The 56,875-nt window shown below is 62.9% G+C and carries 50 protein-coding genes (1 of these 50 cut by a window edge); 14 read left to right on the top strand and 36 right to left on the bottom strand.

The annotated features are described in order from the left end of the window. Nucleotides 1-30: the beginning of a hypothetical protein gene (locus ACOZKU_RS14565; RefSeq protein ID WP_421579481.1), read on the bottom strand. It extends 345 nt beyond the left edge of the window; only the first 30 of its 375 coding nucleotides appear in the window; its start codon is at nt 28-30; its stop codon lies beyond the left edge, outside the window. After that, the gene (locus ACOZKU_RS14560; protein WP_421579511.1) at nt 30-1,301 is read right to left on the bottom strand and encodes a tyrosine-type recombinase/integrase; all 1,272 of its coding nucleotides are present in this window, start codon (nt 1,299-1,301) and stop codon (nt 30-32) included. Before ACOZKU_RS14560 ends, ACOZKU_RS14565 begins: the two co-directional genes overlap by 1 nt. 389 nt (nt 1,302-1,690) lie before the next feature. Between ACOZKU_RS14560 and ACOZKU_RS14555 the strand changes: the two genes are divergently transcribed. After that, nucleotides 1,691-1,879, top strand: a complete 189-nt coding sequence (locus ACOZKU_RS14555) for a hypothetical protein (RefSeq protein ID WP_117371086.1) — start codon at nt 1,691-1,693, stop codon at nt 1,877-1,879. Between the two features lie 69 nt (nt 1,880-1,948). Here the strand turns inward: ACOZKU_RS14555 and ACOZKU_RS14550 are convergent, their stop codons facing one another. From ACOZKU_RS14550 to ACOZKU_RS14525, 6 genes are all read right to left on the bottom strand, one after another. Continuing rightward, entirely contained in the window at nt 1,949-3,541 is a 1,593-nt protein-coding gene (locus ACOZKU_RS14550; protein ID WP_421579480.1) for a caspase family protein, read from the bottom strand. Further along, nucleotides 3,541-5,109: a caspase family protein gene (locus tag ACOZKU_RS14545; protein WP_421579479.1), complete on the bottom strand. Its 1,569-nt coding sequence runs from the start codon at nt 5,107-5,109 to the stop codon at nt 3,541-3,543. Before ACOZKU_RS14545 ends, ACOZKU_RS14550 begins: the two co-directional genes overlap by 1 nt. Next, complete coding sequence (locus ACOZKU_RS14540; protein ID WP_421579478.1) at nt 5,106-5,999, bottom strand: OmpA family protein; 894 nt, start codon at nt 5,997-5,999, stop codon at nt 5,106-5,108. Before ACOZKU_RS14540 ends, ACOZKU_RS14545 begins: the two co-directional genes overlap by 4 nt. Nucleotides 6,000-6,066: 67 nt before the next feature. Continuing rightward, the gene (locus tag ACOZKU_RS14535; RefSeq protein WP_421579477.1) at nt 6,067-9,384 is read right to left on the bottom strand and encodes a c-type cytochrome; all 3,318 of its coding nucleotides are present in this window, start codon (nt 9,382-9,384) and stop codon (nt 6,067-6,069) included. Nucleotides 9,385-9,488: 104 nt separating this feature from the next. After that, nucleotides 9,489-10,748 carry a ferric reductase-like transmembrane domain-containing protein gene (locus tag ACOZKU_RS14530; RefSeq protein ID WP_421579476.1) on the bottom strand — a complete coding sequence of 420 codons (1,260 nt, stop codon included), beginning with the start codon at nt 10,746-10,748 and terminating at the stop codon, nt 9,489-9,491. A gap of 223 nt (nt 10,749-10,971) precedes the next feature. Next, a complete protein-coding gene (locus ACOZKU_RS14525; protein ID WP_421579475.1) occupies nt 10,972-11,241 on the bottom strand; it encodes a hypothetical protein in 270 nt (89 codons plus the stop codon). A gap of 113 nt (nt 11,242-11,354) precedes the next feature. On the opposite strand from ACOZKU_RS14525, the gene ACOZKU_RS14520 reads away from it, so the two are divergent. Next, the gene (locus ACOZKU_RS14520; protein ID WP_421579474.1) at nt 11,355-13,271 is read left to right on the top strand and encodes a M10 family metallopeptidase; all 1,917 of its coding nucleotides are present in this window, start codon (nt 11,355-11,357) and stop codon (nt 13,269-13,271) included. A gap of 183 nt (nt 13,272-13,454) precedes the next feature. Beyond that, nucleotides 13,455-14,075, top strand: coding sequence for a GntR family transcriptional regulator (locus ACOZKU_RS14515; protein ID WP_421579473.1), 621 nt, complete (start codon nt 13,455-13,457; stop codon nt 14,073-14,075). A 51-nt stretch (nt 14,076-14,126) separates the two neighbouring features. Here ACOZKU_RS14515 and ACOZKU_RS14510 read toward each other — a convergent pair whose 3' ends face one another. The 5 genes from ACOZKU_RS14510 to cysG form a co-directional block, all read right to left on the bottom strand. Beyond that, nucleotides 14,127-14,939 carry a ferredoxin--NADP reductase gene (locus tag ACOZKU_RS14510; RefSeq protein WP_421579472.1) on the bottom strand — a complete coding sequence of 271 codons (813 nt, stop codon included), beginning with the start codon at nt 14,937-14,939 and terminating at the stop codon, nt 14,127-14,129. 215 nt (nt 14,940-15,154) lie between these two features. Next, nucleotides 15,155-15,655 carry a DUF934 domain-containing protein gene (locus ACOZKU_RS14505; protein ID WP_421579471.1) on the bottom strand — a complete coding sequence of 167 codons (501 nt, stop codon included), beginning with the start codon at nt 15,653-15,655 and terminating at the stop codon, nt 15,155-15,157. Nucleotides 15,656-15,666: 11 nt separating this feature from the next. Further along, nucleotides 15,667-17,340 (bottom strand): nitrite/sulfite reductase, encoded by a 1,674-nt coding sequence (locus ACOZKU_RS14500; protein ID WP_421579470.1) that lies wholly within the window; start codon nt 17,338-17,340, stop codon nt 15,667-15,669. Nucleotides 17,341-17,350: 10 nt separating this feature from the next. Beyond that, on the bottom strand, nt 17,351-17,665 hold the full coding sequence (locus tag ACOZKU_RS14495; protein WP_421579469.1) for a DUF2849 domain-containing protein: 315 nt from the start codon (nt 17,663-17,665) through the stop codon (nt 17,351-17,353). 1 nt (nt 17,666) lies between these two features. Then, a complete protein-coding gene (gene cysG / locus ACOZKU_RS14490) occupies nt 17,667-19,106 on the bottom strand; it encodes a siroheme synthase CysG (RefSeq protein WP_421579468.1) in 1,440 nt (479 codons plus the stop codon). Between the two features lie 197 nt (nt 19,107-19,303). On the opposite strand from cysG, the gene ACOZKU_RS14485 reads away from it, so the two are divergent. Both ACOZKU_RS14485 and mazG read left to right on the top strand, forming a co-directional pair. After that, complete coding sequence (locus ACOZKU_RS14485; protein WP_421579467.1) at nt 19,304-19,891, top strand: nucleoside deaminase; 588 nt, start codon at nt 19,304-19,306, stop codon at nt 19,889-19,891. Between the two features lie 7 nt (nt 19,892-19,898). Then, a complete protein-coding gene (gene mazG, locus ACOZKU_RS14480) occupies nt 19,899-20,735 on the top strand; it encodes a nucleoside triphosphate pyrophosphohydrolase (protein WP_421579466.1) in 837 nt (278 codons plus the stop codon). A gap of 197 nt (nt 20,736-20,932) precedes the next feature. On the opposite strand, the gene hflX is transcribed toward mazG, so the two are convergent. From hflX to dusB, 9 genes are all read right to left on the bottom strand, one after another. Next, nucleotides 20,933-22,252, bottom strand: a complete 1,320-nt coding sequence (hflX, locus tag ACOZKU_RS14475; protein WP_421579465.1) for a GTPase HflX — start codon at nt 22,250-22,252, stop codon at nt 20,933-20,935. Nucleotides 22,253-22,329: 77 nt separating this feature from the next. After that, nucleotides 22,330-22,572 carry an RNA chaperone Hfq gene (gene hfq, locus ACOZKU_RS14470; protein ID WP_023514954.1) on the bottom strand — a complete coding sequence of 81 codons (243 nt, stop codon included), beginning with the start codon at nt 22,570-22,572 and terminating at the stop codon, nt 22,330-22,332. A gap of 99 nt (nt 22,573-22,671) precedes the next feature. Beyond that, the gene (locus tag ACOZKU_RS14465) at nt 22,672-23,535 is read right to left on the bottom strand and encodes a D-amino-acid transaminase (protein WP_421579464.1); all 864 of its coding nucleotides are present in this window, start codon (nt 23,533-23,535) and stop codon (nt 22,672-22,674) included. Between the two features lie 7 nt (nt 23,536-23,542). Further along, entirely contained in the window at nt 23,543-24,919 is a 1,377-nt protein-coding gene (trkA, locus tag ACOZKU_RS14460) for a Trk system potassium transporter TrkA (protein ID WP_421579463.1), read from the bottom strand. Between the two features lie 29 nt (nt 24,920-24,948). Next, nucleotides 24,949-26,313: a sigma-54 dependent transcriptional regulator gene (locus ACOZKU_RS14455; protein WP_314094043.1), complete on the bottom strand. Its 1,365-nt coding sequence runs from the start codon at nt 26,311-26,313 to the stop codon at nt 24,949-24,951. Next, nucleotides 26,303-28,576, bottom strand: coding sequence for an ATP-binding protein (locus tag ACOZKU_RS14450; protein ID WP_421579462.1), 2,274 nt, complete (start codon nt 28,574-28,576; stop codon nt 26,303-26,305). Before ACOZKU_RS14450 ends, ACOZKU_RS14455 begins: the two co-directional genes overlap by 11 nt. A 207-nt stretch (nt 28,577-28,783) precedes the next feature. Next, the gene (gene ntrC, locus ACOZKU_RS14445) at nt 28,784-30,238 is read right to left on the bottom strand and encodes a nitrogen regulation protein NR(I) (RefSeq protein WP_314094049.1); all 1,455 of its coding nucleotides are present in this window, start codon (nt 30,236-30,238) and stop codon (nt 28,784-28,786) included. After that, on the bottom strand, nt 30,238-31,389 hold the full coding sequence (locus tag ACOZKU_RS14440; protein ID WP_421579461.1) for a two-component system sensor histidine kinase NtrB: 1,152 nt from the start codon (nt 31,387-31,389) through the stop codon (nt 30,238-30,240). The genes ntrC and ACOZKU_RS14440 overlap by 1 nt, the downstream gene beginning before the upstream one ends. After that, nucleotides 31,386-32,411: a tRNA dihydrouridine synthase DusB gene (gene dusB, locus ACOZKU_RS14435; RefSeq protein WP_421579460.1), complete on the bottom strand. Its 1,026-nt coding sequence runs from the start codon at nt 32,409-32,411 to the stop codon at nt 31,386-31,388. Before dusB ends, ACOZKU_RS14440 begins: the two co-directional genes overlap by 4 nt. A 137-nt stretch (nt 32,412-32,548) precedes the next feature. Here dusB and ACOZKU_RS14430 point away from each other — a divergent pair, with 137 nt between their 5' ends. Continuing rightward, complete coding sequence (locus ACOZKU_RS14430; protein WP_421579459.1) at nt 32,549-33,769, top strand: bifunctional 2-C-methyl-D-erythritol 4-phosphate cytidylyltransferase/2-C-methyl-D-erythritol 2,4-cyclodiphosphate synthase; 1,221 nt, start codon at nt 32,549-32,551, stop codon at nt 33,767-33,769. Beyond that, the gene (locus tag ACOZKU_RS14425; protein WP_421579458.1) at nt 33,766-34,266 is read left to right on the top strand and encodes a CinA family protein; all 501 of its coding nucleotides are present in this window, start codon (nt 33,766-33,768) and stop codon (nt 34,264-34,266) included. Before ACOZKU_RS14430 ends, ACOZKU_RS14425 begins: the two co-directional genes overlap by 4 nt. On the opposite strand, the gene ACOZKU_RS14420 is transcribed toward ACOZKU_RS14425, so the two are convergent. From ACOZKU_RS14420 to ACOZKU_RS14365, 12 genes are all read right to left on the bottom strand, one after another. Then, a complete protein-coding gene (locus ACOZKU_RS14420; RefSeq protein WP_314094057.1) occupies nt 34,255-34,719 on the bottom strand; it encodes a type II toxin-antitoxin system RatA family toxin in 465 nt (154 codons plus the stop codon). The genes ACOZKU_RS14425 and ACOZKU_RS14420 overlap by 12 nt on opposite strands. A 141-nt stretch (nt 34,720-34,860) precedes the next feature. Next, nucleotides 34,861-35,571 (bottom strand): hypothetical protein, encoded by a 711-nt coding sequence (locus ACOZKU_RS14415; RefSeq protein ID WP_421579457.1) that lies wholly within the window; start codon nt 35,569-35,571, stop codon nt 34,861-34,863. A gap of 13 nt (nt 35,572-35,584) precedes the next feature. Then, nucleotides 35,585-36,628 carry a lipoyl synthase gene (lipA, locus tag ACOZKU_RS14410; protein ID WP_421579456.1) on the bottom strand — a complete coding sequence of 348 codons (1,044 nt, stop codon included), beginning with the start codon at nt 36,626-36,628 and terminating at the stop codon, nt 35,585-35,587. Between the two features lie 22 nt (nt 36,629-36,650). Then, nucleotides 36,651-38,096 (bottom strand): dihydrolipoyl dehydrogenase, encoded by a 1,446-nt coding sequence (gene lpdA, locus ACOZKU_RS14405; RefSeq protein ID WP_421579455.1) that lies wholly within the window; start codon nt 38,094-38,096, stop codon nt 36,651-36,653. Nucleotides 38,097-38,154: 58 nt separating this feature from the next. Next, nucleotides 38,155-38,796 carry an SGNH/GDSL hydrolase family protein gene (locus ACOZKU_RS14400; RefSeq protein WP_421579454.1) on the bottom strand — a complete coding sequence of 214 codons (642 nt, stop codon included), beginning with the start codon at nt 38,794-38,796 and terminating at the stop codon, nt 38,155-38,157. Nucleotides 38,797-38,811: 15 nt separating this feature from the next. Then, nucleotides 38,812-40,149 (bottom strand): pyruvate dehydrogenase complex dihydrolipoamide acetyltransferase, encoded by a 1,338-nt coding sequence (locus ACOZKU_RS14395; RefSeq protein ID WP_421579453.1) that lies wholly within the window; start codon nt 40,147-40,149, stop codon nt 38,812-38,814. A 15-nt stretch (nt 40,150-40,164) separates the two neighbouring features. After that, complete coding sequence (locus ACOZKU_RS14390) at nt 40,165-41,550, bottom strand: pyruvate dehydrogenase complex E1 component subunit beta (protein WP_421579452.1); 1,386 nt, start codon at nt 41,548-41,550, stop codon at nt 40,165-40,167. Between the two features lie 17 nt (nt 41,551-41,567). Next, nucleotides 41,568-42,614 carry a pyruvate dehydrogenase (acetyl-transferring) E1 component subunit alpha gene (gene pdhA / locus ACOZKU_RS14385; RefSeq protein ID WP_314094068.1) on the bottom strand — a complete coding sequence of 349 codons (1,047 nt, stop codon included), beginning with the start codon at nt 42,612-42,614 and terminating at the stop codon, nt 41,568-41,570. Nucleotides 42,615-42,763: 149 nt separating this feature from the next. Further along, nucleotides 42,764-43,072 (bottom strand): septum formation initiator family protein, encoded by a 309-nt coding sequence (locus tag ACOZKU_RS14380; protein ID WP_314094071.1) that lies wholly within the window; start codon nt 43,070-43,072, stop codon nt 42,764-42,766. 477 nt (nt 43,073-43,549) lie between these two features. Beyond that, the gene (gene eno, locus ACOZKU_RS14375) at nt 43,550-44,824 is read right to left on the bottom strand and encodes a phosphopyruvate hydratase (RefSeq protein ID WP_314094073.1); all 1,275 of its coding nucleotides are present in this window, start codon (nt 44,822-44,824) and stop codon (nt 43,550-43,552) included. A gap of 131 nt (nt 44,825-44,955) precedes the next feature. Then, nucleotides 44,956-45,795 (bottom strand): 3-deoxy-8-phosphooctulonate synthase, encoded by an 840-nt coding sequence (gene kdsA / locus ACOZKU_RS14370; RefSeq protein WP_117371050.1) that lies wholly within the window; start codon nt 45,793-45,795, stop codon nt 44,956-44,958. 1 nt (nt 45,796) lies between these two features. Next, nucleotides 45,797-46,690, bottom strand: a complete 894-nt coding sequence (locus ACOZKU_RS14365) for a VOC family protein (RefSeq protein ID WP_421579451.1) — start codon at nt 46,688-46,690, stop codon at nt 45,797-45,799. A gap of 146 nt (nt 46,691-46,836) precedes the next feature. Here ACOZKU_RS14365 and ACOZKU_RS14360 point away from each other — a divergent pair, with 146 nt between their 5' ends. The 3 genes from ACOZKU_RS14360 to ACOZKU_RS14350 all read left to right on the top strand — a co-directional run bounded on the left by ACOZKU_RS14360 (nt 46,837) and on the right by ACOZKU_RS14350 (nt 50,312). Continuing rightward, nucleotides 46,837-48,072 (top strand): NAD(P)/FAD-dependent oxidoreductase, encoded by a 1,236-nt coding sequence (locus tag ACOZKU_RS14360; protein ID WP_421579510.1) that lies wholly within the window; start codon nt 46,837-46,839, stop codon nt 48,070-48,072. A 96-nt stretch (nt 48,073-48,168) separates the two neighbouring features. After that, a complete protein-coding gene (locus tag ACOZKU_RS14355) occupies nt 48,169-48,909 on the top strand; it encodes a metallophosphoesterase family protein (RefSeq protein WP_421579450.1) in 741 nt (246 codons plus the stop codon). Continuing rightward, the gene (locus ACOZKU_RS14350) at nt 48,909-50,312 is read left to right on the top strand and encodes a serine/threonine protein kinase (RefSeq protein ID WP_421579449.1); all 1,404 of its coding nucleotides are present in this window, start codon (nt 48,909-48,911) and stop codon (nt 50,310-50,312) included. Before ACOZKU_RS14355 ends, ACOZKU_RS14350 begins: the two co-directional genes overlap by 1 nt. Here ACOZKU_RS14350 and ACOZKU_RS14345 read toward each other — a convergent pair whose 3' ends face one another. Then, nucleotides 50,313-51,272 (bottom strand): GlxA family transcriptional regulator, encoded by a 960-nt coding sequence (locus tag ACOZKU_RS14345; protein WP_421579448.1) that lies wholly within the window; start codon nt 51,270-51,272, stop codon nt 50,313-50,315. A gap of 96 nt (nt 51,273-51,368) precedes the next feature. Between ACOZKU_RS14345 and ACOZKU_RS14340 the strand changes: the two genes are divergently transcribed. Together ACOZKU_RS14340 and ACOZKU_RS14335 are read left to right on the top strand one after the other, a co-directional pair. Continuing rightward, nucleotides 51,369-51,914, top strand: a complete 546-nt coding sequence (locus tag ACOZKU_RS14340) for an isochorismatase family protein (protein WP_421579447.1) — start codon at nt 51,369-51,371, stop codon at nt 51,912-51,914. 283 nt (nt 51,915-52,197) lie between these two features. Beyond that, the gene (locus ACOZKU_RS14335; protein WP_421579446.1) at nt 52,198-53,349 is read left to right on the top strand and encodes a ceramide glucosyltransferase; all 1,152 of its coding nucleotides are present in this window, start codon (nt 52,198-52,200) and stop codon (nt 53,347-53,349) included. A 6-nt stretch (nt 53,350-53,355) separates the two neighbouring features. On the opposite strand, the gene ACOZKU_RS14330 is transcribed toward ACOZKU_RS14335, so the two are convergent. Further along, nucleotides 53,356-53,946, bottom strand: a complete 591-nt coding sequence (locus ACOZKU_RS14330; protein WP_421579445.1) for a TetR/AcrR family transcriptional regulator — start codon at nt 53,944-53,946, stop codon at nt 53,356-53,358. A 118-nt stretch (nt 53,947-54,064) separates the two neighbouring features. Between ACOZKU_RS14330 and ACOZKU_RS14325 the strand changes: the two genes are divergently transcribed. Together ACOZKU_RS14325 and ACOZKU_RS14320 are read left to right on the top strand one after the other, a co-directional pair. Beyond that, nucleotides 54,065-55,288, top strand: coding sequence for an MFS transporter (locus tag ACOZKU_RS14325; protein WP_421579444.1), 1,224 nt, complete (start codon nt 54,065-54,067; stop codon nt 55,286-55,288). Between the two features lie 202 nt (nt 55,289-55,490). Further along, nucleotides 55,491-56,867 carry an MATE family efflux transporter gene (locus ACOZKU_RS14320; protein ID WP_421579509.1) on the top strand — a complete coding sequence of 459 codons (1,377 nt, stop codon included), beginning with the start codon at nt 55,491-55,493 and terminating at the stop codon, nt 56,865-56,867. The last annotated feature ends 8 nt before the right edge of the window (nt 56,868-56,875 follow it).

The following is a 56,875-nucleotide window of genomic DNA, read 5'->3' as shown; positions in this document are numbered from 1 at the left end:
GGACGAGAAGCCTCCTGGAATACGCGCCATCACTTCTTCCCCAGTGCAGTAGTGATACGGTCGCCGATGGCGTCTGCGGCGCGCTTAAGCGGATCAGTGTCCAAATGCGAATATCGAGCCGTGGTCGCGGCCTGGGTGTGCCCAAGCAACCTGCCCACGATAGGAAGCCCCAAGCTATCTCCAACACCAATACTGGCAAACGAGTGACGGAGGTCATGAAGACGTACCTTCTCGAGCCCGGCCCTTTTCAACACAGCCCGCCACGGTGCGTTAAGATCAGCGCGCGGCTTTTCATCTTCGGCGCCAGCGGATGCGCCAGCGATAACAAACTTTCCGATCGGCGGGATTTGCCGCAGAACTTCCACAGCCGCCTCCGACAGGATGATTGTCTTAGGGCCGGTTTTCGAATCTCCCAAGAAAAGAAGCCCGCGCTGAAAATCTACATCCTGCCATCGAAGATCAAGGATTTCGCGTTTCCGGGCGCCAGTTAGCAGGAGCAAGCGGATCGCAGCCACAGCGTGAGGGCCGAACACAGTCTTCCGATTCTCGGGTTTTGCCGCATTCCTCGCATGCGGTTTCGACGCATCAATGTCGTAGGGGATTCCCGTGGTTTCCGCCTCGATCAGAGCTTCCCCAAGTGCCGACATTTCCGCAACGGTTAGGAAACGCTCCTTCTTCGACTCTTTAAATCGCTCGACGCGGCGGGTAGGATTGTGGCCGTCCGGGACGAGCCCCATATCCTGTCCCCACCCGAACGCGGCCGACAGCACGGCGAGCGAACGGTTGGCAATCGTCTTGCCCGTGTTTCCATTTCGACGCTTGCCCTTGATCACACCCGCCTGCATCCGAGCGACATCTGCAGGCGCCACGAGTGAAGCGCGCATGCTCCCCAGCGCGGGCTTGATGTATCTGTCGATTACCATCTGATATTCGGTCACCGTTTTTGGCTTCCGCTTCGCTGCAACATGATCACGCATGTAGGCTTCAACGAGCGCCGAAACCGAAAGTGACCCGCGCTCCTCCGAACGCGCGCTCGCGGGATCTTCACCCAGCGTTACACGCGCCAAGGTCCGCTGCGCTTCTTCTCGCGCTTGCTCTGGGGACATCGTTGCCGGCGAGCCGAGCTTCAAACGCTTTTTCGAAACGCCACGACCGCCTGCGCCAGGGCGATATTCCAGAATCCAACTAGAAGCACCGGCTGCGGTCATCCTGAAGCCGAACCCTTTCACCGTTTCATCGTAATATGTGACCGTCTTACCTGCTGGCTTAAGCCCAGCGACGACTTTCCGCGTCAATTTCACAGTAGGCAATGTCCCCTCCAGTCGCCACCGAGTCGCCACCGAGTCGCCACCGTTCATTGAAACGTCAGGAAACAATGGGAACGATGCGGCGATAATATAGGCGCAAAACCCCGGAAAACCAAGCATTATTGACATTAGGTGAAACATGCGGCAACTACAGGGGACTGACTTTTAATCAGTAGGTCCAGGGTTCGAATCCCTGCGCGCTCACCACCATTCATCAGCCGATCGATTCCAATAACGCTTTTGTGCTCGGCTCATCCGATAGCGCCAGACCCTCGCTGTTCTGTCCCCAATCCATGGCTCAGGGATCTTCACATTGGAATAACGTCCCGACGGGAACCAATCTGTCTTCCCGCCGTTTGCAGTGAGTCTATGGAGGACAGATCATGGCGATTGAGAACGCGCCTACGGAAACCGGCAAGCAAGGCGGCCGGGGATTGCATAAGGCGACGCGGGCCGAAGAGCGTAAGATCGAGGCCGAAAAAGGGTCGGAGTTGGCCAAGGGCGCCGATCGTTTCGAGGAGCGGTCAAAGAGCTCGGACGGCAAGAGCGCGGGCGAGAAGCAGCGCTCCTGAATCACCGCGTAGAAAAATGCCCGCGGATGGAACTCCGCGGGCATCTGAGACGGACGTGCGATCCGGGATTTAATACACCGTGTATTTCAGGAGCCCCAGCGACCAGTTCACGCTGCGATTTTCGGTATCGCGCGTCCAGGTTTGCTGCAGCGTTCCGGCGATGTCGGCAATCGTCGTGCGGGCGTCGAGTTCCTTCTGCAGGCCGTAGTCGTTGGGCGCGACCTTGGTGAGATCGACGTCGTCGGCCACCACGATGGCGACCAGGACGTTTTCGCTCGGGCCATCGGCCTCGAAATCGAAGCCGTAATAGTCGTCCGGGATGGTCAGCGGTGTGTGGGGCGTGAGCGGCGTGATCTTTTTGGCAGCCTCGTTCGGGAAGATCTGCGTCGCCTTGCCGTCCCTGTCGACGTCGTAGAGGATGAGGTGGCCGCCGGTGCTGCTTGTCACGGTGATGCGGAAGGGATCGCCGGTGTTCAGGTGATCCGAGGACAGCGAGAGCTGGACGTCGCCGGCCGGCGGCTTACCGAGGATGTCGCTGACCGCGTCGACCGGATCCGCGGCGACATAGGCCGTCTGCTGGGTGTTCTCGACCTTGACCGGTTCGACCTTGGCGTAATCCGCACTCTGTTGTTGCTGCGAATAGTCCGTCGTCTGCTGCTGCGTGTCACCGCCGGTCTGCGGCTGTTCATATTGCTGGGTCTGCTGGCCCGTCGTTTCGCCGCCTGTCTGGGTCACCGCGGCAGCACCCAGCAATGCGTAGTTGACCTCGAGCTGCGGGTCGAGGCCCTGGCATTGGGTCTGGCTCGCGCAATAGGTCTGCGATTGCTTCTTCACATATTCCAGAAGCTCGGCATTGGAGACGATGCCGTTACCGTTGCTGTCGGCGGCGGCTGTGTCGTGGCCGTTGACATAGGAGAGCGTGAAGACGCCGTGCCGCTCTTCCGGCGGCAGGCGCGTGTCGTCCCAGGCGACCTGATAGGACGAGGCGGCGCTCCAGGCTTCCACGCCGTTCTGCTTGACGATATCCGGCTTGTCGACCACCGCCACATCGATGCGCAGGCCGCGCGTCTTCACAGCCTCCACCGGCTTGGCGAACGGGCGTGGCAGGAAGCGCGCGCTTTCCATCACGTCGGAAACCTGCGTCGAGAGTGAGCGCGAAATCGTGCCGGAATGGCAGGCGTCGATGACGATCGAAACGGCGCGATCCTTCAGCTTTTCCAGCATCGCGTCGATTTCGTCGTCGAGAATGACATTCGTCCAGTCGCCGTCGCCGGCGGCGATGTCATAGGTCGAGAGCGCCTCGTCGAGGCCGTCCTCCTCGTCGCCGCTAACGTCCTTCACCTGCAGGCCATGGCCAGAAAAATAGAAATAGACGCGGTCGCCCGGCTGCGTGCCCTTGATCAGCCATTCGTCGATACTGGCGAGGATGGAGGCGCGGCTTGCATCCTTATCGAGCAAAATGCGGATCGAGTCGGCCGAATAGCCCTGCTTCTCCTTCAGGAGTTTTTCGATCAGCGGCACATCGTTCTTCGGCCCTTCCAGGAACATCTTTTCCGGCAGCGAGGCATAGCTGCCGATGCCGACGAGAAGCGCGCGATCGGCGGCTTCTGCGGCTGAGAACAATGAGAATGAAAGGAGGAGCGCTGCGGCGTAACGGAGCATCAGAGCGTTTCCCGCGTATAGAGGGGTTGGATGGCCACGCTTGCCTCCTTGCCGTCGAGCCGCGTCTGGAGCGCCTGCAACAGGGCGGCGGCGGTGACGTTCTTGTCGGACAGCACAGCACCGATGGCGTCGACCGGTTCGGCGGTCCAGACCGTGATCAGGTGATCGGCGCCGAAGGGTTTGACGACCTCGACATCCGTCAGTTTGAATTCGGAGCTGTTCGTGCCGGCCGCCTGCATGTCGAGGAACTGCACCTCGCCGGTATTGGCGAGGTTGAAGACCAGCATGTTCGGATAGCGGCCGGGAGGCGCATCGAAGCGCAACCGCTGGCCAGCGGCATAGATATCCTTGACCGGTGTCAGCGAGACCGTGCCGGGGTTCTGGCTCGCCATGGCCTTGAGGAAATCGAGTAGGATATACTTGTCGACCACCGACTGGATGCGGTCCGCGCCGACACTCTCGCCCGCGACGTCGCCGTTCGGCGTATAGAAGGTGCCGTTTGCCACATCCCAGCGGAAGGGCGTGCCCGTGCCGTCAGCCCCCTTGGGCTTTTCGGCGTCGCCGTCGATCTGGAGCGCGATGCTGCCGGTCCACCCGAGGTCCTTGACGCTCTTGATGTTTTTCGGAGTGGTGCCGGCGTCACCAGCCGTTGTCGTGGTGTCGGCCGTGGCGACGGGAATACCGCGCGTCAGCGTCACGACGACCTCGCTCTCCGAGCGGGCGACCTGCGGCATGAAGTTCGGCACCTGCAAGGCTTCGGAGCGGTTCTTCACATTGCTGAAGATATAGTCTTCCAGTTCGATGCGCGTGATGACGCCGTCGCCATCGCGGTCGGCGCTGCCTTCCACGGCGCGGGCGAAGCTCCAGCTCAGCGCGCCGCGCGGCTCGCCGTCGATGATGACCTCCGGGGTCGGCTGGCTTTCCAGCGACGCGGCAAGCACCGTCACCTGTTTGAAGTTGACTTCCTTGAGGTTCGCGCCGGCAATCGCCTCCTGCGACGGCGGCGCGAGCTTGACCGTCACGGCAGGGGCCAGACGCGTCTTGCCCTTGATCGAGCGGCTCATGCCGCCGGAAAAGCAGCTGTCGGAAACAAAGAGCACGTGCACGCCCTTGGCTTCGGCTTCGCCGAACCATTCGTTCATCTCGTTGTCGACGATGATTTCCTTGAAGGTTTCCTGGAAGCGGTTTCGGTCGAAACCCGGCAGCTGGAGGAATTCGTCGAGCCCGTCGGCCTCGTCGCCGGGGATCAGCTCCGGCATCTGCGCGCCGTGGCCGGCATAGGTGAAGATGATCGTATCGCCGGCCGCCGCCTCGGCCACCATGTCGGTCCAGGCCTTGCGGATATCGTCCTTGCGCGCTTCGGCATTGGTGAATTTCTTCACCGTGAAGCCGGCGGCGCTCATCGATGCGTAGACGTCCTCCGCGTCGCGCACCGCGCCGTCGAGGCTGACTTCATAGGGATATTCGTCGACGCCGACGACCAGCGCGTAGGTCTGCGCGGCGAAGGCCGGCAGCGGCAGGGCTGCCGTCAGCGAAAGCGCCAGCAGACAGGGCAGCAGCCTTCTCATTGCACATCCACTTCCACGCGGCGGTTCAACTGGTTCAGCGTCTCGGTGTCATAGGCGCTCGCATCATCCGGCTTGAAGGGCTCGTCCTCGCCCTTGCCGACCGTGGTGATCGTACCGGCATAGCCGGCGTCGTAGAGGTAGGTCTTCAGCGCATCGGCGCGCGCCAGCGAAAGCTTGTAGTTCGCCTCCGCCGAGCCGACCGGGTCGGTATGGCCGATCAGCTGGATCGCGGCAGGCTTGACGGCCTTCAGGCATTCCGCGACGTCCTTTGCGGCCTCGATGCCTTCGGGCGTGAAATCGGCGGTGCCGAAGACGTAGCGCACCGGCGTCGATTTCTTCTTGATCGTCACGCCGCGGAAGGAGACCTTGCAGCCGCCGCGCATGGCGAGCTTCACCGGGCGCGGCGCGGCAAGGCGCATTTCGCCGGCAAGTCGGTCGAGGCGGCGAATATAGTCCTCGTCGGGTGCCATCCAATCCGGCGTCAGCGTCGTGTTCGAACCGTCTTCCAGCGCGATCTGGTAGAGCTTGGCCGCTTCCTCATAGTCCTTGCGCTCGCGGGCGAGATCGCCCAGCGCATCGAAGACCTGCCAAGGGCCACCATATTTCTTCTGAAGCGCCTCCAGGTCCCCGCGATGGTCGTCGAGCCGCCCGCCGTTTCCGACGTCCCTGGCAATGCGGTTAAACGACGTGAGCGCTGCGACGCGGCCGACGAGCGTGCGCTCGTTGGCGCCGCAATTGGCGGTGCCGGCGGTTTCGGCAATCGACTGGGCCTTCTGCTCGTCGCCGGCATTGAACGCCTCGATGACGCCGGTAAAGGCATCGCAGGCCGCTGCGGCCGGAGCAGCACCAGCCAGAACGAAGAGTGTCGCTGCCAGAGATCGCATCAGCATTGTCGGTCCAGTCCTCATGTCCTCTTGAAACGAACAGGCAGGGGCCGGAAGGCCCCTGCCCCTGTCATCACTTGATCTCGAACGTCACCATCTGGAGACCGCTCGCGCCGTTGTCCTGCTCGGCCTGCTTGGCCAGATTGACGGCGATACCCTTGGTCGTCGGCAGCTTGGAGGCGGCCGCCAGCTGCTTGGCCTTCTCCGCCGTCATTCTCTGGTCGCCAAGCCCGCCGATGCGGCAGAAGGCAATCATCGTCTCGCCGGGCGACGGCGAATCGAAGGTCAGGTTACCAGAACCCGGCTGCGGAATGAGACGGCTTTCACCGGCATTCAGCGTCGTGTTGCCGATCATCACGTCAGGGATGATTTCGACATTGCCGGTGTCCTCGACATACATCACCTGCAGCTCGCAGCTATGGTTGGTGCTGAGTTCGAAGCTGAGGTAATCGCCGACCTTGGCGTAGGTGCTGGGCACCTTGAGGGCCAGCTTCACCTTTTCCTCCTGCGCCTTGTCATCCTGCTTGTAGGCGGGAACGACATAGGCCGTGTTGGTCTGGGTCTGGGTGGCATACTGGTCCGTATTGGCGACCTGCCCTTCGGTCGATTGCGGCTGCTGGTAAGCCGTGTTGTCGACCTTCTGTTCCTGCTTCTGCTCAGGCTGCTGGTACTGGGTGTTGTTCGCCGTGTTCGCGCCCCCCTCTTCCGGATTGACGCCGCGCTTCAGCGGGTCGAGTTGCAGGAGCGGCTGCAGCATGAAGGCATATTGTTCCTCGACCTCGTTGCGCGGGATCGTGGCGCCGGCCTCCAGCGTCGCCACCCAGTCGAGACCGATGCGCAGGGCATCGACGTCGGTCAGGCGGCGAATGTCGGAGGAAAACTGTTCCGGCGTCATGTCGAACTCGGCCGCCAGCTGCTCGAAGTTCAGTTCGTCCTCGTACTGGTCGGCGAAGTAGGTGAAGATCTCCGCCCCGCCGGGCGCCTTCAGGCCCGTCTTGCCGCCACCGGAGGTCGGCTCGGTGATGCCGAGGCGATCGAGCGCGCTGACGAAGCGGTCGGTATCGCGCTTGTAGACCTCGTTCAGCTCGTCCTGCGGCACATAAACGGCGAGCAGCTCGTCCTGCTGGTCCTTGGAAAACAGCGTGGACGTCTCGATATGCTCGCGCAGCTGGTCACGCTTGGACAGGATGCCATCGAAATGGCAGTCGAAGCACGAGCGGGCATTGATGATCTCGACCCCCTTGCCGATCGGCCGCTTTCGGAAGGAGACGATCGTCGTCGGGCCGACATTGAGTTGGTCGCCCTTGTTAGTCGACAGATAGTAGCCCTGCAGGCCATTAGGAAGCGAGAAGATCATCTCGCCGCCGTCATGCTCGAACGGCAACAGGCCGGCTTTCAGCTGCACGCCGTCGGGACCTGCCGGGAAGCGCTTCAGCACCTGACGACCGAGATCGCCGGCAAAGTCGTAGGACTTCCAGTAATAGCCGCCGAAGGGCATGTCATGCCGTTCCAGCATACGATTGTGGTCGGACACGCCGGAGGATCCGTCGGCGAAACCGGCGCGCACGATGCGCCGGCGTTCGATGTTCTGGTTGACGTTGACCCCGAAGCGATGCTCCAGCTCGCTGATATTGGTCGGCAGCTTCATCAGGCGGTTATAGACTTTCGGCCGCGCACCGTTGCTCATGAACCAGTCGACACGCATGATCGGCAGCGTCGTCTGCGTCGCCTTGGCAAGGGCATGCAGGGTCGCGTTGCTGGCCGGATCGACGCCGTAGAAGTACTCGTTGATCAAGAAGTCGTAGTCTTCCTGGCTCCATTCGAGATCGCGCAGGTCGATGCGGACGAGCAGGCCGTCCGAACCCTCGACCTCTTCGGGCAGCACCAGTTCGGGACCGTAGGACAGTGAGTTGATGAGCTTCTTGAAGCCACCGGCCAAAACCTTCATGCGCTTCAGGAAGGTGTCATGCGTCTCGCAGCTCATCATGCCGTTATATTGGTCGCGATAGCTGAAATAGCGCATGAAGGGCTGGTCGTGCTCATCGACCTTGGAGATGTCCTGCAAGGCGAGATCGACGAAGTCGAGATATTTCAGCATCGGCCGCGAGCGCTTGACCTGGGTCGCCGAAACCGCCGTCGGGATGGCCGACTGGCTGAGCGAATTGATCCAGTTGGCGAGGCTCTGCACCTCGGCATCGGCGGGCCGCTTGCCGAGCGGCATACGGCCGCTGGTGACGCTGGTATAGAGCAGCGACTTGGAGGCGTCGCCGGGCGTCACGAAAGCGGGGTTTGCGGCAATCGAAGCGAGGTCGCCCGAAGGGAACGAGCCCTGCGAGCTTTCACCCGGGCCATGGCAGTTGCGGCAATATTTGCCAATGAAGGCATCGGCCGCGGACGCGAATTCAGCACTGCCGCCGCCGGCGGAAAGCGCGCTTTCGGCGGTCGCCTCGCTGCAAACGGGCGCAGTGCTGGTCTCGACCGGCGTTACCTTCACTTCGCGGTCGGCGAGGAAGGCGTACATAGCCTGCTTGTCCTCATCCGACAACGCCGAAAGGCCCTGCGCGATGCGGCGCATGACCGGATCGGAAAGCGGCGAGCCGGAAAGTTTCTTGCCTTCTTCGATCAGACCCTTGGTGAACACTTCATGCGAGGCAAGGCCGCCCATGCGGGCCTTGGTGATGTCGGGTGCGACCGCACCCGTCAGGCCCTTTTCGCCCTCATAGGCGCGGGTGAGATCGAGACCGTAGGTCGTGGTGCGCGGCGTGTGGCAATCGCCACATCCGCCGACATTCTCGACCAAGTAGCGGCCGCGCTCCATCTGCGTCTCTTCGCGTGGCTGGTAGGCCTGCACGACGAAATGACTGCGCTTCCAGAGCGTGATCGTCGTCTGGCGGCTGAAGGGGAACGCGATCTCGTGCTCCTTCGAGGCGGCATCCGATTGCGGCAGCGTCTCGATATAGGCCTTGATGTCGAGCACGTCCTCCGGCTTCATCCCGCCGTAAGACGTGTAAGGCATGACCGGATAGAGATTGTCGCCATCCTTTTTGAGGCCGACCATCACGGCGTTGAGGAAGTCCGCATTGGACCAACCGCCGATACCGTTCGAATGGGCGGAAATGTTCGGCGCGAAGAATTTGCCGATCGCCGTCTGCATTTCCATGCCGCCCGAGAGCAGCTCCAAATTGTCGCCGGAACCGTGGCAGGCGCCGCAACCGGCCGCCCCGAATAGGATCTTGCCGTTATCGACATTGCCCTTGTAGGTGCCGAAGGCATCCGCCGCGAACTGATCGATGGCAAAGGCGCCGACGGGACAGAACACCGCGAGCGTCAGACCAAGGGCGGCGGCAAGGCGGCTGACCGGCCGCAGAAGTGGTGTCTTGAACACGCGCATGGCTTGTTCCCTTCGCTCCAAGAGGCCGGCGAGCCGGCTGGAAATTCAAACGCTTTCAACAATTCCGGATCGAAAACCGCTTAGCAGTTTCCGTGGGAACTATCCTATCGAAATTCAAAACGCTCGAACTCGACGCGCCGCGGGGGCTTGCCGAGTTCCCTCAATCCCTTTTCGATCGCCTGCCGCAAGGGCGGGGGGCCGCAGAACCACAGGTCCGCCTCGGACGGGTTCATGCTGGTGCCGGAGACGAGCTTTGAGGCGTCGAAGCGCCCGTCGGTCGCGGAATTGTGCAGCACAAAGCTGAAATTCTTGAGCTTCTCGGCCTGCGCTCGGAACGTATCGAGGCCGATCGCCTCCGCCCCGTCGCGCACGCAATAGATCATGTGGATATCCTGCCCCTCGTCGCCCTTCAGCCGGCTCGCCATGGCGAGGAACGGCGTGACGCCGATGCCGCCGGCAAGCCAGATCTGCTTCTTGCCGCCGCGCTTGTGGTTGAAGTGTCCGTAACCGCCCTCGAGCGTCAGCGCATCGCCGACCGCCACGCCTTCACGCAAGGCTTTGGTATAGTCGCCGAGCGGCTTGATCGCGAAGCGCACGGCGCCGTCTTCGTCTATGCCGGCGATTGTGAAGGGATGTGGCTCGCGCAGCCCCGATTTGTTGACGCGGAAAAAGCCGAACTGGCCGGGCATCGCCCGCAGCTTACCATTGATGGGACGCGCCGAAATGATCGTCGCCCCATCGTGCTTTTCGACATGCACCACCTCGTAGCGCCGGGTGCGCAGCCACGGCAGAAGCTGCGTATAGGCATAGCTGACGATGCCGATCAGCGCGAAGATGTTGAGATAGGTCGCGAGAAACGCCGTGCCGTCATAGGGCCGCTTGATGAACATCTGGTGGAAGGCGACGAGCACGAAGAGCAGGCCGATGAAGCGGTGCGTAATGCGCCAGTACTGATAGGGAATCTGGAAGCGCGTCTTCGGGATGATCTTCACCAGGCTGAAGACGAGCAGAAACACGAAGCCGTAGAAGGCCCACTCCCCCGCCGTTTTGGCAAGTACGTTGAGGCCGCTCGTCACCGACAGGCCCTGGAAGTCGGGCGCGATGAAATAATGAAACAGGATAAGACAGAGCACCGCGATGCCGATCTTGCGGTGGAACTGGTAGATGCGGTCAAGCCCGCCGAAAAGCTTCTCGACGACCGGCGGGCGTGTCGCCATGAACTGCGCGATCGCCATGGCAACGAAGGCCATCGACGAGGCCATCAGGGAAAAAGTGGTTCCCGCATTGGTATGACTGACGGCCGGCACGGCCAGAAGACCGGCGAAGACGATCAGAAGTGTCGCGACGATGGAACCCGCAGTCACGTATGCCCCCACAATGCAAACTGGACGGTCCGAATGTCAGGGCATGCTGGCAAGGCCCATGCCGTTCGTCAACCGCAATCCTCCTATCGACGGGTGGGCTGGCGGCTTTATTCGGGTACATTTACAGGGAGGCCACGCCTCAGCTGACGACGTCGCGAGAAATCACTAAAATGACAATGGAATAAAGTAGATAATACCGGACCACTCTCGATCCAGGCTATGCTCATTCATAGAGGCGCTTGATATCCTCGCGGGCCTTTTCGGCAAGAGGATGATCAGGGTGCCGTGCGATGAAAAGCTCAAGACCTTCCCGTGTGCCTCGACCTTTCAGGCGCGCATATTCAAATTCGATGATTTTTTCCGGATCGCCTGGCTTTTGCATGACTACACGTGTGACCGTTTCATGTACTGCGGTGGGAGTCTGCGACCAGACAGTCCAGTCGGCATGGCTATGACCCATAGTAAATAGCGCCAAAAAAATCCCGAATAGCATGGTGATCTCGCGCGTCTTTTGATCGACTAATATGATAATGTATCGACACTAAGGCCTTTTTGGGAAGCCTGCCGATTCTGAAAGCAGGACGCCAATCACTTCTGGAGGGAAACATGTCAGGTTCTGCAACACCTACAAAAACGGTAGATGCCACCGGGTCAATCTTTGTCGATTCTGTCCTCGTTGGAACAGGCTGGAGCAGCTCTACGGTTACATATGCATTTCCGACCTTGGTATCGGACTATAGCTATTCGAAATACAACGACGGCTTCAACACGGTTACGACGCAGCAGAAGAATGCCGCCCTCTTTGCAATGGAGAAATCCTTCGGAGGAAGCGCCAATGACGGTTTCTCTGTTGAAGGATTTACCAATCTAAACTTCACCCAGGGCAATTCGACAAATGCGACGTTTCGCTTCGCGGAATCCAGCGTGCCAAACACGGCGGAAGTTGCCGATTTTCCGGGCAACCTCATCACGTCGGATAGCGCTGATGATGGTGATATCTGGTTCGGAACGGCCTATGTCGGTACGATCTACGACATGCGCACACCTGTCGCTGGCAACTATGCCTGGCACACGCTGATCCATGAATTGGGGCATGCACTGGGGCTGAAGCATGCGCAGGAAAATCTCGTCTACGGCCAAATGCCGGATGAGACGAACAGTGTTGAATTCACGGTCATGAGCTATCGAAGCTACGTCGGTGATATCGGCGGAAGCTACGTCTACGAAGAATTCGGAGCGCCGCAGACATTCATGATGGCTGATATTGCCGCTCTCCAACATATGTACGGCGCAGACTATTCCACCAATTCCGGCGCGACGGTCTACAAATGGACCCCCGGCAGCGGTAACACCTTGGTCAATGGCGAGGTTGCTATCGCGCCTGGTGCAAATCGTATTTTCGCAACAGTGTGGGACGGGGGCGGCATCGATACCTATGATCTCAGCGCCTACACCACGACCTTGAATATCGATCTTCGTCCGGGAAAATACTCCGCCTTCAGTGCAACCCAACTCGCCAATCTCGGCGGCGGCCCGAATGACGGTTTTGCACGGGGCAACATTTTCAACGCCCTGCTTTTCAAAGGCGATCTTCGCTCGCTTATCGAGAACGCCGTGGGCGGCAGCGGAGGTGACACGATTATCGGCAACCAGGGCGCCAACACACTTTCCGGCAATGGAGGCGCGGACAAGCTCTTCGGTCTCGATGGCAACGATGCTCTGAATGGTGGGACTGCCGGTGATACGCTCGACGGCGGCAACGGCAATGACACTCTGCGCGGCGGCGCGGGCGCCGACATTCTGAAAGGTGGCGCAGGAACCGACACGGCATCGTATTCGGATGCGACGAAGGGCGTTGTCGCCAGCCTGCTCAAGCCTGGTGACAATACGAACGATGCCTTGGGAGATACGTACTCATCCATCGAGAATCTGGTCGGTACGAAGTTCGCTGACAAGCTATTCGGCAATGCTGCAAACAACGTCCTCAATGGAGGCAACGGTGTCGATACGCTCACCGGCGGCGCTGGCAACGATACGCTGAACGGTGGCTTGGGGGGTGACACGCTGATCGGTGGCACGGGCGTCGATACCGCGACCTATGTGAATGCGACGATCGGCGTAACGGCGAACCTCGCAAATGCCGGTCTCAACACGAATGAGGCCAAGGGTGACACCTATTCCGGCATCGAAAACCTCTTTGGCAGCGCCCTCGGCGACAAGCTGACTGGCAATACCGGCGAAAACAAACTCATCGGCTACAAAGGCAACGACACGCTCACCGGCGGCAGTGGAGCAGATATTTTCGTCTTCGCGGCGGGTTATGGCCGGGACACAATCACCGACTTCAAGAACAATGAGGACAATATCGACCTCCAGTCCTACAATTTCTCGTCGGTGAGCTCGGTCCTCAGCAAAGCCGTGACGGTCGGCGATAACGTCGAAATTCGCCTGACCAGCACCGATGTTATCATTTTGAAGAATTTCGTCAAAGCGAGCCTGGACGCCAGCGACTTCATTCTCTGAAAACAACACAGAGCCGTGATGCAGGCCGGGAGAAATCCCGGCCTTTTGTTTTATCGGAACGGCGTCGCGAAATCTAAGGCGCGCCTTCCGCCAAACCCGAGTCTCAGCCTCACTGATATATCAGATTATTTGCCATTCCAAACGCGACATGCGACCATGTGATATATCAATGGGAATCGCTGAATGACGGAAACGGCTGCTTCGCAGGCCCATCTCGCCTATCTTGCCCTCGAAGGCCTTATCGTCACGCTCAAGCTGAAACCCGGCTCGATGGTGACCGAGCGCGCGTTGATCGATCAGGCAGGGCACGGCCGCACGCCGGTGCGGGAGGCTATCCAGAAGCTCGAATGGCAGGGATTGATTGCGGTGCGGCCCCGCGCGGGGCTGCAGATCACGGCGATCCGAGCGGAAGACCACATCCAGGTCATGGCGACACGTCGTCAGCTGGAGCCGCTGGCCGCCGATCTCGTGGCCCGCCATGCCAGCGAGGAACATCGCGAGCGGCTCGTCGAATGCGCGCAGAGCATGACGGCCTGCTCGATCCGCTCCGATCTCGAAGGTTTTCTTGCCGCCGACAAGGTCTTTGACGAAATTCTCGAGGAGGCCTGCCCCAACCGCTTCCTGACGGGTGCGCTCGCGCCCTTGCAAACCCACGCGCGCCGCCTGTGGTTCGCCCGCGCCGACAACAGGCACATGGACCGGTCGGTGGATCTCCACGTCAAGGTCATCCGCGCCATCCGCAACGGGGATGGTCAGGCGGCCTCGAAGGCGATGACCGACCTCATCGACCATCTCTCGGCCTGAAACAGAAAGGGCGGCCCGACGGCCGCCCTTTTCGTGAAAATCGTTCGTCGATCAATCGACAAAGGCGCGTTCGATGACGAATTCGCCCGGCTTGTTGTTGGAGCCTTCGACGAGGCCCGCCTCTTCCAGCAGAACCTTGGTTTCCTTCAGCATCGCCGAGGAACCGCAGATCATGCCGCGATCGATCGCCGGGTCGAAATGCGGTACGCCGAGATCGGCGAACATCTTGCCGTTCCGGATGAGATCGGTGATGCGGCCCTGGAACGGGAAGTCTTCGCGCGTCACGGTCGCGTAATGGCGCAGCTTGTTGCCGACGACTTCGACGAGGAATTCATGGTTGCGGATTTCCTCGACGAGATCGAAGCCGTATTTCAGCTCCGACACTTCGCGGCAGGTGTGCGTCAGGATGACCTCGTCGAACTTTTCGTAGGTTTCCGGATCGCGAATGAGGCTTGCGAAGGGCGCGACTCCCGTGCCGGTCGAGAACATGTAGAGACGCTTGCCGGGGGTGAGCGCGTCGAGCACCAGCGTACCGGTGGGCTTCTTGCGCATCAGCACGGTGTCGCCCGGCTTGATCTGCTGGAGATGCGAGGTCAGCGGACCGTCCGGCACCTTGATCGAGAAGAATTCCAGTTCCTCGTCCCAGGCGGGGCTGGCAATCGAATAGGCGCGGTAGACCGGCTTGTCGCCGACCATCAGGCCGATCATCGCGAATTCGCCGGACCGGAAGCGGAAGCTTTCGGGGCGCGTCATGCGGAAGCGGAACAGGCGATCCGTATAATGCTGCACGCTCGTCACCGTCTCGGCAAAAACGCCGGCGGGAATGGCGGGCACGAATTCTTCGGTCTTGGCAGGTGCGTTCATTTCGGGATCGATCCTGGCTGCGTCTGAAAATCTTGACGATAGGCAGATATTACATGTGGAGCATCAAAGGAAGGTATCCCGTTCCAATGCGCCGATTGGCCGCGCAATAGTTTGCCGCAGTCTCCCGCAAAGCAAAGCCAGCGTCCTTGATGTGACGCAACACTATATCACGATTGCGGCCTTTCGCCGGCCGTCCCGGAAACCGGGCCTGAAATTCAGGCCCGGCGGCGCCAGCTGTAGGAGCCGACCTCCGCGGAGGGACGCGCGGTCGGCTGGTAGTGGTTGTCGATGCCCGGCAGGCGGTTTTCCGCAAGACGCTTCAGCGCCGTCGCATTGGTGACGGCGAAGCTGTCGATGCCACAGCGCAGCATCAGCGGGATCTGGTCGATCAGCACGTCGCCGACCGCCCTCACCTCGCCCGCGAACTTTAGCCGCGCGCGCAGCAGCGAGGCGTGGCTGAACGCACGGCCGTCGTTGAAGGCCGGGAAAGCGACCGCCACCAGCGCAAGCCGGTCGAGATGGCCTTCCAGGCTGCGCACGTCGTCCGCCGGGTTGATCAGTACACCAAGGCCCGTCTCGTCACCGGCTGCGACCTTCGCCAGGAAGTGATCGAGGCTAAGGATGGCCTTCTCGTTCGAGCCGGCCTTGGTTTCCTCGGTCTCGATGATCCATGGATCGTCGCTCACGAAGCCCGATTCGTTCCAGATTTTCGTCATGTCCAAACTCCTCAGGCTGCCGCGGCCGTCTTGTCGCCGTAGAGCGCATCCTTGAACGGCTGCGGTCCGACGCGACGATAGGCATCGAGGAAGATTTCCGTGAGGTCGAGGCGCAGGCCGAGATAGGTGTTGACGATCACCTCGACGGCATCCGTCACCTTCTCCGGCTCGAAGCCGCGGCCGATGATCTCGCCGATCGAGGTGTTTTCGTCCCCCGAACCGCCGAGCGTGATCTGGTAGAGCTCCTCGCCCTTCTTTTCCACCCCGAGCAGGCCGATATGGCCGACATGGTGGTGGCCGCAGGCATTGATGCAGCCAGAGATCTTGATCTTCAGCTCGCCGATCTCGGCCTGGCGCTCCGGAGCGCCGAAGCGCAGCGAAAGCTCCTGCGCGACCGGGATCGAGCGTGCATTGGCGAGCGCGCAATAGTCCAGCCCCGGACAGGCGATGATGTCGGTGATCAGGCCGGCATTGGCAGTGGCGAGACCGGCGGCAACGAGGCCGCGATAGACCGGTTCCAGGTCGGCGAGCGCAACATGCGGCAGGATCAGGTTCTGCTCATGGCTGACGCGGATCTCGTCGAAGGCATATTCCTCCGCGATATCGGCAACCGCTTCCATCTGCGCATCGGTGGCGTCACCCGGAATGCCGCCGATCGGCTTCAGCGAGATCGTTACCATGCCGTAGTCGGGGTGCTTGTGCGGCTGCACGTTCTGCTGAACCCAGCGGGCGAAATCGGCATCGGCCTTCTTCCACTGCGCAAGGTTCGCCCAGCCTTCGGCGCGCGGCGAAAGCTCCGGCGGCGCGAAATAGGCGGAGATGGCGGCGACGTCGCGTTCCGGCAGCTTCAGCTCGCCGTCCTTGAGGGCAGCAAATTCGACCTCGACCTGGCGGGCCAGCTCTTCGGCGCCGGTCTCATGTACGAGAATCTTGATGCGCGCCTTGTACTTGTTGTCGCGGCGGCCATGCAGGTTGTACACGCGCATGATCGCGGTCGTGTAGGACAGAAGGTCCTCTTCCGGCAGGAAATCGCGGATCTTCTTGGCGATCATCGGCGTGCGGCCCTGCCCGCCGCCGACATAGACGGCAAAGCCGATGCGGCCGTTCTCGTCCTTCTTCAGATGCAGGCCGATATCGTGCACCTGGATGGCCGCGCGGTCACGCTCGGCGCCGGTGACGGCGATCTTGAATTTGCGCGGCAGGAACGAAAATTCCGGGTGGACGGAGGACCACTGGCGCAGGATTTCCGCATAGGGGCGCGGGTCGGCGACCTCATCGGCGGCGGCGCCGGCAAAGTGGTCGGCCGTGACGTTGCGGATACAGTTGCCGGAGGTCTGCAGCGCATGCATCTCGACGGTGGCGAGATCGGCCAGCGCATCCGGCAATTCCGAAAGCTTCGGCCAGTTGTACTGGATGTTCTGGCGCGTGGTGAAATGGCCGTAGCCGCGGTCGTATTTGCGGGCGATCAGGGCAAGCATGCGCATCTGGCGCGCATTCAGCGTGCCGTAGGGAATGGCGACGCGCAGCATATAGGCATGCAGCTGGAGATAGACGCCGTTCATCAGGCGCAGCGGCTTGAAGGCATCCTCGGCCAGCTCGCCGGACAGGCGGCGGGCGACCTGGTCGCGGAACTGCTCCACACGGTCGGAGACAAAGGCGTGATCGAATTCGTCGTAACGATACATCTAAATTTCCTCAGGCGGCCGGAGCCGTCGCAGTCAGGCCGGCGTAACCGGCGGCATAGGGAATCGAAGGACCTTCGGCACGAATACGCTCGCGCATGCGCAACGGCCTGAGAACACCATCTACGTCTTCGACGTCCACGACGTTGACGTCAACCACCTTGTTGTCGGCGAAGGCCTGCTTGCCGGTGGCTTCGAGCGCATCGACGGCTTCCTTGTGGCGCGCGACGAAGGCGGCCTGCAAGGATTCGTTCCAGGTGCCGGCGGCATCCAGCCAGACGGAAATACCGTCGGAAAGGCGGTTGGCTGTCAGAACCTTGTCGGCCATGTCATGCTCCCAATGCTGCTGTGTCGCGAACCGTCTGCCGGACGGCAAGCGGTTCGGAATGTTCGAAATTGGCGCCCGCAACCGCGTCGCCGATGATAACCATGACCGGGCCGGACAGTTCGTCGCGGTGTTCGAGGCCTGGAAGGTCCTTGAGCGTGCCGTGCAGCAGGCGCTTTTCGCGGCGGCTGGCATTTTCGACGACCGCGACGGTCGTCTCGTCCGGCAGGCCGGCTTCCATCAGCCGTGCGGCGACGGAAGCGGCGACCGAGCGGCCCATATAGACGGCGACGGTCGCGCCGGAAATCGCAAGGCGCGCCCAGTCGGGCAGCACGGAGCCGGTCAGGTCGTGGCCGGTGGTGAAGACCAGCGAGGAAGCGACGCCGCGCAGCGTCAGCGGCAATTCGAAATCAGCGGCAGCGGCGAAGGCGGAGGTGATGCCGGGCACGATCTCATAGGTGACGCCCGCCTGGCGCAGTGCCGCCATTTCCTCGCCGGCACGGCCATAGACCAGGGGATCGCCGGATTTCAGGCGCACGACCCGCTTGCCCGCCTTGCCGAGTTCGACCAGCAGGTCGTTGATCTCTTCCTGGGACTTGGAATGGCAGCCCTTGCGTTTGCCGACCGACAGGCGCTCGGCATCGCGCCGCCCCATATCGACGATCGCCTGCGGCACCAGCGCATCGAACACGATGACATCGGCTTCCATCATCACGCGCTGGGCGCGCAGCGTCAGCAGGTCTTCGGCACCCGGACCGGCGCCGACGAGCCAGACATGGCCGGCAGCTCCGCCCTGCGCTTTGAGAAGCGTATTGGCCGCGTGGCGTGCCAGCGCGATATCGCCGTTGTTCACGGCGTCGGCCACAGCGCCGTGGAAGAAGCGGCGCCAGAAGACGCGGCGGGTTACACCGCGCGGCAAGATGCGATCGACGGCGTCGCGGTAGCCGCTGGCAAGGCCTGCAAGGCGCCCAAGCGACGGCGACAGGATCTGGTCGACCTGCGCGCGGACCATCTGCGCGAGAACGGGGCCAGCCCCCTCGGTACCGATCGCAACGGCGACCGGCGCACGATTGACGAGGGCCGGCGTGAAGAAATCGCAATGATCGGGCTGATCGACGGCGTTCACCGGAATGCGCAATTCGCGGGCGGCCTTGGAAATGGCGCGGTCGGCGGCCGCATCGCCTGTCGCGGCGAAAACCAGCGTCGCCTCGGCGATCGCTTCCTTCGAAAATGGCGCGCGGATCAGCGTCAGCCCCTTGTCGGCGATGAAGCGGGCGAAGCCGGCCTCCGGCGCTTCGGCGAGAACGACGATCCGGGCGTCCGTGTTGAACAGCAGGCGGGACTTGGCAAAGGCCTCATCGCCTTCTCCCACGACAACGACCGTCCTGCCGCTGACGCGGAAGAACGCCGGGAATGTCGAAAGCTTCTGCTGTGCCTCGGTCATGATCTGGTCCGGTTGAAGTGTGCGCACTATCGCGAAAAACGACAAGAAACAAAAGAAACAGAAATTCCAATGGCCTTGAAGGGGCGTATTGTTTTGCTCTGCGGCCCGGCATTTTGAGCATAAGTCACCGGCCGCCCTTGCCTGTCCGCCCGGCCGCCCGGTAAGGATGCCGCATAACGCCAACAGGAAACCCCGCCATGGATCAGGCCACGCTCGCAAAACGTCTGCTCGACGTGATGGAATTCGACATCCTGCCGCTGACGCGCCAGGGCGTCGCGGCCGGCAACAAGGTTTTCGGCGCGGCGATCCTCAACAAGGCGGATCTTTCGCTCGTTCTCGCCGAGACGAACAACGAGACGGAAAATCCGCTCTGGCATGGCGAAATTCACACGCTGAAACGCCTCTACGAGCGCGTGGAGAAGCCCAACACCAAGGATTATATCTTCCTGTCGACGCACGAGCCCTGCTCCATGTGCCTTTCGGCCATCACCTGGGCCGGTTTCGATAATTTCTATTATTTCTTCAGTCACGAGGATTCGCGCGACAGTTTTGCCATCCCGCACGACCTGCGCATCCTGAAGGAGGTGTTCCGGCTCGATCCCGGCGGCTACGCGAAGACCAATGCCTTCTGGCACTCGGCGTCCATCGCCGACCTGATCGCCACCGCCGACGAAACGGCCAAGACCGATCTCAAGGCACAGGATGCAAGAATCCGCGCCGCCTATGATGCGCTGTCGGAAAGCTACCAGTCCGGCAAGGCCGACAACAACATCCCGCTGAACTGAGGCCGCCATGCAGCCGAGCCGTGACATCGAGCGCCTGATCGAGATCATGCAAGCCCTGCGCCAGCCGGAAACCGGCTGCCCCTGGGATGTGGTCCAGACCTTCGAGACGATCAAGCCCTATACGATTGAGGAGGCCTACGAGGTCGCCGATGCGATCGAGCGCGGAGACATGGACGATCTCTGCGAAGAGCTGGGCGACCTGCTTTTGCAGGTGGTGTTCCACGCCCGGATGGCCGAAGAGCGCGGCGATTTCGATTTCGGCAATGTCGTCGAGGCCGTAACGCGAAAAATGATCCGCCGCCACCCGCATGTCTTCGCCCGCTCGGACGCCGACACGCCCGAAGCCGTGAAGCTGCAATGGGATGCGATCAAGCAGGCCGAAAAGCGTGAGCGCAAGGAGCGGCGCGCCAGACGCGGTCTGCCTGAGGACCCGCTACGCGGCCATCTCGGCTCGGTGCAACGCTCCTTCCCGGCCCTCGTCGAGGCGCTGAAACTTCAGGAGCGGGCGGCCAAGGTCGGTTTCGACTGGTCGGAACCGGCGCCGATCCTCGACAAGATCGAGGAGGAAATCGGCGAGCTGCGGGAAGCGCTGCGCAACGGCGATCAGGCGGCGGTTGCCGACGAACTGGGCGACCTCATTTTCGCCCTGGTCAACATTGGCCGCCATGTCGGCGCCGATCCGGAAATGGCCCTGCGCGGCACGAACACCAAGTTCCGCAACCGGTTCTCGCACATCGAGGATAGCCTCGCCGCCAATGGCGAAAGCCTGGAGGCGGCGACGCTGGAGCGGATGGAGGAGCTTTGGCAGGCGGCGAAGCGCATCGAGCGGCAGCTGGCAAAATAGCAGCAACCTTTGCGCAGCCCCCCTCATCCGCCTGCCGGCACCTTCTCCCCACGGGGAGAAGGAAAGGATGAGACGTTTCGTTCTGTGCTCTTTTCTTGGAAGGTTAATCGCGAACATCGTGGTTTCTCCTTCTCCCCATTGGGGAGAAGGAGCCGGCAGGCGGATGAGGGGGTGGCCGCAGCCTCAATCGCGCCGCCTCAGCGTTCCCAATCCTCACGCACGGCCTTGCCGCTGATGCCGAGCCGCCGGTCCAGTTCCGCCGCTTCGGTTTCCGTCAGCCGCAACTCCAGCCGCACATTGCCGTCTTCCAGATCCTCGCGGGCGTCGACGACCGAGTGATCGTAGATCCACGGCAGCAGTTGCAGCTGCATGACGGGCACGGTGACATCGCGATCGACCAGAACGCCGGAAAGCCGCTGATTAATCTCGGCGAGCAGCGCGTCGACGCCCTCGCCCGAAATGGCGGAGACCGCCACGACATTCGGCTGCGTCTCGGCCTTCTGCACCAGCGCGTCGCGCGCTTCCGGCTCCAGCCGGTCGATCTTGTTCCAGACTTCGAGGATGCGCTCCGCGCCGTCCTTCTCATCGATGCCGAGATCGGTCAGGATGCGCAGCACGTCGGACGCTTGTGCGCCGCTGTCCGGGTCGGACATGTCGCGCACATGCAGGATGAGATCGGCTTCCAGCACCTCTTCCAGCGTCGCGCGGAAGGCGGCGACGAGATGGGTCGGAAGGTCGGAGATGAAGCCCACGGTGTCGGACAGGATGACGGTGCGGCCCTGCGGCAGCTTCATGCGGCGCAGCGTCGGATCGAGCGTGGCGAAGAGCATGTCCTCGGCCAGAACCCCTGCCCCGGTGATGCGGTTGAACAGCGTCGACTTGCCGGCATTGGTATAGCCGACGAGCGCCACGATCGGATGCGGCACCTTCTTGCGCTTGGAGCGATGCAGCTGACGGGTGCGGCGCACCTGTTCCAGTTCGCGCTCCAGCTTGACGATCTTGTCCTGCAACAGGCGACGGTCGGCTTCGATCTGCGTTTCACCGGGACCGCCCATGAAGCCCGCGCCACCGCGCTGGCGCTCAAGGTGGGTCCAGCTGCGCACGAGCCGGCCTTTCTGGTAATTCAGATGCGCAAGCTCGACCTGCAACGTGCCTTCCTTGGTGGAGGCGCGGCGGCCGAAGATTTCCAGAATGAGGCCCGTGCGGTCGATGACCTTGGCGTTCCATTCCTTCTCGAGATTGCGCTGCTGCACCGGCGTCAGCGGGTGATCGACGATGACGAGGCCGGCATCGTTGGCGTCGAGCTCGGCCTTGATCTCCTCGATCTTGCCGCTGCCAAGCAGCGTGCCGGGCTTCGGCTGGCTGACGGGCACAAGCATCGAGGAAACGATGGTAAGGTCGATGGCGCGGGCAAGGCCGACGGCCTCTTCGAGGCGGGCCTCGTCGGAGCGCGTCACGACGGTCGGATCCGGCTTCGTGCGCCCCTTCAGGACGGGAGCGATGACGACAGCGCGCATGTCGTCCCGGCGTTTTTCGACGTCCGGGACGATGGAATCCTTGGATGAATCAGATTTTTTAATGGTCTTGGGTCCTGTCAGGAGCCGCTTTCCTCGGTCTCGAACATCTGCAGCGGCTGGCCGGGCATGATGGTCGAGATCGCGTGCTTGTACACGAGCTGCGAGTGACCGTCGCGACGGAGCAGCACGCAGAAATTGTCGAAGGATGTGACAACCCCGGTCAGCTTGACCCCGTTGATGAGAAAGATCGTGAGAGAAATCTTTTGCTTGCGAACGGTATTAAGAAAAAGATCCTGCAGGTTCTGAGAACGTTCCGCCATCGCGCCGCTTCTTTCTGATTGCCGGCCCTTGAGACCGGTTGACTGAAATAAATTGCCCCCAGGCCCGGCAACCAATGTGCCCGACCGTCGATTTTGGTATCAAATCACGGTCTTCTCCGCAACGGCGAAAAAAGCATCCCTGATTTTCTGCGCCGTCATGCCGGGATGCCCGTTAGCGACGCTGTGCCCGTCGATGGCCACGACCGGCAGACAGATGGTCGTCGCCCCCGTGATGAAAACCTCGCGCGCTTCGAGCATTTCCGCCACCGAAAAGCGCCGTTCCTGCACGGCAATCCCGAGTTTTTCGGCGACATCCATCAACGTCGTGCGGGTGATGCCCTTGAGGATCGCGTGGTCGGCCGGCCGCGTCACCAGCATTCCGGCCTTGTCGACGATCCACAGGTTCGTTGCGCCGCCCTCTGTGACGTTGCCGTCCGGATCGACGAAAATCGCCTCCTGCGCGCCCGCCTCCTTCGCCTGCTGGCGGGCCAGCACGTTCGGCAGCAGGCCGACGGTCTTGATATCCACCCTGCCCCAGCGGTTGTCCGGCACAGTCATCGCCTTGATGCCGGCGGCATATTTCGCGGCATTGATCGCCGGATTGATACTTTTCGCCGTCACGATGAGCGAGGCCCGCACCTCCGGCGCGGGAAACACATGATCGCGCCGGGCAACGCCGCGCGAAATCTGGAGATAGACCATGCCGTTGACCACGCGGTTGCGGCGCAGCACCTCGCGTAGGATGCCGACAAGCGCCGAGCGACTCATCGGCGCGCGAATGCGGATTTCGCCGAGCGAACGGTCGAGCCGGTCGAGATGGCGCGTCAGGTCGACGATGAACCCCTTCTGCACCTGGCAGACTTCATAGACCGCATCGCCGAAGACCAGTCCCCGGTCCTCGATCGAAACCGCGGCATCGGCATGGCGAACATAGCGGCCGTTGACATAGGCGAAGCGCGGCATGGAGATCCTAGAAGTATTGAATGCTGACGCGGAAGAGCTGTTCGACATGGCGCACCGCACCGGCTGCGGCAAAGAGCACCACCCGGTCCTTCGCCTTGATCTTGGTGTTGCCGTCCGGCCGGATCACCGTCTTGTCGCGATAGACGGCGCCGATGCGGATGCCGGGCGGCAGTTCGATATCGCGCAGCGGCTTGCCGACCAGCGGCGACGTTTCCAGCGCCTCGGCCTCGATCACCTCGGCCGAGCCCTTCTGCACCGCATAGACGGAGCGGATGCGGCCCTTGCGTACATGCTGGAGGATGCCGGAGATCGTCACGGCGCGCGGATTGATGCTGGCGTCGATGCCCAGCGTCTTGGTGAAATCCTGGTAGCTCGGATCGTTGATCAGAACGAGATTCTGCTTGCAGCCCAGCCGCTTGGCCATGACGGAGCCCAGAATGTTGATCTGGTCGTTGTTGGTCAGCGCCACGATCAGGTCGGCATCGTGGATATCGGCCTGTAGGAGCATTTTCTGGTCGAGCGCCGAGCCATGCAGGACGACGGCGTTGCGCAGCTTGTCGGCGACGGCGACGGCGCGCTCCCGGTCGCTTTCGATGATCTTCAGCCGGGTCTTCGGCTGATAATCCTCGATGGCTTTGGCGACGAAATAGCCGATATTGCCGCCGCCGGCGATGACGATGCGCGCCGCCTCCTGCTCCTCATGGCCGAACAGCGCGAGCGTGCGCCGCACATGCCCCTTGTCGCAGACCACATAGGCGAGATCGCCGGAATGCAGCTGGTCGGAGGAATTCGGCACCGTCAGCTTGCCGTTGGAAAAGATACCGGTGACGGTGGCATTGAGGTCGGGGAAAAGCTCGCTGAGCTGTTTCAGCGGCGTTTCGACGACCGGGCAATCCTCCATGCACTCGATCGCCACCATGACGATGCGGTCGTCGGCAAAGCGCACGACATCCGTCGCGCCCGGGAAGGAAATGCGGCGCAGCACCATCTTGCCCACCTCCACCTCCGGCGAGATGGTAACGTCGATGGGCATGTTTTCGCGCGAGAAAAGATCGGAATATTCCGGCGCCAAATAGCTCTGCGCGCGAATGCGGGCGATCTTGGTCGGCACATTGAACAGCGAATGGGCGACTTGGCAGGCGACCATGTTGATCTCGTCGAACAGGGTCACGGCGATCAGCATGTCCGCCTGGTCGGCGCCGGCTTTGGCCAGCACCTCCGGATGGGCGCCATGGCCGACGATACCGCTGACATCGAGCGTCTCGGTGATGGCAGAAATCAGCGACGGCTGCGTGTCGATGACGGAGACGTCGTTGCCCTCTTCCGAGAGCCGCTCGGCAATACCGTAGCCGACGCGTCCGGCGCCGCAGATGATGACCTTCATGCCCTAGAATCCCTCAGTCTCTTGGCGCCTTATACGCCAAGCGACTTCAGTTTGCGATGGAGCGCGGAGCGTTCCATGCCGACGAATTCGGCCGTGCGCGAAATGTTGCCGCCGAAGCGATTAATCTGCGCGATCAGATAGTCACGCTCGAACATTTCGCGCGCCTCACGCAGCGGCAGCGTCATGATGTGCTGGTCGCCCTGGGTGGAGATTTTCGGCAGCATGTCACCCACTTCCGTCGGCAGCATGTCGGCGGTGATCGGCGTATCGGGGCCGTCGCTGCGGGCGAGGATCATCAGGCGCTCGATATTGTTGCGCAGCTGGCGGATGTTGCCCGGCCAGTCATGCGCCTGCAGCACGGCAAGCGCGTCGTCACCGATCTTGCGGGCGCGGATACCGGCCTGCTCGCTGATCTGGCGCATGAACATGTCGACGAGGAACGGGATATCCTCGCGCCGTTCGGCCAGCGGCGGCACACGGACCGGCACAACAGCGAGGCGGTGGTAAAGATCTTCCCGGAACCCGCCCTCGGCGATCAGGCTTTCGAGATTGTAGGCTGTGGAGGAAATGATGCGCACATCGACCTTCACCCGCTTGGAGCCGCCGACGCGCTCGAACTGCTGATCCACCAGAACGCGGAGAATCTTGTTCTGCGTCTCGCGCGGCATTTCGCCGATCTCGTCGAGATAGAGGATGCCGCCATGCGCCTCTTCCAGCGCGCCGGTGCGGCGCGGCTGGCCGGGCGTGCCTTCCGTCCCGAACAGCGCGACCTCCATGCGCTCCGGCGTGATCGCCGCGGCGTTCAGCACGACGAAGGGGCCGCTTGCCCGCGTCGACTTGCGGTGGATCATGCGCGCCACCAGCTCCTTGCCGGAACCGGAGGGGCCGAGGATCATGATGCGGCTGTTTGTCGGCGAGACCTTGTCGATGTTCTGGCGCAGCTGCGAGACGGCGACGGAGGTGCCGATCAGCTCGACCGGATCGCCGGACCGCTTCTTCAGCTCCGTCACCTCGCGGCGCAGCTTGGAGTTTTCCAGCGCCCGCTCGGCAATCAGGATCAGCCGGTCGGCCTTGAACGGCTTTTCGATGAAATCATAGGCGCCGCGACGGATCGCCGATACCGCCGTCTCGATATTGCCGTGGCCGGAGATCATCACGACCGGCAGATCGGGATGCCGGCTCTTGATTTCGTCGAGCAGCGCCAGCCCGTCGAGCTTGCTGCCCTGCATCCAGATGTCGAGGAAGACGAGCCGCGGCACGCGGTCGCTGATCGCCGCCAGCGCACTGTCGCTGTCAAAGGCGGTGCGCGTCTCGTGCCCTTCGTCCGACAGGATGCCGGAGACGATCTCGCGGATGTCCTCTTCGTCGTCAACGACCAGAATATCAGACGCCATGGCTCATTTCCTTGCTCTTATTCTTGTCCGCATCGACGGCCGCGGTTTCTTCATAGGGCAGGATCACACGGATCATCGCCCCCTGGCCGTTGTCGAAGTCCTGGGGGGCGTCATGCAATTCCAGCTGCCCGCCATGGTCTTCGATGATCTTCTTCACGATGGCGAGGCCGAGCCCGGTGCCCTTCTCGCGCATCGTCATGTAGGGTTCGAGAATGCGATGCCGGTTCTCCGTCGGCAGGCCCTTTCCGTTGTCGACGACGTCGACGACAAACCGCCGTCCCGCATCATCAGCCTCGGCACGCACGAGGATCTTGTGCTCGCCGCGTTCGGCCTCCGGCGGCAGCGCCTCGATCGCCTCCACCGCGTTCTTGATGAGATTGCCGAAGGCCTGGGCAAGCATGCGCGCGTCGAACAGGCCCGTCAGCGGCACCTCGCCGAGATCCTTCTGGAAGGCGACGTGGTTGTTGCCCATCTCGCGCAGGAATACGGCATCCTTCAGGATATTGCGCAGGTCCGAACGCTCCTTGGTGGGTTTCGGCATGCGTGCGAAGGAGGAGAACTCGTCCACCATGCGGCCGATATCCTCGACCTGACGCACGATCGTATCCGTACACTGGTCGAAGACCGCGCGATCCTCCTGATCGATCTGCTTGCCATAACGGCGGCGGATGCGCTCGGCCGAAAGCTGGATCGGGGTCAGCGGGTTCTTGATCTCATGGGCGATGCGGCGGGCCACATCCGCCCAGGCGGTGGACCGCTGCGCGATGACGAGATCGGTGATGTCGTCGACGCTGATGACGAAGGATTCCTGCGCGTCGCTTGCTTCCTCGCGGATCACCTGCACGTTCAGCGTCCGCTCCTTGCCGCCATGCATGATGTTGATCTGCTTGCGGAATTCGTTGCGATGACGGGCAGAGCCCTCGGCCAGCACGGCGGCGATTTCCGGCGTGACGCCGACCAGCGGCTCGCCGATCAGGTCGACCGCGTTGCGGCCGAGCAGGATTTCCGCCGAGAGATTGACGATGGTGATGCGCCCGTCGCCCTCGACGCCGATGACGGCTGCCGTCACGCCCGACAATACCGCCTCGATAAAGCGGCGGCGATGATCCATCTCGTCCTTGGCGTCGAGAATCTCGCCCTGCTGGGTGCGGATTTCGGCGATCATCTTGTTGAAGGTACGCGAGAGGTTGCCGACGTCGCCATCGGCCACACGCACCGGCACCGTGACATCGAGATTGCCGGAGGCGACGCTGTCGGCGGCGCCGATCAGCTGGCGGATCGGCCGGACGATGCGGTCGGCGACCGCGATCGCGGTCCAGATCGCCGCGAGCAGGACGATGAGCGCGAAGCCGAGATAGAGCACGCCGAAGGCGATTTGCAGCGTCGTGCGGCCGGCTTCCAGCGCGCGATATTCCGCCGTGTTCTCTTCCATCAGCCGCATGGAGCGCATGACTTCGGGATCGACGGTACGGATCGTGTAGAGGAAGGCGTCCGGGATGTTGTCGAGCTTGATGATGGCGCCGACGAGGTTGGTCTGACCCGGTGGGATGAGCGTCGGCTGGCCGGCGGCGGACGCCTTCAATGCATCTTCCGGGGCCGGCGGCAGGCGGTTTTCCGTCGGAATATTGGCCTGAAGAATGACGGAGCCGTCGGCGCGCAGCAGGGAGGCGGCGAGCATGCCGCGCCCGCGCGCCTGCCGCGTCATCAATTCGGTAAAGCCGGTGCGGTCGAGGCTGTAGAGCTGGCGATTGCGGTCAAGGTCGTTCGCCATCGAGGCTGTCTGGCCCTGCAGGTAGCTGGCATTTTCCAGCATATAAGCCTGCGCCACGTTCAGCGAGGAACTGACGATCGACTGCGTGCGGATGGAAAACCACCGGTCGAGGCCGACATCGAGCGTGATCGAGGCGAAAATGGCAACGAGCACGGCGGGCGTGATCGCGACGATCGAAAACAGCGCGACGATGCGCACATGAAGCCGCGCGGCAGCCCGGCCACGGCTGCGGGCACGCAAGAGCCGGACGATTTCCCGCCCGATCAGGAACATCAGGCCGACGATGAAGATGGCATTGATCGCCGCCGAGGCGATGACGACGTTGGCGACCGGCTTGATCGGCGTCAGGCCCAGAAGAATGAACAGCGACAGCGTGGCGGCGACAAGCGCACCGCCGGCCAGCACGAGGCCCGGCAGGGCGAAGGAGGCGCGCCGGTCTGCCGACACCTTCCCCTCACCGCCGCCCGCAAGCAGGTCCAAACGCTCGTCCATCTGCTGCATCGCTTCCCCGGCCGAACGCCTCGAAAGGCGCCGGCGTTATTCTCTTGTTTTCGGGATGGCGCCGACCGCAGGGAGGATCGGCCGCAGTCGCAACCGAATCCCTAGACGTTCAGGCACGCGGACGAATTCGGCCGCAAACCCCTCTGTTACCCTCAAGCAACAGATTGTGGCCAAAATGCAACGCCTCTTGCCGTTAAGTCAAGCGGAGCGGGAACTTCTGTACACAGACACGCCCAATTCGCGAATTTTCTTGCGCAGCGTGTTGCGGTTCAGGCCGAGCAGATCGGCCGCCTTGATCTGGTTGCCGCGGGTCGCCGTAAGCGCGGCGAGAATCAGCGGATATTCCATCTCGGCCAGCACCCGGTCGTAGAGACCGGCCGGTGGCAGGCCGTCGCCGAAGCTTGCGAAATACTGCCGCATGTTCTCTTCCACCGCTTGCGAGATGGAAAGCGAGCCGCTGCGCGTCACGGTCTTTTCGATGGGGCTGTCGGGCACGTCCGCCCGCAATTCCGTCTCGATGATCTCGCGCGTGATGACGTCCTGCGGGTAAAGCGCGGTCAGGCGGCGCACGACGTTTTCCAGCTCGCGCACATTGCCCGGCCAGGCATGCGCCTTCATCAGTTCCAGCGCCTCCTGGTCGAAACGCTTGGCGTCGAGCCCTTCCTTCTCCGCCTGCTGCACGAAATGGCGCACCAGATCAGGGATGTCCTCCGCACGGTCGCGCAGCGGCGGCAGGCGCAGCGGCACGACGTTTAGGCGGTAATACAGGTCCTCGCGGAACAGGCCCTGGTTGATCGACTGCTTCAGGTCCTTGTTGGTCGCCGCCACGATGCGCACATCGGTGCGGATCGGCGTGCGGCCGCCGACGGTCGTGTATTCGCCCTGCTGGAGCACGCGCAGTAGGCGCGTCTGCGCATCCATCGGCATATCGCCGATCTCGTCGAGGAACAGCGTGCCGCCCTCGGCCTGCTCGAAACGGCCGGTCGAGCGGTTCTGCGCGCCGGTAAAGGCGCCCTTCTCGTGACCGAACAGTTCCGATTCGATGAGATCGCGCGGGATGGCCGCCATGTTGATGGCGACGAAGGGGCCGTTGCGGCGCTTGCCGTAGTCGTGCAGCGCGCGGGCGACGAGTTCCTTGCCGGTGCCCGATTCGCCGGTGATCATCAGCGTCAGGTCCGTCTGCATGAGACGCGCCAGCACGCGGTAGATTTCCTGCATGGCCGCCGAGCGGCCGACCAGCGGCATGCCGTCCTGCGTGTCGTCGTCGAGCCGTGCCGGCTTGCGCTTCGGCTCGGCAAGGGCGCGGCCGATGATGGCGATCAGTTCCGTCAGATCGAAAGGCTTCGGCAGATAGTCGTATGCGCCCTTCTCCGAGGCCTTGATCGCCGTCATGAAGGTGTTTTGCGCGCTCATCACCAGCACCGGCAGGTCCGGGCGGGCCTTCTTGATGCGCGGCAGGAGATCGAAGGCATTCTCGTCGGGCATCACGACGTCGGTGACGACGATGTCGCCCTCGCCGGCCGAAATCCAGCGCCACAGTGTCGCCGCATTGGAGGTGATGCGCACGTCATAGCCGGCACGGCTGAGCGCCTGGTTGAGAACCGTGCGGATCGCGGCATCGTCATCGGCAACGAGGACTGTGGCGCCTGTCATCAGATATGTCCTTTGGTCTTGGGAAAGTCGTCGTCTTCGCTGACGCCGCGGGAGGCCGGCATCAGCACGCGGAAGGTGGTTCGCGAGCCCTGGCTGTCGCATTCGACAATGCCGCCATGGCCGCCGATGATCTTTGCCACCAAGGCGAGGCCGAGCCCGGAGCCGTTGGTCTTGGTGGTGATGAAGGGATCGAAGAGATGCGGCAGCAGGTCGCCGGGCACGCCGGGACCGTTGTCATGCACGCAGAATTCCAGCGGCAGCGAGATCTTTTCCCGCGTTCCGGCGACGGAAAGCCGGATGCCGGGCCGATAGGCCGTCGTCAGCTGGATTTCGCCCTCCGGCCGGTCGCCGATCGCTTCCGCGGCGTTCTTGATGAGATTGAGAAAGACCTGAACCAACTGGTCCCGGTTGGCGAAGACCGGCGGGAGCGAGGGGTCGTAAAGTTCGGTGATCTTGATGTTGCGCCCGAACCCGGCCTTTGCCACCGCCTTCACATGGTCAAGCACGGCATGGATGTTCAGCGGCACGCGATCCACCGGGCGCTCGTCGGAAAACACCTCCATGCGATCGACCAGCGAAACGATGCGGTCGGTCTCGTCGCAGATCAGCCGGGTCAGCGCCCGGTCCTCGTCGATGACGGAGGTCTCCAGAAGCTGTGCGGCGCCGCGAATGCCGGACAGCGGGTTCTTGATTTCATGCGCCAGCATGGAGGCAAGGCCGGTGACGGAGCGCGCCGCACCGCGATGCGTCAGCTGCCGGTCGATCTTGTCCGCCATCGAGCGTTCCTGGATGACGACCACGACGGAGCCCGCCGGCTCGGTCGTCACGGGTGCCACATAGATATCGGCGAGCTTGTCGGCGCCGAGGCGCGGCGAGGACAGGTCCACGCGGTATTCGCTGACCGGCGCCTTGCGCTCGCGCACCTGGTCGATCAACGTCAGAAGCGGGCTTCCGAACGGGATCAGGCTCGAAACCTTGTGCTTCGCCAGATGGTTGGCACTCGCGCCGAAGAAGGCTTCCGCCTCCCAGTTGGCGAATGCGACATGGCCTTCGATATCGACGAGAATGACCGGGTTCTGGATGGCATTGAGCACGGCGAGCGCCAGGTCCGGCGCATTGGCGGCGTTCTGCTGTGGGGCCTTGTCCGTCATGCCGCCTCTCCGATCCCTGCGGCACCCGCATCCAGAATGGCCGCCTCCAGCCGGCGTGCGACGAATTCGCTGTCACGCGCCGTCATGATCTCCGCCTTCACCGCGCCCGGCAGATCGGGAGCGTAGTGCCCGAGATACCAGCCGACATGTTTGCGTGCATGGCGCAGGCCCGCCTCGACGCCGTAGAAATCGAGCATCATACGATAGTGCTCCACTGCCGTCGCTGCGACCACATCCAGCGAGGGATGGTCGATGGCGCCGGCCAGAACCGCCGGGTGCCAGGGACGACCTTGCGCGGAACGGCCGACCATCACGGCATCGGCGCCCGAACGGCGCAGGATTTCCGCGGCATCCTCCGATGTCTCGACATCGCCATTGGCGACGAGGGGGATCGACAGCACGTCGCGCACCGCACGGATCGCGTCCCAATCCGCCTTGCCCTCGTAGAACTGCATGCGCGTGCGGCCATGCACGGTGATCATCGCGGCACCCGCCGCCTCGGCGCGGGCGGCGATATGCGGGGCGTTCAGCGAATCATGGTCCCAGCCAAGCCGCATCTTCACCGTGACCGGCACCGTCACCGCATTGACCGTCGCCTCGATCAGCCCGAGCGCATGGTCGGGATCGCGCATCAGCGCCGAACCGGAATAGCCGCCGATCACCTTCTTGGCGGGGCAGCCCATATTGATGTCGATGATATCGGCGCCCTCGCCTTCGGCGATCCTGGCGGCTTCCGCCATCCAGTGCGCCTCGCGGCCGGCGAGCTGCACCATATGCGGCGCGATTCCGCAATTGCGGATGCGCGACCAGCTTTCCCGCGCATTCAGCGCCAGCTCCCGGCTTGCCACCATCTCCGTCACCACCAGTCCCGCGCCAAAACGCCAGGCGAGATCGCGGAACGGCAGGTCCGTGACGCCCGACATCGGCGCCAGCACCACGCGGTTGCGCAGGGTCTGGTTTCGGATCGCCAGCGGTGCCGACAGAGCGGGGATCGTCAAATGCTCATCTTTCAAGCAGGTCATGTCTCTGCACTATTTTTAGCCATCATTGTCGTTCTTGCCAAGCCGCAATCCTGCGCACCCGCATTTTTCCTGACAGCGCTGGAATTGCGGCATCCTTCCGGCTAAACCACCTCAAAACGCTTTGAAACGGGAGGTCGATGACCGAAATGCAGGCGGAAAATGCGCATTCCTGCGGTGTGGTGATCGTAGCCGCCGGTCGCGGCGAGCGGGCCGGCAGCCATGCCGAAGGCCCCAAGCAATACCGCCGCATCGGCGGAAGGCCGGTCATCTCCCATACGCTCGATCTCTTTGTCAATTGGCAGCCCGCCCGGCGTATCGTGGTCGTGATACATCCCGATGACGCGGCCTTGTTCGATATGGCACGCGAAAACACCCTGCCCGCCGGCGACCGCCTCACCGTCGTCCATGGCGGCGCGACCCGCCAGCAATCCGTGCTTGCCGGTCTCGAAGTGCTGGCGAAGGACGAGATCAGCCACGTGCTCATCCAGGATGCCGTGCGCCCCTTCGTCGAGCCTGCCATCCTGGAACGCACCCTTGCCGCCTTCAGCCACGGCGCCCGCGCCGTCCTGCCCGCCGTCGCGGTCGCCGATACGCTGAAGCGCGCCGACGCCAACGGCAATGTCGCGGAAACCGTCTCGCGCTCCGGCCTGTTTGCTGCGCAGACGCCGCAGTCCTTCCACTTCGCGACCATCCTCGAAGCGCACCGCCGCGCGGCCGCCTCCGGCCGCACGGATTTCACCGACGACGCCTCGATCGCCGAATGGGCAGGTGTGCGCGTGCATCTGGTCGAAGGCAGCGCCGGTAACGTCAAGCTTACATTGCAGAAGGATATCGCCATGGCCGACCAGCGCCTCTCGCACGGGCTCCCGGATGTGCGCACCGGAAACGGCTACGATGTGCACCAGCTCGTCGAGGGCGATGGCGTGACGCTCTGCGGCCTCTTCATCCCGCACGACCAGAAACTCTCGGGCCATTCCGACGCCGACGTCGCGCTGCACGCCCTCACCGACGCCCTGCTCGCAACCTGCGGCGCCGGCGATATCGGCGATCATTTCCCGCCGTCGGACATGCAATGGAAGGGTGCCGCCTCGCGCATCTTCCTCGAACATGCAGCAGCAATAGTGCGCGCGAACGGCGGCACGATCATGAATGCCGACGTCTCGCTGATCGCCGAGGCGCCGAAGGTCGGCCCGCACCGGGAGGCTATGCGCCGGAATCTCTCGGACTTCCTCGGCATCTCCATCGACCGCTGCTCGGTGAAAGCGACGACCAACGAGAAGATCGGCTTCATCGGCCGCCGCGAAGGCATTGCCGCCATCGCCACCGCTACTGTCGTTTACAAGGGAATCGACGCATGAGCTTCTGGCCTGAGGATATCGAAGAGACCGCCCGCAGCATCGTTGCCGATTTCACCGAGAAGAAGCTGCTGATCGCCACCGCCGAATCCTGTACCGCAGGGCTGATCGCTGGCGCGATCACGGAAATTCCCGGCTCGTCGGGCGTCTTCGACCGCGGTTTCGTTACCTATTCCAACGAGGCCAAGCGCGAAATGATCGGCGTCGCCAATGCGACGCTGAAGGCGCACGGCGCCGTCTCGCGCCCGACCGCGCTGGAAATGGCACAGGGCGCCATCGGCAATTCCGGCGCCAATATCTCGATTGCCGTAACCGGCATCGCCGGCCCCGGCGGCGGCACGGAGGAAAAACCCGTCGGCCTCGTCCACCTCGCCGCCGCGCGCACCGGGCATGAGACACTGCATCGGGAAATGCGCTACGGCGATATCGGCCGCAATGCCGTCAGGCTTGCGACCGTGCGCACCGCACTGGAAATGCTGGTCGAAATATCAGCCGGTTGAGGCCGTGCCGCCATAGATCGCGTCGGCGCGCTTTTCAAACGCCTCGGTGAACATGCGGAAGGCCCGGTCGAACATCGAGCCCATCAGCGCACCGAGAATGCGGCTCTTGAATTCGTAGTCGATGAAGAAATGCACCGAGCAGCCGCCGTCCGGCAGCGGCTCGAAGCGCCAGCGGTTGTCGAGATAACGGAACGGCCCGTCGATATATTTGACGTCGATCGCCCGCTCTGCCCTGTTGAGTAGCACCTGCGTGGTGAAGGTCTCGCGGATCGCCTTGTAGCCGACGGTCATGTCTGCCACGAGCAATTCCTTGCCGTCGCGCTCCTTGCGCGAGCGCACGGAAAGCCCCTCGCAGAGCGGCAGGAATTCCGGGTAGCGCTCGACATCGGCGACGAGGGCATACATCTCATCGGGTGAATGGGGAACCGGACGGCGGGTTTCGAACTGGGGCATGGCCGAGAGCTAATGAACCGCGGCAAGTCTTGCAAGTAGGGCGTCATTCTCGCCGCGCGATTTCAACACGCAAACCTGCACGTCGCGGCCATAGGCCGCAAGGTTGTGTGCCATCTGCATACTCTCAGCTTCGCTGTTCTATTATAGGCCGGCGTCAGCTGCCGGTGGCCTGCTCGCCATGTTCGAACTGTCGCGCAAATATGCGTTGATAAGTATCGGAGCAACAACAATCTCGCGAAACACGCCTAAGGTCTCAAAGATAACGGCAGCGCTAGCCGATATGATCAGGTGCTGTGTGGCAATCTTTGACAAAACAAATGCAACGGACAGCAGGCTATTGATCGAGACAAGTATGCCGAAGGTGGAAATTATCGGCCCTTTTGTGCGTTGGAAAATCAATCGTCGTTCTGGGTCATCAGCGACCGCTGAGACGACCCAAACACCGAATATGCTCCAGACGAGGCTGCTTAGAAGCACGGATGGTATCTGGAGAAGAATCAAGTTGAACGCAGGAGACAATTTTAAATTAGAAACGACAGTAAAGAGAGCGAAATACGGAGCAGTCCAACATAACCCGATGGCCAATGTTCTAAGAACGTATGACCAGATAGTGGAGTTCACTTCGAGCGGCTTCCTGCCTTTCGGGGCTAAATAGCGATACATATCCACAAGCGCGGTGTATCCGACAAACAGCAGCGCCACCAAGGATGCCATGGGCAGAAGAAACTGCACCGAAGGCGCGACCTCATTGCTTTCCGCCAACACCGAACTGGCAATGCCCAAAACGACAGCGGCAATCGCTGGGAAAGGCCGAGCCCGCAGATAAAGCTTGCAAGATTCAAAAATGGACATGAATCACGGAAAACTAGGCGGTTTTCCGGGCCAGCCTTTCGCGCGCCGCCTTCAGCCGGGCGAAGTCATCGCCGGCATGGTGCGAGGAGCGCGTCAGCGGGCTCGACGACACCATCAGGAAGCCCTTGGCATAGGCGACGGTCTCGTAGGACTTGAACTCCTCCGGCGTCACGAAGCTCATGACGGCGTGGTGCTTGCGGGTCGGCTGGAGATACTGGCCGATGGTTAGGAAGTCCACGTCGGCGGTGCGCAGATCATCCATCAGCTGGAGCACTTCGTTGCGCTCCTCGCCGAGGCCCACCATGATGCCCGACTTGGTGAACATGGTCGGATCCAGCTCCTTCACGCGCTGCAACAGGCGAACGGAGTGGAAGTAGCGCGCGCCCGGGCGGACCGTCAGGTAATTGCCCGGCACGGTTTCCATATTGTGGTTGAAGACGTCGGGCTTGGCGGCGACGACGCGCTCAAGCGCGCCCGGCTTCTTCAGGAAGTCCGGTGTCAGGATTTCGATCGTGGTCAGCGGCGAGGCCGCGCGAATGGCCCAGATCACCTTCTCGAAGTGCTCGGCGCCCCCATCGGCAAGATCGTCACGATCCACCGAGGTGATGACCACATGCGACAGCCCCATTTGCTTGACGGCTTTGGCGACGTTTTCCGGTTCCGCCATGTCGAGGGCGTTGGGCTTGCCCGTCGCCACGTTGCAGAAGGCGCAGGCGCGGGTGCAGATCTCGCCCATGATCATGAAGGTCGCGTGCTTCTTGTCCCAGCACTCGCCGATATTCGGGCAGCCCGCCTCCTCGCAGACCGTCACCAGTTTATGCGAGCGCACCAGATCGCGCGTTTCCTGATAGCCCTTGGAAACCGGCGCCTTGACGCGGATCCATTCCGGTTTGCGCAGCACTTCCGTGTCCGGCCGCTTGGCCTTTTCCGGGTGGCGCACCCGCTTGGCGTCAGGGCCGGGATTGGTGCGATCAAGAATGGTGACCATGTCGTTTCCACTTTCCTGGCAGGCTTTCGCGCCTGTCTTGCGGACACTGAAAAAGTGAGCCCGCCTCATGTGGAGGCGGGCTTTAGCACGTTCAAGCGTTGAGCGCACGCCCATAGGCATCGAGCACGCTTTCCTTCAGCGTTTCCGAAATCGTCGGATGCGGGAAGATCGTGTGCATCAGCTCCTCCTCGGTCGTCTCGAGGTTCATGGCTATGACGAAGCCCTGGATCAGCTCAGTCACTTCAGCGCCCACGAGATGCGCTCCGAGCAGCTCGCCGGTCTTCTTGTCGAAGATCGTCTTGACCAGACCCTGGTCTTCGCCGAGCGCAATCGCCTTGCCGTTGGCGACGAAGGGGAAGCGACCGACGCGGATATCGCGGCCCTGTTCCTTGGCCTTGGCTTCCGTGAGGCCGACCGAGGCGACCTGCGGGTGGCAATAGGTGCAGCCCGGGATCTTGGACTTGTCCATCGGATGCACGTTCGGCAGGCCGGCGATCTTCTCGATGCAGATGACGGCCTCGTGCTCGGCCTTGTGGGCGAGCATCGGCGGGCCGGCGACGTCGCCGATGGCATAGATGCCCGGCACGTTGGTCTTGCCGTAACCGTCGATGGCGATGAAGCCGCGGTCGGTCTTCACGCCGATCGCCTCAAGGCCGATATTCTCGACATTGGCCTGCACGCCGACGGCAGAGATCATGCGGTCGGCGGTGATCTTCTCGACCTTGCCGTCCTTCATCTCGACATGGGCGGTGATGGAGTTGGCGCCCTTCTCCACCTTGGCCACCTTGGCCTCCAGATGGATCTTCATGCCCTGCTTTTCGAACTGCTTCTTGGCGAGTGCCGAGATTTCGACGTCCTCGACCGGCATGACCGACTTCATCACCTCGACGACCGTCACCTCGACGCCCAGCGTGCGGTAGAAGGAGGCGAATTCGATGCCGATGGCGCCCGAGCCCATGACGAGGAGCGACTTCGGCATTTCCTCCGGCTTCATCGCTTCGAAATAGGTCCAAATCAGCTTGCCGTCGGGTTCGATGCCCGGAAGCGCGCGCGGACGCGCACCCGTGGCGATGACGATGTTCTTGGCGGTGTAGGTGCCTTCCGGAAGAACATTCTTCGGCAGCGGCGCCTGCGGCTGCTGGATCGCCTTGGTCGTCTTGGAAACGACGATCTCGCCCGGCTTGGTGATCTTGGCCTCGCCCCAGATGATGTCGACCTTGTTCTTCTTCATCAGGAAGCCGACGCCGCCGTTCATACGCTGGGCTATGCCGCGCGAGCGGGCGACGATGGCCTTCAGGTCCGGCGTCACCGTTCCCTCGATCTTGATGCCGTAATCGCCGGGATGCTGGGCATAGTGGAAGATTTCGGCCGAGCGCAGCAGCGCCTTGGTCGGGATACAGCCCCAGTTGGAGCAGATGCCGGCGAGATGCTCGCGCTCCACGATGGCTGTCTTCAGGCCGAGCTGCGCCGCACGGATCGCGGCAATATAGCCGCCCGGACCCGAACCGATAACGATGACGTCGTAAGTCTGAGCCATGTCGTTTCCTGCCTCACTTGTTGCGCGGGAACGAAGCGCCGCGTCTTGATTTTTTTGGTTACAATCCGAGCATCATGCGCACGACCGGCTCGAGACCCTTGCCGATCGCCCGCGTGTTCTTCGCATCGAGATGCACGCCGTCGAGCGGTGTCGTTTCCGCAACCGAGCCGGCATCGAAGAAGCCGCAGCCGATCTCGTCCGCCAGGTCCGCATAGAGCGTCGCCAGCATCGCCGATTGCTCGATACCGCCGGCAAACATCGCCGCGAAGGCGGTGTTGGCGGTTTCGCAGAGCGGCGGCGGGGAGACGATGAGCACCTCCGGCCCGCCCTCCTCGCTGAAAGACCAGGCGTGATGGCGCACCAGCTCCGCCAGCCGCTCCATGCCCTGCACGGCGCCGAAGGCCGTGCCGCAGATGGTCGGCTTCATGTCATTGGCGCCGAGGAACAGGATGACGAGGTCGATCGGGTCGTGGCTGTGCAGGATGGTCGGCAGAATGCGGGCACCATTGCGGTCGCAATCCGCCAGATGGTCGTCATAGGCGGTGGTGCGGCCGTTGAGGCCCTCCGCGATCACGGTGACATCGGGTCCCAGCGCTTTGGCGAGCACGCTCGGCCAGCGATCCTCAAAGGCATGCCGGTCGAGCGTTTCCGCGTTGTAACCCCAGGTCAGGCTGTCGCCGTAGCAGAGAACCGTCTTCATGGCCGCACCCCGCTATCAGACGAGCATCCCCATCGGGCTTTCGATATAGCGCTTGAAGGCCCCGAGCAGCTCGGCGCCGAGCGCACCGTCCACGCAGCGATGGTCGGTGGAGAGCGTGACCGTCATCGCGTTGACGATGACCATCTGCCCCTTCTTGACCACGACGCGCTCCGTGCCTGCACCGACCGCCAGGATCGTCGCATGCGGCGGGTTGACGACGGCGGCGAAGTTCGAAACGCCCATCATGCCCATGTTGGAGACCGCCGTCGTGCCGCCCTGGTACTCTTCGGGCTTCAGCTTGCGTTCCTTGGCGCGCTTGCCGAGGTCCTTCATCTCGTTGGAGATGGCCGACAGGCTCTTCAGTTCGGCGCTGCGGATGATCGGCGTGATCAGGCCGCCCGGAATGGAGACGGCGACGCCGACATCCGCGTGCTTGTGCTTGACCATGTTCGTGTCGGTCCAGGAGACGTTGGCATCCGGCACGTCGCGCAGCGCAAGCGCCATGGCCTTGATGACCATGTCGTTGACCGAGAGCTTGTAGGCCGGCTTGCCGTCCTTCTCCGGTGCGGAACCGTTGATCTGGGCACGAAGGGCCAGAAGCGCATCGAGCTCGACATCCACGGAAACGTAGAAATGCGGGATCGTCTGCTTGGATTCCTGCAGGCGCTTGGCGATGGTCTTGCGCATGCCATCATGCGGCACGAGCTCGTAGGAACCGGCCTCGAACAGCTTGAGCACGGCCTCTTCCGACATGCCCTTGGGGGCAACGGCGGGGGCGGCGGATGCAGCAGCAGCCGGCGCTACGGCAGCGGCGGGCTTGGCACCGCCGGAGGCAATCGCCTTCTCGACGTCACCCTTCACCACGCGGCCATGCGGGCCGGAACCGGTGACCGACTTGATGTCGACGCCGGCGTCCTTGGCGATGCGGCGGGCGAGCGGCGAGGAGAACAGGCCATTGCCACCATGGTTTTGCGCGGCCGCAGGAGCGGCAGCAACGGGAGCCGGAGCGGCGGCGGCCGGCTTTTCTGCTTCCTTCGGTGCTTCGGCAGCCTTGGCTTCCGCCTTCGGAGCGGCCGAACCGCCGCCCGCAGCGGCGGCGGACACATCTTCGCCATCGGCGGCGAGGATGGCGATCAGGCTGTTGACCTTCACGCCTTCCGTACCGGCGGGAACGACGAGCTTGGCAACGACGCCCTCGTCGACGGCTTCGACTTCCATCGTCGCCTTGTCGGTCTCAATCTCGGCAATGACGTCACCGGATTTCACGGTGTCGCCTTCCTTGACGAGCCACTTGGCAAGATTGCCCTCTTCCATGGTTGGGGACAGGGCCGGCATCGTAATGTTGATCGGCATACGCTAACCCTCCCTTTATTTGTAGCAGACGGTTTTGACCGCCTGGACGACTTCGCCGACGTTCGGAAGCGCCAGCTTTTCGAGGTTCGCGGCGTAGGGCATCGGAACGTCCTTGCCGGCGATCGTCAGGATCGGCGCATCGAGATAGTCGAAGGCCTGTTGCATGACGCGGGTCGCGATTTCGGTGCCGACGGAAGACTGCGGGAAGCCTTCTTCCACGACGACGAGGCGGCCGGTCTTTTTGACCGATTCGATGATCGTCGGCAGGTCCATCGGACGGATGGTGCGCAGATCGATCAGTTCGACGTCGATGCCGTCCTTCTCGAGTTCCGCGATCGCCTTGAGAGCATAGGTCATGCCGATACCGAAGGAGACGACGGTGACGTCGTTGCCCTTCTTGTGGATGCGCGCCTTACCGATCGGCAGCACGAAATCGTCCATCTTCGGCACTTCGAAGCTCTGGCCGTAAAGGATTTCGTTTTCAAGGAAGATGACCGGGTTCGGGTCGCGGATCGCCGCCTTGAGAAGACCCTTTGCGTCGGCTGCCGTATAGGGCATGACGACCTTGAGGCCGGGCACGTGGCTGTACCAGGCGGCATAGCACTGCGAATGCTGGGCGCCAACGCGGGCAGCAGCACCGTTCGGGCCGCGGAAGACGATCGGGGCACCCATCTGGCCGCCCGACATGTAGAGCGTCTTGGCGGCGGAGTTGATGACGTGGTCGATCGCCTGCATGGCAAAGTTGAACGTCATGAACTCGACGATGGGCTTCAGGCCCGTCATCGCCGCGCCGACGCCGAGGCCGGCAAAGCCGTGTTCGGTGATCGGCGTATCGACGACGCGGCGGTCACCGAATTCCTGCAGAAGGCCCTGGGTGATCTTGTAGGCGCCCTGGTACTCGGCCACCTCTTCGCCCATGACGAACACGTCGGCGTCGCGGCGCATTTCCTCGGCCATGGCGTCGCGCAGCGCTTCGCGCACGGTCGTCATTACCATTTCGGTGCCGGTCGGAATATCCGGATCGGCGGCGACTTCGCCCTTCGGCTGCGCCGGAACGGGCGCGGCAGCGGCGGCCGGTGCGGCAGCAGCCGATGCCGGCGCTTCCGCCGGCTTTTCGGCAGCGGCGGCCTTCGGGGTCGCAACCGCATCGCCGCTTTCGCCGTCCTGCAGCAGCACGGCAATGGCCGTGTTGACCTTGACGCCTTCGGTGCCGGCAGCGACCAGGATCTTGCCGATCACGCCTTCATCGACGGCTTCGACTTCCATCGTCGCCTTGTCGGTTTCGATTTCGGCGATCACGTCGCCGGACTTGACGGTGTCACCCTCGTTCTTGACCCATTTGGAGAGCGTACCCTCTTCCATGGTCGGAGACAGGGCGGGCATGAGAATCTCGATTGGCATTGGTGTCCCTCCCCGGATTACAGCAGGATGTCGGTGTAGAGTTCGGATGCATCCGGCTCCGGATCGGCCTGCGCGAAATCGGCGCTGTCGGCGACGATGTCACGGATGTCCTTGTCGATCTGCTTGAGATCGTCTTCGCTGGCCCAGCCCTTTTCCAGAAGGCGCGCGCGCACCTGCTCGATCGGGTCATGCTCGGAGCGCATTTTCTGCACTTCGTCCTTCGAGCGGTACTTCGCCGGGTCGGACATCGAATGACCGCGATAGCGGTAGGTCAGCATTTCGAGAATGATCGGGCCCTTGCCGGAGCGGCAGTGCTCGACGGCCTCGTCGGCCGCAGCCTTCACGGCGCGGACGTCCATGCCGTCGACCTGGTAGCCCGGAATGCCGAAGGAGGTGCCGCGCTCGGAGAAATTCGTCTGGGCCGAGGCGCGCGAAACCGAGGTGCCCATGGCGTAGCGGTTGTTCTCGATGATGTAGATGACAGGCAGCTTCCAGAGAGCGGCCATGTTGAAGCTTTCGTAGACCTGGCCCTGGTTGGCCGCGCCATCGCCAAAATAGGTCAGCGAGACGTTGTCATTGCCGCGATAGCGGTTGGAGAAGGCAAGGCCCGTGCCGAGCGACACCTGGCCGCCGACGATGCCGTGGCCGCCGTAGAAATGCTTCTCCTTGGAGAACATGTGCATAGAGCCGCCCTTGCCCTTGGAAAGGCCGCTGCGACGCCCGGTCAGTTCGGCCATCACGCCGCGCGCGCTCATGCCGCAAGCCAGCATGTGGCCGTGGTCGCGGTAACCGGTGATAACCTGGTCGCCTTCCTTCAGCGCCAGCTGCATGCCGACCACGACGGCTTCCTGGCCGATGTAAAGATGACAGAAGCCGCCGATGAAGCCCATGCCGTAGAGCTGGCCGGCCTTTTCCTCGAAACGCCGGATGAACAGCATCTCGCGATAGGCTTTCAGGTCGTCTTCCTTGGAAAAGTCGGCAATCGTGCCGCCGTTGAAGTCTTTCTTCGCAGGCTTTGCCGCAATCTTGCGGCTGGACGTGGACGCGATCTTACGCGGAGCCATCGGTTCCTCCCTATGTTTGCCCTTTTGACGAAACCATAGGGAAGAATGCCCATCGTAGCAATGCTATAAATGCATGGCTTATATTCTCGGCAAGCCACTGATTAGTAAGGCATATTTACGATTAACTTGATTTCGGTTAATCGACCTTATCAGTGGAAAATGACGATTTCGTCGGCCCTGGACATGTTGAGATAAGAGCGCGCTTTCTCGTCGAGCATGTCACGCTCGAGCGAACCATCGCTCATCAGAGCTACCTCTTTTTCCAGGATCTGGCGCTGCCGCACGAGCACGTCCAGACGCGCCTGCCGTTCCACTCTCTGTCGCTCGAAATCCTCCATTCCGCGCAGACCTAAGTCGCCATGGATGGAATGATAACCGAAGTAGGAAAGGAATGCGACTGTAATTACCGGCAGCGTCAGCCGCCCGAATTTCCGCTTCTTATGATGTTTGGTCCACATGCACGTGCCCCGATACGCAATACGGATTTTATACTAGCGCCAAGGGGTTAACCGATCATTGACCATGATGGGCGGGGCGGGAAAAAGCCTGCGACGCGCGGACGAAAGGAGCAAGGCGGCATTCGGAGCGTGGATCCTCGGGTCAAGCCCGAGGATGACGAAAGAAGAGAGGCGACGGGATTAAAGCACCCGCATGGCATGCCGAAAAGCGCAATTAAAAGTCCCTCGCCCTTCGCCTCCATCCTCATCATCACCCGAGCGAACCTTGCCTCTCTCATCCGCACGAATCTGCCTTCCTCCCACAGATCTCCCCTCCGTCATCCTCGGCCTTGAGCCGAGGATTCAAGCCGCACGACAGATGCTGCATGGAAAAAGCAGGCATAGCGCATACCGTTAGCGCCTATGCTCACACCCTAAAAAAACAAAACCCGCGCCTCTCGACGCGGGTTTCGCCATTTCGGAAAAACTGTTTTTCGATCAGCCGCGCAGGATACCACGGCCGGCATACTTGGCCTGGGCGCCCAGCAGTTCCTCGATGCGGATCAGCTGGTTGTACTTGGCGGTACGGTCGGAGCGGGCAAGCGAGCCGGTTTTGATCTGGCCGCAGTTGGTGGCGACCGCCAGATCGGCAATCGTCGAATCCTCCGTCTCGCCCGAGCGGTGCGACATGACGGCGGAATAGCTTGCCTTGTGGGCAGTCTCGACGGCGTCGAGCGTTTCCGACAGCGAGCCGATCTGGTTGACCTTGACGAGGATCGAGTTGGCAACGCCCATCTTGATGCCGTCGCGCAGGCGGGCCGAGTTGGTGACGAACAGGTCGTCGCCGACGAGCTGCACCTTTTTGCCGATCTTGTCGGTCAGCGACTTCCAGCCGTCCCAGTCATCCTCGGCCATGCCGTCCTCGATCGAGAAGATCGGATACTTGGCGGCGAGCTCCGCCAGGTATTCGGCCATGGCTTCCGGCTCCAGCGTGCGGCCTTCGCCTTCCAGAACGTACTTGCCATCCTTGAAGAACTCGGTCGAAGCGCAGTCGAGCGCGATATGCATATCTTCGCCCGGACGGTAGCCGGCCTTCTCGATCGACTTCATGATGAAGTCGAGTGCGGCCGGCGCCGAAGCGAGACCCGGCGCGAAGCCGCCCTCATCACCAACGTTCGTGTTGTGGCCATCGGCAGCGAGCTGCTTCTTCAGCGTGTGGAACACTTCCGAGCCCATGCGCACGGCGTCGCGGATGTTGTCGGCGCCGACGGGAACGATCATGAATTCCTGGAAGTCGATCGGGTTGTCGGCGTGGGCGCCGCCATTGATGATGTTCATCATCGGCACCGGCAGGACGCGGGCGTTCGGGCCGCCGACATAGCGGAAGAGCGGCAGGTTGGCGGCTTCGGCAGCAGCCTTGGCGACGGCGAGCGACACGCCGAGGATGGCGTTGGCGCCGAGGCGGGCCTTGTTCGGTGTGCCGTCCAGCTCGATCATCGTCTGGTCGACGGCGATCTGGTCTTCAGCCTCGAGGCCGCCGATCGCTTCGAAGATTTCGCCGTTGACGGCGGCGACGGCATTTTCGACACCCTTGCCGAGGTAGCGCTTGCCGCCGTCGCGCAGTTCGACGGCTTCGTGCGCGCCGGTCGAGGCGCCCGAGGGAACGGCCGCGCGGCCGAAGCTGCCATCCTCGAGGTGCACGTCCACTTCGACGGTGGGGTTGCCGCGGCTGTCGAGAATCTCGCGGCCGATGATGTCGATGATAGCAGTCATGGATATCGTCCTGGTTCGGGGTTTATTAATCGATTAAAATCCACTTTTAATCGACGATGCAGAAATTACAATGGCGTTGCCGCCCAAGAAAAAACGGATGACACGCCTTCGTGTCATCCGTTTGAAATGTCTTATGCCTTGGCGATATCGTCGAAGGCGACCAGCTTTTCCAGAAGCCGCGGCATGTCCTTCAGATGCACCATGTTGGGACCATCGGACGGCGCATTGTCGGGATCCTCATGGGTCTCGACGAAGAGGCCGGCAATGCCGACGGCAATCGCCGCGCGCGACAGCGTCTCGACGAACTTGCGGTCACCGCCGGACGAACCGCCCTGCCCGCCCGGCTGCTGCACGGAATGGGTCGCGTCGAAGACGACGGGCGCGCCGAGCGAGGCCATGATCGGCAGCGAGCGCATGTCAGAGACCAGCGTGTTGTAGCCGAAGGAAGCGCCACGCTCACAGAGCATGACATTCGGGTTGCCGCTGTCGGTGAATTTTGCCAGCACGTTCTTCATGTCCCAGGGGGCAAGGAACTGGCCCTTCTTGACGTTGATGACGCGGCCGGTCTTGGCGGCGGCGACGAGCAGGTCGGTCTGGCGCGACAGGAAGGCCGGGATCTGCAGCATGTCGACGGTCTTGGCGACGATGCCGCACTGCTCTTCCGTATGAATGTCCGTCACGACGGGAAAGCCGAAATCCTTCTTGAGGTCGGCGAAGATTTCCAGCGCCTTCTCCAGGCCGATGCCGCGCTTGCCTGAAAGCGAGGTGCGGTTCGCCTTGTCGAAGGACGACTTGTAGACGAGGCCGATGCCGAGCTTGTCGGTCATTTCGACCAGCGCGCCGGCCATCATATAGGCATGGTCGCGGCTTTCCATCTGGCAGGGGCCGGCGATCAGCGAGAAGCGCGCGGTCTGCGAGAAGGTGACCTTCTTCGGCCCATCGCCGACGATGACGGTCGAATTTGTTTGCATCTTATTCTCCGAAGACAAAATGGACGCCCTGACCGGGCGCCGGCGGCACCACGATACGGTTTTCACGCATCTGGAACGTCACGCCGTGTAAGGTAAGTGCGCGCTGACACGCATCAAGGCTCGCCACCTTGAACACCACCGCCCGCCCCTTGAGGCCGCGGTCCGCACCGGCCACCGGCGCGATACCGTAGAAACCTTCAAGTCCCGCATCGTTCAGAACCGTGATGCGGCCGCGCGGCGTCTCGACGGACATGCCGAAGGACAGCGCCTCGACCTCGCGCTCGTCGGCCGCCTCCTGCACAAGATACTGGAAATCGGTCGGGTTCTGTTCCGACAGGATGACCTCGGCCAACGCGACAACCCCGTTCTCGTGGGTTTCCAGCGCCTTGCGGTCGGACGGCAGCGGCTGGACGCGCTGCGAGGCGAAGAAGAAGAAATCGGGGCTGCGCAGGTCGGCGGCGAAGGCGAGCCGGAAGCTGCCGGTCGCCGAAGTGCCGTCGGGCAGCAGCATGTCGCGGGAAAATTCGAGCACCGAACCGCCGGAAAGGCCGGCCGCCGCGTAGCGCCTGTTATCGTCGAGGGCATCGTTCGTCGCCATGGCGATGCCGGAGAAGCCCTCGATGCCGCGGCGAAACCGGAAGGCCTGGTCGCGGGCGATGAAGGCGTTGCCCTCGCGTGCCGCTTCCTCGCACTCCTCGCGATTGGCAATGCCGAGCGGTTCCAGATAGCTGCCGTCGGACAGAAAGACGCAACAGTTTTCCGTACCGAAGGGATGGCGGGCGTCCTTGGCGACGGTGAAGCCGAGCGCCGTCAGCCGGTCACGGGCAACACCGAGATCGGACACCGGCAGCACCAGATGGTCGATCGGGCGGGGCGTTCTCGAACGCACGGTCATGGCGAAAAATCCGGTCGTGTTTCAGGCGCCCCGTGCTTTGCATGCTTTCCGCCCGCAATGCAAGCGCGCATGGCGTCGGCGGGCTATAGCGGGAACTTTTCCCGCTCCCGGCCATTTCGAGCCGACATTCTGCTCCGGAGCCCGCCATTCCCACCTCCCGCGACATCACCCGCCAGCGCGCCCTGCACGCATCCCGCCCGCTTTGGGCCGACACGCCACGCCTGTCGCTTCGCCTGCATCAAGCGCCCACCGCGCGCGATTACGACGTCATCATCATCGGCGCCGGCATTTCCGGGGCACTGATGGCGCACGCGCTGGCGGACGGAAAGCGCCGCGTGCTCGTCGTCGACCGGCGCAAGCCCGTGCATGGCAGCACGCTCGCCAGCACCGCGATGATCCAGCATGAGATCGATATTCCCCTGCACAGGCTGGCGGACATGATCGGCGAGGCCAATGCCCGCCGCGCCTGGCAACGCTCCGCCCGCGCGGTGGAAGAACTCTCGCAGATCGTCACCGACCTTGGAATTTCCTGCGGCTTCGAGCGCAAGAAAACCCTGTTTCTCGCCGGCGACGCCTACGGCCAGCGCGCGCTGCGGTCGGAAGTGGGAGCCCGCCATGCGGCGGCGATCGAATCGGATTTCCTCGATGCCGCGACGCTTGCCGAGCGTTTCGGTCTGGATCGCACCGGCGCGATCCTCAGCGACATCTCCGCTTCCGCCAATCCCGCCCAGATGGCCGCCGGCATCCTGCGTGCGGCGATGGGACGGGGCGTCGAGGTGGTCAGCCCGCTGGAGATCACCGATCTCCACGCGACGGCCGACGAAGTCTTTCTCGCAACGTCTGATGGCCGGATCCTCGCGGCCCGCCATGCCGTCTTCTGCTCCGGCTACGAATTTCACGAAGCCGTCGCCAACGAAAACCACGCCATCGTCTCCACCTGGGCGCTCTCCACGCCACCCGATACGACCCTGCCGGACTGGCTCAAGGAGTGCATCATCTGGGAAGGGGCCGATCCCTATCTCTATCTGCGCCGCACGCGCGACGGACGGCTGATCGCCGGCGGCGAGGACGAGGCCAGCGAGGATGCCTATGCCTCGGCCACGAAGCTCCGGCAAAAGGCCAAAACCATCCGGCGAAAGGCCGGCGCCCTGCTCGGCGTCACGCTGCCGGAGCCGGATCACGTCTGGGCAGCGCCCTTCGGCATTACCCGCACCGGCCTGCCGCTGATCGGCCGGGTGCCGAAGCATCCAAACGTCTTCGCCGTCATGGGGTTTGGCGGCAACGGCATCACCTTCAGCCAGATCGCTGCCGAAATCGTCTCCGCCGACATTGCCGGCCAAGGCGATGCCGATGCGGATCTTTTTGCCTTCGAAAAGCCGTGACCGAACGCGATTCGGCTGCGTGATATTCCTCTTCCGTTGAATGGCAGCATGCGGCAAGGCGCGCTATGCTCGGCACCTGCAACCATCAGGACGCCCATGCTGCTCGCCATTCTCTCCGATATCCACGGCAACCGCGAAGCCTTCGAGGCGGTGCTGGCGACAGCGCAGGCCGCCGGCGCGGAGCGCTTCATCGTGCTCGGCGATATCGTCGGCTATGGCGCGGATCCCGAATGGTGTGTCGAGATGGCAAAGTCGCTGGCGGAATCAGGCGCGATCGTGCTGCGCGGCAACCATGACGACGCCATCTCCAATGCCTCCGTCACCATGAACCCGACCGCGACGATGGCGCTCGAATGGACGCGCCGGCAGCTGGGCGCCGATGCCCGCGCCTTCCTCGCCGCCCTGCCGCTCAAGGCACGCGAGGGCGATTGCCTCTTCGTGCATGCGGATGCCAGCGCACCTTCCGACTGGAATTATGTGCTCGATGCCAGCGATGCCGGCCTGCATCTCGGTGCCTGCGAGGCGCGGGTCAGCTTCTGCGGCCACGTGCACAAGCCGGCGCTCTACTGCACGGCCCCCGGCGGAAAGGTCACGCATTTCCGCCCGGTGGCGGCGACGCCCGTGCCGCTTCTGCCGCAGCGCCGCTGGCTTGCCGTGATGGGCGCCGTCGGCCAGCCGCGCGACGGCAATCCCTGCGCCGCCTTCGCGCTCTACGACACGGAGAGCGCCGAGCTGCGTTTCCTGCGCGCCGCCTATGATATCGCGACGGCTGCGGGCAAGATTCGCGCCGCCGACCTGCCCGTCTCGCTGGCCGAGCGATTGTTCGAGGGCCGCTGATGGTGACGGGACGGCTGAAACCCGGCGACGTGATCGACGGTTTCCTCATCGAGGCCATCGCGCACAATGGCGGCATGGCGCGCATCTGGCAGGTTTCCCGCCCGGATATCGATTGCCCGATCCTGATGAAGGTGCCGGTCATCGGCGAGGGCGACGATCCCGCAGCCATCGTCGGCTTCGAGATGGAGCAGATGATCCTCCCGCGCCTTACCGGCCCGCATGTGCCGCGCTTCGTCGCCAACGGCGATTTTGCCACCCTGCCCTATATCGTCATGAAGCGCCTGCCCGGCACATCGCTCTATCCGCTGCTCGAACGCCTGCCGCTGTCGCCCGAGGAGGTCGCCGCCATCGGCGCAAAGGTCGCGGTCGCGCTCGATTCGCTGCACCGGCAGCATGTCGTGCATCTCGATCTCAAGCCCTCCAATGTGATGTTCCGCGAAAGCGGCGAGGCCGTGCTGATCGACTATGGCCTTGCCCGCCACATCCACCTGCCGGACCTGATGGACGAGCAGTTCCGTCTGCCCTACGGCACCGCGCCCTATATGGCGCCCGAACAGGTGCTCGGCACGCGCAGCGATTTCCGCAGCGACCTCTTCGCGCTCGGCGTCATGCTCTATTTCTTCGCGACCGGCGAGCGCCCCTTCGGCGATCCGCAGCGGCTCAAGGGCCTGAAACGCCGGCTCTGGCGCGATCCGCTGCCACCCCGCGCCCGCAATGGCGCAATCCCACTCGCGCTACAGGAAATCATCCTGCGCTGCCTGGAGGTAAACCCCGCATGGCGCTATCCGAGTGCGGCACAGCTCACGCTCGACCTGCAGGACCTGTCCGCCGTCAAGCTCACCACACGGGCGGAGAAGATGAAGCGTGACACCTTCGGCACCGTGCTGCGCCGTCGCTTCAATCCGGTGCCGATCGAGACCGTGAAGCCGCAGACGGCGGAAGCACAGCTTGCCAATGCGCCGATCGTCGCCGTCGCGATCAACCTTTCGAACAGCACGCCGGAGCTGGACGAGGCGAAGCGCCGAACGGTCGCGCGCATCATCGAAAACACGCCGGACGCCCGCATCGCCTGCCTCAACGTGCTGAAGATCAATCGCATTGCGCTCGATACCTCGCTCGACGAGGAAGGCCGCAACAAGCATGTCATGCGGCTGGTGGAACTGCGAACCTGGTCGACGGGCCTGCCGACACCCGGCGGCGGCATTACCTTCCATGTGCTGGAGGCCGTTTCGCCGGCCGATGCCATCCTCGCCTATGCCCGCGAAAACCATGTCGACCATATCGTGATGGGCGCACGCGCCGAATCGGCCATGCGCTCGATGCTCGGCAGCGTCTCCGGCGAGGTGGCGGCGCATGCGCCCTGCACCGTCACTGTGGTGCGCAACCGCACGCGGCCTGAATGATCAGGACCGGAAGCGCTTGCGATACTCGCCAGGCGTCAGCCCGACGATGCGGGCAAAGACTTTCCGGAAGGCACCGGGATCGTTGTAGCCGACATCCACCGCGACGCTGTCCACCGAGCGTGTGGTGAACTGCAGCAGCTCCTGCGCCTTGGCGACGCGCAGCCGCTGGCAGTAATCCGAGGTCGTCAGCCCCGTCGCCTTGCGGAAGCGCCGCAGAAACGTCCGCTCCTCCAGCCCTGCCTGCGCGGCCAGCACATCGATCGCGGTTTCCCGCGCCTCGTTTGCCTGAAGGAAATGCTGCACTTTCAGAATGGCCGCATCGCCATGCAGCAGGCGCGGCGAGAAGGTGCTGTAATAGCGCTGCTCGCGGCCGGGCGGATCGACGACGAACTGCCGGGCAACCTCCAGCATGATCGTCGGCCCGAGAAAGCGGTCGATCAGTTTCAGCCCGAGATCGACCCAGGCCATCACGCCGCCGGCCGTGACGATATCGCCGTCCTCGCTGAGCAGGCGGTCCGTATCGACGGTCACGTCGGGAAAGCGCACCTCGAAGGTTTCGGCGATAACCCAGTTGGTGGTGATCGTGCGGCCGGAAAGCAGGCCTGTCTCGCCAAGCAGGAAGGCCCCGGCGCAGATCGAGGCGAGCTGGATGCCCGACGCGTGGCAATCGCGCAGCCAGACGGCAAAGGGCGCCGCCTCCTCGCACAGGATCGGATCGCCAAGCGCCGGTGGCAGCACCAGCACGGCCGGCCGCGCTGCCGTATCCGGCGTTGCGCTGGCATCCGTCCTGACCGGCTTGCCGTCCTCCAGCCGCCAATGGCTGACGCGGATCTTCGCGCCCGCCCCGCATTTCCTCTGCGCCATATGGGTCGCCGAATTGAAGAGGTCCGTCATGCCCAGCACGGCCGCCATCTGCGCGCCGGGATAGATCACCACTCCGATTTCGGCTGAGGAGACCATGTCACTTTCACCCTTGATTATGTCGGTATCGCCAATGGCGAGAGATGGCAGGATGGAGGAAGAATGTCCATGACACCAACGAGGAAGGATTTTTCCATGAGCAAACGCGCCGTCATCATTGTCGATCTCCAGAAGGATTATCTCGCCACCGGCAGCTTCGCACTCGAAGGCATCGACGCCGCCGCCGACAACGCCGCCCGCGTCGTCGCGGCCGCCCGCAGCCGCGGCGACGCGATCGTCCATGTCCATCACGTCTCGCTGGAAGCCGATTCGCCGCTCTTTGCGCCGAATACGGATGGCATCGAGCCGATTGCCGCGGTGAAGCCGGAGGCTGGAGATGCCGTCGTCATCAAGAACTACCCCAACTCCTTCCGCGACACCGTCCTTCAGGACACGCTGAAGGCCGGCGGCATCAACGAGGTCGTCGTTCTGGGAGCAATGAGCGACGTCTGCATCGACGCCACCGCCCGCGCCGCCGCCGATCTCGGTTATGACCTGACGGTGGTGCACGATGCCTGCGCCACGCGCGACAAGGCTTTCGGCGATTCGGTCGTGCCGGCCGCCCAGGTGCACGCCACCATCATGTCGGCGCTGGAATTCGGCTACGGCAAGGTCACGACGACGGCGGAATACCTCGCCTGAGCGGGAAGCCTTTAAGCCCAAAGATCCTCTCTGCCTGCCGGCATCGCCCCCATAAGTCGGGAAGGCTAGCAGCTTGCTTTTCCTGCAAATCCTGTCCGCCGAGTGTGCCGCAAGATAAGTCCCTCCCCCTTTGTGGGGAGGGACTTAGAGAGGGGTCTTCCCCTTCCGTAAACGTCTCGACATCCTGCCGTCATTCCCCTGTCATATGACAATGGTGTTCCTTCGCGCGTGAATGCACCCCCGCCGCCGCCTGAAATCGTGGCGCCTTTCGGAGACTGCGTGAATGGACATGGCCCAGGCCTTCGCCCTTGCTTCGGGCGCTCTCATCGCGACCAATCTCGCGAGCATCCTCATTGCCGGCAGACGGCTGGATGCCCTGGGCGCACCGCCGCCGGACCTGCGCAAGAAGCCGCCGGTCTCCATCGTCATTCCCGTCCGAGGCATCGAGAATTTTACCGGCGAAACGCTGGAGCGGGCCTTCCGTCTCTCCTGGCCGCGTTATGAGCTGCTGTTCTGCGTCGCCCACGGCAACGATCCGATCATCCCGCTCATCGAAAAGACCGCCGCCGCCCATCCCGAAATCGCGATGCGCATCCTCATCGGCGACGACCGCATCAGCGCCAATCCGAAACTCAACAATTGCGTGAAGGGCTGGCAGGCCGCGCAATACGATTGGGTGATCCTTGCCGATTCCAACGTGCTGATGCCGCCCGACTACATCCAGCATCTCATGGGCAGCTGGCGCAGTGATTCCGGCCTCGTCTGCTCCACGCCGCTCGGCTCGCGGCCGGAGGGTTTCTGGGCGGAGGTGGAATGCATGTTCCTCAATACCCAGCAGGCGCGCTGGCAATATGCCGGCGAGGCCCTCGGGCTGGGCTTCGCGCAGGGCAAGAGCATGCTGTGGTACAAGCCGATGCTCGATGCGAACGGCGGCATCCATGCGCTGAATGCAGAGATCGCCGAAGACGCCGCCTCTACCAAGCTGGTGAACCGGCTCGGCCTGAAAGTCCATCTCGTCTCCGCCCCGTTCGAGCAGCCGCTCGGCCACCGCACCGAACAGGAGATTTGGTCACGCCAGGCCCGCTGGTCGCGCCTGCGCCGAGTCACCTTTCCGAGCTTCTTCGCGCCGGAAATTCTGCTGGGCGTGCTGCCGCCCTTGCTGCTTGCGCTCGCCGCCGTCGCGCTGGGCGACCTGACGCTCCTGCCGACCGTCTTCATGGTGCTTGCCGGCATCTACCTGCCGGAACTCGCCCTGGCGCGCGCCAAGGGCTGGCATCTGTCGCGCTGGTCCGTGCCGGCGATGATGGCGCGCGATATGATGATGCCGGCCATCTGGCTGCGCGCCTGGATCGGCGGCACCATCGACTGGCGCGGCAACACGATGACGATCGGCACCAATGCCTCCGAACTCAAGGAAGCTTCGGCGGGCTCCTGACGGGCCTCACGCTTTCGCGCGCAGGCCGTCCAGCACGGTTCGGAAGCCGCGCACCGCACGCTTCGAGGTGTCTTCCGGATCGTCCGAGTTGGCGATCCAAAGCGCCGCATGGCTGCTGGCGCCGTTGATCAAGCGGGCGGCGGCTTCGGTGTCGATCTCGGCCATCGTTCCCGCCGCCTTCAGCTGGTCGATGCTGCGGCTGAGTGCGGCGATACAGCCGCGGCTCGTCGGCCATTGCGAGACGTCGCCCAGCACCGCCGGCCCGTCGCGGAACATGATGCGCTGGATTTCCGGCTCCAGCGCCATTTCGATATAGGCGACGCACTCGTCGACAAAACCCTGCCAGCGGTTGGGCGCGGCCGCCGAGATGCGATTGAGCCGCACCGTCATTTCCGAATCGATTTCACCCATCACGGCCTGGAGCAGCCCCTTCTTGTCGCCGAAATGATGGTAGAGCGCGCCGCGCGTCAGCCCGGCGCTTGCGGTAAAATCATCCATGGATGCATCGGCATAGCCGACGGCGCCGAAGGCCTGGCGGCCGGCGGCGATCAGCTTTGCCCTTGTTTCGGCGATCATTTCCTCGCGCGGCTTGCGCATGGCATCTCCTATTCACATACGTCGCGTATTTTATTTGACATACGCCTCGTATGCAACTATTTCCTAAACATACGCCACGTATGTAAGTGGTGGAACCGCCCGTTTACAGGAGCAGGCCATGTCCAACCCGTACAAGGAAATTTTCAGCGTACCGGGAACCAAGGGGTTCTCCGCCGCCGGCTTCCTCGCCCGCCTTCCCATCGCCATGGCGCCGATCGGCATCGTCGCCATGCTGTCGCAGACCCATGGTGAATACTGGCTCGCCGGCGCCGTTTCGGCGACCTATGCGCTGACCAACGCCCTCATCGCCCCGCAAATCTCCCGCGCGGTCGACCGCTACGGCCAGTCGGCCGTGCTGACGCCAACCACTATCGTCTCCGTCGTCGCCTTCCTCACGCTGATTGCCGCGGCAAACCAGGGCTGGCCGATCTGGACGCTGTTTGCCTCCGCGCTGCTTGCCGCTGCCATGCCCAGCATGCCCGCCATGCTGCGCGCCCGCTGGACCGAGCTTTTCCGCGACCGTCCAGAACTCAACACCGCCTTCGCCTTCGAATCGGCGGCCGACGAGCTCGTCTATATTGCCGGCGCGTCGCTGTCGGTCGGCCTTGCCGTCGCGCTCTTCCCGGAGGCTGGCATGCTGATCAGCACGGCCTTCCTGGCGCTCGGCACCCTTGCTTTCGTGCTGCAACGGGCAACGGAACCTACCGTCCGCCATGTCGTCGGCAGCGCGCCGCAGAAATCCGCAATCCGCCTGCGTCCGATCCAGATCATCACGCTCGCCCTCGTCTTCGTCGGCGCCACCTTCGCCACGGCCGAAGTCAGCGCGGTCGCCATCACCAAGGATCTCGGCCAGCCGAATGCCGCAAGCCTGGTCATCGGCGTCTACGCCATCGGCTCCTTCGTCGTCGGCCTCGTGCTCGGCGCGTTGAACCCGAAGCTGGCGCTGCAGAAGCAACTGATGATCGCCGTCAGCGTTCTGGCGCTCACCGCCCTGCCGCTGCCCTTCGCCGGCTCGGTGCCGATGCTCGCCATCGCAGTCTTCGTCAGCGGTGTCGCCATCTCGCCCACCTTCATCACCGCTTTCGGCATCGTCGAGCGCCGCGTGCCCGAGGCGATGCTGACGGAGGGCGTTACCTGGGTCACGACCGGTATCGGCATCGGCATGGCGCTGGGCGCCTTCGTCGCCGGCTGGGCGGTCGATACATTCGGCCCGCACCACGGCTTCTGGGTCTCCGTCGTCGCCGGCGCCAGCGCCGCCTTGACCATCGCACTCGGCCAGCGCTCGCTTGCCGGAGAGGATTGCGACGACGGCGTCTGCCCGCTGCCGCAGGCTGCCGAATAGGTCCGCAAGGCCCGGCCACCGTGCCGGGCCTTCGCCCTTGCGGCTTGACGCCATCGCGCCACATCGGTAACGAGCACTCCAAGGTTTCAGATACCTGCCGCTCGCAGACGAAAGTCCCGGTGAAATCTGATCTTGGACGACCCCGACCCTCGAAGCATTTCGTGCGGCAGGCAATGCGAGCCCCTCCCTCTCATCGGAATGCATAGGAGGAGAGCGGGATGTCGCAAGACCATTCCAACCCATTCTGACCGCGCCGCTCGGTGCGCTTTTCGCCAGGACGGCAGCACCCATCGTCTTCGTCATGAGCATGAACGGGCTTTTGACCGTCATGGATGCCGTGATGCTCGGCCTCTATGCCGGGCCGAAGGCCGTCGCTGCCGTCACGGCGGTCTTTCCCGTCTTCATGCTGCTGGTGGCACTCGCCACGCTCGTCGGCAGCGGCATGGCAAGCCTGCTCGCCCGCCGCCTCGGTGCAGGCGATCTGCCGGCGGCACGCAATGCCTTTGCCGCCGCCCACTGGCTGGCGCTGGCCATCGGCGCGGCCTTCATCCTGGCCTTCCTCGCCGTTGGTCCCGCCCTCATCGCCGCCATCGCCAATGGCGCACCGGTGCTCGAAACGCTGGCCTATCGCTATATCGCAATCGTCGTTTTCTTTTCACCGCTCCAATTGCTGCTGGCCGTCAATGTCGACGCACTTCGCTGCGAGGGTCGCGTCGGGCTGATGGCGCTGGCGAGCCTTTTCATCTCGCTCGCCAACCTCGCCTTCAACTACATCCTGATCGTGGAGCTCAACCTCGGCGTCACCGGCTCCGCGCTCGGAACCGTGCTGGCGCAAATTTTGGCGCTCGGCATTCTCGTGGTGTTCAGGACTGTCGGCAAAACGAACCTGCGCCTTGCAGACATCATGGGCAAACCATCCCGCCTGTCCGAATCGATACGAGACATCCTCGCGCTCGGCGCGCCGCAAAGCCTCGGCTTTATCGGCCTTGCGCTTGTGTCCGCTGCCGTCATCGCCGCCCTGCAAATCTCGGCAGGCAGCACCTATGAAACCCTGGTCACGGCCTACGGCATCGTCACTCGCATCCTGACCTTCGCCTATCTGCCGCTGCTCGGCATGAGCCAGGCCGTGCAGACAATCCTCGGCAACAACCATGGCGCTGGTCTCAAGCAACGCGCCAATGTGGTGCTGCGCCTGGGCCTCGCCGCCGTGCTCGTCTATTGCCTCGGCATCGAGATCCTGCTCGTCGCCGTGCCCGGCCATATCGCCAGCCTGTTCGTCGCGGATGCATCCGTCATCGCTGCCGTCAGCCGCATCATGCCGATCATGGCCGCGCTCTACATCGTCTCCGGCCCACTCATGGTCATTGCCGGTTCCTTTCAGGCAATCGGCGATGCCAAACGCGCGGCCCTGCTGAGCCTCGCAAAGCCCTATCTCTTCACCATGCCGCTGGTGCTGGCCCTGACCATGCTGTTTGGTGAAGGAGGCATCTGGTTCGCCATGCCGGCGGCGGACGGGCTACTGCTTGTCCTTACGGCCATCACGTTACGGCAGGCGACGCGGCGCACGATCACCGAATAAAAAACCGC

The organism is Shinella sp. M31 (assembly GCF_049199205.1).
GTDB lineage: Bacteria > Pseudomonadota > Alphaproteobacteria > Rhizobiales > Rhizobiaceae > Shinella.
Note: the sequence above shows the minus strand (reverse complement) of the source record. Positions and strands in the feature narration are given on the sequence as shown.

What these genes read in the sequence shown, in the direction of transcription:
- ACOZKU_RS14555 (WP_117371086.1), top strand. Translation starts at nt 1,691, where the DNA reads ATGGCGATTGAGAACGCGCCTACGGAAACCGGCAAGCAAGGCGGCCGG.
- ACOZKU_RS14550 (WP_421579480.1), bottom strand. Translation starts at nt 3,541, where the DNA reads ATGCTCCGTTACGCCGCAGCGCTCCTCCTTTCATTCTCATTGTTCTCA.
- ACOZKU_RS14545 (WP_421579479.1), bottom strand. Translation starts at nt 5,109, where the DNA reads ATGAGAAGGCTGCTGCCCTGTCTGCTGGCGCTTTCGCTGACGGCAGCC.
- ACOZKU_RS14540 (WP_421579478.1), bottom strand. Translation starts at nt 5,999, where the DNA reads ATGCTGATGCGATCTCTGGCAGCGACACTCTTCGTTCTGGCTGGTGCT.
- ACOZKU_RS14535 (WP_421579477.1), bottom strand. Translation starts at nt 9,384, where the DNA reads ATGCGCGTGTTCAAGACACCACTTCTGCGGCCGGTCAGCCGCCTTGCC.
- ACOZKU_RS14525 (WP_421579475.1), bottom strand. Translation starts at nt 11,241, where the DNA reads ATGCTATTCGGGATTTTTTTGGCGCTATTTACTATGGGTCATAGCCAT.
- ACOZKU_RS14520 (WP_421579474.1), top strand. Translation starts at nt 11,355, where the DNA reads ATGTCAGGTTCTGCAACACCTACAAAAACGGTAGATGCCACCGGGTCA.
- ACOZKU_RS14515 (WP_421579473.1), top strand. Translation starts at nt 13,455, where the DNA reads ATGACGGAAACGGCTGCTTCGCAGGCCCATCTCGCCTATCTTGCCCTC.
- ACOZKU_RS14510 (WP_421579472.1), bottom strand. Translation starts at nt 14,939, where the DNA reads ATGAACGCACCTGCCAAGACCGAAGAATTCGTGCCCGCCATTCCCGCC.
- ACOZKU_RS14505 (WP_421579471.1), bottom strand. Translation starts at nt 15,655, where the DNA reads ATGACGAAAATCTGGAACGAATCGGGCTTCGTGAGCGACGATCCATGG.
- ACOZKU_RS14500 (WP_421579470.1), bottom strand. Translation starts at nt 17,340, where the DNA reads ATGTATCGTTACGACGAATTCGATCACGCCTTTGTCTCCGACCGTGTG.
- ACOZKU_RS14495 (WP_421579469.1), bottom strand. Translation starts at nt 17,665, where the DNA reads ATGGCCGACAAGGTTCTGACAGCCAACCGCCTTTCCGACGGTATTTCC.
- cysG (WP_421579468.1), bottom strand. Translation starts at nt 19,106, where the DNA reads ATGACCGAGGCACAGCAGAAGCTTTCGACATTCCCGGCGTTCTTCCGC.
- ACOZKU_RS14485 (WP_421579467.1), top strand. Translation starts at nt 19,304, where the DNA reads ATGGATCAGGCCACGCTCGCAAAACGTCTGCTCGACGTGATGGAATTC.
- mazG (WP_421579466.1), top strand. Translation starts at nt 19,899, where the DNA reads ATGCAGCCGAGCCGTGACATCGAGCGCCTGATCGAGATCATGCAAGCC.
- hflX (WP_421579465.1), bottom strand. Translation starts at nt 22,252, where the DNA reads ATGCGCGCTGTCGTCATCGCTCCCGTCCTGAAGGGGCGCACGAAGCCG.
- hfq (WP_023514954.1), bottom strand. Translation starts at nt 22,572, where the DNA reads ATGGCGGAACGTTCTCAGAACCTGCAGGATCTTTTTCTTAATACCGTT.
- ACOZKU_RS14465 (WP_421579464.1), bottom strand. Translation starts at nt 23,535, where the DNA reads ATGCCGCGCTTCGCCTATGTCAACGGCCGCTATGTTCGCCATGCCGAT.
- trkA (WP_421579463.1), bottom strand. Translation starts at nt 24,919, where the DNA reads ATGAAGGTCATCATCTGCGGCGCCGGACGCGTCGGCTACGGTATTGCC.
- ACOZKU_RS14455 (WP_314094043.1), bottom strand. Translation starts at nt 26,313, where the DNA reads ATGGCGTCTGATATTCTGGTCGTTGACGACGAAGAGGACATCCGCGAG.
- ACOZKU_RS14450 (WP_421579462.1), bottom strand. Translation starts at nt 28,576, where the DNA reads ATGGACGAGCGTTTGGACCTGCTTGCGGGCGGCGGTGAGGGGAAGGTG.
- ntrC (WP_314094049.1), bottom strand. Translation starts at nt 30,238, where the DNA reads ATGACAGGCGCCACAGTCCTCGTTGCCGATGACGATGCCGCGATCCGC.
- ACOZKU_RS14440 (WP_421579461.1), bottom strand. Translation starts at nt 31,389, where the DNA reads ATGACGGACAAGGCCCCACAGCAGAACGCCGCCAATGCGCCGGACCTG.
- dusB (WP_421579460.1), bottom strand. Translation starts at nt 32,411, where the DNA reads ATGACCTGCTTGAAAGATGAGCATTTGACGATCCCCGCTCTGTCGGCA.
- ACOZKU_RS14430 (WP_421579459.1), top strand. Translation starts at nt 32,549, where the DNA reads ATGACCGAAATGCAGGCGGAAAATGCGCATTCCTGCGGTGTGGTGATC.
- ACOZKU_RS14425 (WP_421579458.1), top strand. Translation starts at nt 33,766, where the DNA reads ATGAGCTTCTGGCCTGAGGATATCGAAGAGACCGCCCGCAGCATCGTT.
- ACOZKU_RS14420 (WP_314094057.1), bottom strand. Translation starts at nt 34,719, where the DNA reads ATGCCCCAGTTCGAAACCCGCCGTCCGGTTCCCCATTCACCCGATGAG.
- ACOZKU_RS14415 (WP_421579457.1), bottom strand. Translation starts at nt 35,571, where the DNA reads ATGTCCATTTTTGAATCTTGCAAGCTTTATCTGCGGGCTCGGCCTTTC.
- lipA (WP_421579456.1), bottom strand. Translation starts at nt 36,628, where the DNA reads ATGAGGCGGGCTCACTTTTTCAGTGTCCGCAAGACAGGCGCGAAAGCC.
- lpdA (WP_421579455.1), bottom strand. Translation starts at nt 38,096, where the DNA reads ATGGCTCAGACTTACGACGTCATCGTTATCGGTTCGGGTCCGGGCGGC.
- ACOZKU_RS14400 (WP_421579454.1), bottom strand. Translation starts at nt 38,796, where the DNA reads ATGAAGACGGTTCTCTGCTACGGCGACAGCCTGACCTGGGGTTACAAC.
- ACOZKU_RS14395 (WP_421579453.1), bottom strand. Translation starts at nt 40,149, where the DNA reads ATGCCGATCAACATTACGATGCCGGCCCTGTCCCCAACCATGGAAGAG.
- ACOZKU_RS14390 (WP_421579452.1), bottom strand. Translation starts at nt 41,550, where the DNA reads ATGCCAATCGAGATTCTCATGCCCGCCCTGTCTCCGACCATGGAAGAG.
- pdhA (WP_314094068.1), bottom strand. Translation starts at nt 42,614, where the DNA reads ATGGCTCCGCGTAAGATCGCGTCCACGTCCAGCCGCAAGATTGCGGCA.
- ACOZKU_RS14380 (WP_314094071.1), bottom strand. Translation starts at nt 43,072, where the DNA reads ATGTGGACCAAACATCATAAGAAGCGGAAATTCGGGCGGCTGACGCTG.
- eno (WP_314094073.1), bottom strand. Translation starts at nt 44,824, where the DNA reads ATGACTGCTATCATCGACATCATCGGCCGCGAGATTCTCGACAGCCGC.
- kdsA (WP_117371050.1), bottom strand. Translation starts at nt 45,795, where the DNA reads ATGCAAACAAATTCGACCGTCATCGTCGGCGATGGGCCGAAGAAGGTC.
- ACOZKU_RS14365 (WP_421579451.1), bottom strand. Translation starts at nt 46,690, where the DNA reads ATGACCGTGCGTTCGAGAACGCCCCGCCCGATCGACCATCTGGTGCTG.
- ACOZKU_RS14355 (WP_421579450.1), top strand. Translation starts at nt 48,169, where the DNA reads ATGCTGCTCGCCATTCTCTCCGATATCCACGGCAACCGCGAAGCCTTC.
- ACOZKU_RS14350 (WP_421579449.1), top strand. Translation starts at nt 48,909, where the DNA reads ATGGTGACGGGACGGCTGAAACCCGGCGACGTGATCGACGGTTTCCTC.
- ACOZKU_RS14345 (WP_421579448.1), bottom strand. Translation starts at nt 51,272, where the DNA reads ATGGTCTCCTCAGCCGAAATCGGAGTGGTGATCTATCCCGGCGCGCAG.
- ACOZKU_RS14340 (WP_421579447.1), top strand. Translation starts at nt 51,369, where the DNA reads ATGAGCAAACGCGCCGTCATCATTGTCGATCTCCAGAAGGATTATCTC.
- ACOZKU_RS14335 (WP_421579446.1), top strand. Translation starts at nt 52,198, where the DNA reads ATGGACATGGCCCAGGCCTTCGCCCTTGCTTCGGGCGCTCTCATCGCG.
- ACOZKU_RS14330 (WP_421579445.1), bottom strand. Translation starts at nt 53,946, where the DNA reads ATGCGCAAGCCGCGCGAGGAAATGATCGCCGAAACAAGGGCAAAGCTG.
- ACOZKU_RS14325 (WP_421579444.1), top strand. Translation starts at nt 54,065, where the DNA reads ATGTCCAACCCGTACAAGGAAATTTTCAGCGTACCGGGAACCAAGGGG.